Genomic DNA, 54,437 nt, shown 5'->3' on the forward strand with positions numbered 1-54,437 from the left:
AAACAGCCCGTTCAGACTACAATTGATCCCCGGATCAATTGCTTAACGTCCTAACCTCGTCAGCCTCATAACCTGAAGGTCACAGGTTCAAATGTAAGCGTTGTATCTGCCCCCTTTCGTGACAACTCCCCGTGTGTTCGCAGAGATTGTATTTTGGCGCTAAGCGCCAATACGGAAGTGGCATCATGCGCCATTCCTGCTCAAGCTTTCAATAGTAGGAGAACTATGCGAACACGGCCTCATTTAATTTAGGAAGTTCCAGGGGTGCGAATTCTACGATCGAGTGGACGACGCATACGTTTAACCCGTGGTGGGGCTAAATAAAAGTTTCTGAGGCCTGCAACCACTGTTATGCTGAGACTTTGGAAAAGCGCGTTGGGTAGAACGTCTGGGGCCCGAAACATAAGCCCCGTGTCATGAGTGAAAACCGCTGGAAGCAGCCGCTCAAAAGGAATCGCGAAGCACAAGAAAAAGTTGAGTGACAGAGCGTGTTCTACGCTTCGATGGCTGATGTTTTTGAGGACCGTGACAAGTTATTGCGATATCGTGTACGTCTCTTCAAGCTAATCGAGAAAACTCCGGATTTGGATTGGCTGCTTTTTAACCAAGCCTCCGCATAACGTCGGTCGTATGGCGCATTGAACAAGCGACTGGCCTGACAACGTTTGGCTTGGCACTACCGTCGAGATGCAGCACCGCGCAGAAGAGCTGCTACCTTATCTTGAAGCAATACTAGCGAGTAAGTCCGAATGGTGGAAGCTAGTCGAATTGCGCCGTTCACCGGAATCGGTTTTGTGAGCGCGGGACATATCGATGGAGAAAAAGCCGTCACTGTCCCTGATGGTGGCGGAAATTAGGCCGATTTTGAATTTTCTGTGCAGGCCGGTTTGGCATGGTGCTGTGTCTTTCTGATGATGTTTGAGCAAAGGGGTGTAGGACCTTTTGGACCGAGCCCCTATAGGGCCCATCCGGTCCAAAAATCCCGCACGGCGCTGCCAACCCCGCACGGTCAAAACTCAGGCTGCGGTGTAGCTACTGGCGTTGCCGTAGCGACGCGCCTCGGCCCATTCCAGAAGGTGTCACGGTGGTAGAGCGGCTCGACTTTTAGAATTTCGGGCCAAACCCTGTCACACGCCATTTCTGAATGGTGCGCATGCTCTGACATAGAAAGCGCGGAATTCCATTCAGTCGTGTAATAAGGGGCCGTGTCCACTTTTGCAGAATTTGCACGCCATCGGGAATTCTTTTGAAGCTCCATGCTGTCGGTCACGCAAGCCTCAGCTTTTTCGCGTGGTCAAAAAAACCTACTCGGGGTAGGGTCCAGTTTGAGTAAGTGCACCGCAAATATTGCCGAGACGTGATCGGTATTTTTGCTGCTAAAGGAAACAAGTGACGCAGCCAAGTTTCGACGCTTTGGAAATGGCTGGTATGCGGACGAACCTGCAATTCTGGTGACCAATCGAACGTCCGCTTTGTAGTGCGCCAGAAACATGACGCCGCAGTCGTCCAGTACGTCAATGGGACTCAGACTCTCGCCTAAAAAAACTCCGGCCAGAAGAAGAAGTTGTTTGCTGGCGCCAAGAGTTGGTTGGTTGCGAGGATTTGATCGGCTCGACGGAGCTCGCCTGCTCCCATGGCTTCGTCAATCAACCGCCTCATCGGGTAGCCGTGGGTTTCAGTCTCCGTTAAAAACTTCCGGGACAAGGTCGCGGATCAGCTCCGACAAGACCATGCAATTTCAGCCGATGGCCGTTTAGCCTAACAGGATATGTTCGATAACAAGCATGACTTCAAATTGATACTGTCAAAGAAGAACCGCTGAGAGCATCAAAGGGATGGAAAGGTGAAATTTGGATATCGGTTCAGGCGTAAAGGGTGTCTTTCTAGCTGAGAACGCCGAACGCTTTGCTCCTGCCTCGAAGAACTAAGCTGGACCGGTCCTCAAGCAGTTGCATTTGCACTCGAAAAGCTAAATTGTCGCTAGAAGGAGTGAACGGTGCAAGCCGGGTTACCAATCTGCCCGATTGCGGTTCAACGCCGCTAGAACTTTTGGAAGGTGTGTTCAATGTTTAGTCCAGCAAAGGGCTTTCCTTATCGGCGTTTCTTTCGCCGGCTTCACAGCAAGTACATCTTTGATTGGTATTTGGAGATTGGTTGCAGGGAGGGAACAATCCTATCCATGGTTCAGGGAAAGACGATCGGGGTTGATCCACATTTTCGACTTTCTTCTGGAGTTTTGGGCAAAAAACCGGAAATGCTTCTCTATCAAGAGGAAAGTGATACTTTTTTCGCAAATGAGAGACTTGAACGGCTGGGCGCGAAAATTTCCGTAGCTTTCATCGATGGGATGCACCTCTTCGAGTACGCGTTAAGGGATGTGCTGAATACCGAACGGTCAATGGCTCCCGATGGTGTGATTTTCGTTCACGACTGCTTTCCAAGAAACACAAAGATGACGACCCGCGATCTATCTTCGCTACCAGAAATTTGGACAGGCGATGTATGGAAATTGATCCCGATACTGCAGGAACACCGGCCCGATCTTAAGCTTACTGCCTTTGACGCGGCACCGACGGGACTATTAGCGATCACTGGCCTAGATCCGAAGCAATCGCACTTGAAGATTGGGACGTCTCTAGACGACATCGTTTCGCACTATCAGGATATGGAAATTGACGAATTTGGTATTGAACGCTTCTTCGAGCAACTTCCTTTTTCCAGCGCGTTGGACGAAGTACGTGCCAGTTTCCCAATAGCAGCACACCTGCACCGTCCTGAACTTGCCTTGCCTGAAGCATCCATCGTAACTCCATGAAACAGCGTGTTATTTTCGCCTTTCCACGTTGGCGTCGCAATCAAGGATCGGTGGTGCCTCGAGTGCAGCAAAATGCCACACTCTTGGCCGAAGTGTATTCCGACACCTATGAAGTTGAGACGGTAGCACTTGCCAAACCACGCTTTACCGAACAGCATGAAGAATTTGTTCGACATGCTAAAGGTGCAGTTGTCATAGGACTTCAAACAAGCCTGCGCCTTCTTGGACGTGATCGCATGATTGCCCTGCGAGAGACCTCTGCCGGCATGTGCTCGGATCACGTAGACAGTGTCCCTGAAACAGACGAGCTAGGGATTTACCATGCACATATACTTGCGTCCCGCGTAGGCTGCCGGCGCGTAAATACACGTCTTGCAAAGGAAGGTGTTTCCGGGTCTTCCGTTGTCCATGTGACCCATCACGCCGATCCGCGGATTACTCTTGTTTCGGCGGCTTCAAGATCGGATTTTCGAATTGGCTATCTTGGGAACCCAAGAAAGATGATTGCACCGCCCGACCCGCGAGCGGTCCAAGTTCTAACTTATAAGGATCAGAGTGATTATACTAAAGCGCTGCAGCAAATGACTGACTATCCGATGCACTACGGTGTCCGGCCTCGAAGTGCGAGCCGAGAGGTTTCAAAGCCTTTCACCAAGGGCTTCTTCGCCGCGGCTATGGGGGCGAACATCTTGGTCAACAGGCAAACAGATGACGCGGAATTCTACCTTGGAACGGACTATCCATATTTGATCAAGTCATTCAGGGCACGCAACATCGCTGAAGGCATAGAGACCGCGCGGGCAGGCTATGGCGGTGCGGAATGGCGACGTGGACTTGAAGTTATGGAACATGTTCGTCAGCTCAGCACACCGAATTTCGCCATTAGAGAACTTGCGGAGGCGATCAAAACTGCGCTTGCCATTGCGGACCAGAATTAGGCTGGTTTATTGGGCAACACGGCGTGTTTTTCTTTGATCGTTCGATGCTACAATTGACGGGGTTAGAAAGGCGCATCTCTGCGGCTTCCTATTCTCCATCTGACGTCTTCCCAGTCCAGTCACAGTAGCCTGATCTGAAACCGAGTAGCTGGCGACCAAACCTATGTGAAATGGAAGCCCAAGCCACAAAGCTGGTACCGAAAGTAGTCCAACGAAAAGAAAATTTGAGGACCGCAGACTCATTAAAGAATTTCGATCAATTTATGCTCGTTTCGCTCGAACTGAATGACCGCCTTGGGCTCCAAGCGGTCATTTGAGAGATCGGCTTGGATTGTGGTCTTCCCTTCCTGTTGTAAACACGGTCCCGCGCATACCCCGGGAAGGGAGAAAACTCGTATGTACCTTATACGTAGACGCTACACGTAATTTAGTACGTGTAAGTAAACGTTTAGGGGGCTGGTCGCGTCGAGCGTTTTACCTAACTAGGCGGAGATCATGGTTGGGTTTCAGTGAGCCTACGATTGTATTGAGCGCGCTGTGTTTTCCTCCGCTGCCCGCTGTACAGGATCATAAGCCAAATGCGCGTACTGCATGGTTGTCTGAATCTGACTGTGACCCAGCCATCGCCCGACCATCTGGATTGGCACACCCGACGATACGGCATTTGACGCATACGTATGGTACAGGTCGTGAATGCGGACATCGTGCAGACCCAGCCCGTTTAGTATGCGACGCCATGGCTTTTGCAGGTTGGTGGCGCGATGGCCAGAGCTAGCCCCGGAAATGACGCAAGGGTTGTCGCGAAGCTGTGGCAAGGCGCTTAGAACCGCTCGGACCGCTTGTAGTAGAGGAATGCGTCGCGCCTGTTTTGGTGTCTGGAAGCTCCATTCCTGCATCTGTAGTGAAGGGCCATTGCGGCGTCTGGATTTCGCCGAGGCGACACCCGGTCAGGATCAGCAACCGGAAGGCGGGGACAGCAAAGGGCAACTCCGATCCATCGCGTTCCGCGTCTGTCAAAGCCCGCCCAAGCCGTTGCAACTCGTCTTGGCTCAGAAACCGTTCCCGTTTCTCTTCGCGGTATTTTGCGACATGGCAACAGGGGTTTGGCCCATTAGGCCGCAAGCCCCAGATTTTTCCACTGATTGAGCATCTTGGACAGTACGCCCAATGTCCGGTTTGCCTGATAGGGGTTGTCCCGGAATTTGTGGTGCAGTTCGGCAAGGTCTTTTCGCTCCACATCAACCACTTTGAAGCTGCCGATGGCTGGATCCTTGAAAAGGTCACTAGCCCTGCGATATTCCCCTTGGGTAGACGGCTTACAGCGTGTTCTTTGATGTGAGTATCAAAGAACCGCTCACACAAGGCCGCAACCGTTGATGCGCGGCGATGTTGGGCAACCTCTTCGGCGGGGTTCACACCCCTAGCCACTTGTCCCATGAGCTCCTTTGCCAACTTCCGCGCTTCGTCTACGGTGATCTTGCCATGCCGACCGATGGAAACACGCCGTGTCCGTCCATCTTTCCGATACCGCGCTTTATAGTTTATTGGCCCCGGAAGGCATGACGCGGACGCCAAACCCGGCAATCTGGCTGTCCCAGACAAAGTAGTATTTCGCCTCAACTGGTAAGGCTTCTACCGCGCGTTTGGTCAGTTTGGGCATCCCTCATCCTTTCGCTGTCATCGCCCCATGGAAGCATTGTGGAAGTAACGGGAAGCGTTTCATGGCGTAGGAGGTAGAAACGGGGCGTGCTGGTCGCCAAAATTAAAAATGATACCAATAAGATAGATTAAATCCGCGCCTTCCGGCGTAGTTGGTATAGGTGAGCGTAAGCTATCTCATAACCTGAAGGTCGTAGGTTCAAATCATACTACCGCAACCAATGTTTAGGGTCAGATAATAACAGCTTGAATGCCGCGTCCGCGCGGTGTTTCTATTTGCGACAACCCAACTCAAAGCACTGTGGAAGCATCACGAGCGGAAACGGCTTGTTCAGAGATCAACCTAAACTCGAAAAACCTGAGCACGCATCACAGAGTGCTTTGGGGTGCTTCCGCATAGGAATTGCTCATCAGTCTTAAGTGTTTGGCCGCGCGGTCTCAAGTTCTTAGCCCTTTTTCGTGACATTCTCATCAAACGCGACCTTGAAGGCGGCTTGTTTGTCCGGGCTGGCTTCGGTCTGGTAGTTGGCTTTCCATTCATCCATGGTCATGCCGTAGAAGATCTGACGAGCTTCGTCTTTGCCCATCTCGATGCCTTTGTCGTTGGCCGCTTCCTGATACCAGCGTGACAGGCAGTTGCGGCAGAACCCGGCCAGATTCATCATGTCGATATTCTGAACGTCGGTGCGATCTTCCATCAAATGCTTTTGCAGCCGACGGAACGCTGCGGCTTGAAGTTCGATTTCGGTTTGCTTGTCCATGGTCTGGCTCCGAAGAAGTGGATGCGGTCTATTTCCGAATTAACGCTCTGATGTGCGTGTTTCAACTGACACTGCGTTAGGCCAATTTCAAGGCGAGCCAGGGAATGATGCAGAAAATCAAAGTGAGGATCTTGTAGTTGGCCAGATACCTAAAATAGGCACGCTTTACATCAGGCCGCTCCATTTGGAACATTCTGGCATGAACCCCTGCAATCCAGTCCTGTAGCAGCACCATCATAACGGTTGTGAACAGCAAAACAGCGATGTTCAGTATCGCCATCCAGCCAAAAAAACTTGTCGGCAACTCTTGTGTCATGGTCGCCTCCTTCCCAGTCTCCAAAGTGGGGGTTGAAGGTGCAGCTCACAATAACGTGCGATCAAAGGCCGCTGTCAGATAGTGCATCCTGTAGGATTACGGCAAGCCTTTCGGCCCAGGCCCGTTGCCCTGCGTGATCCGCGATCAGATCATTGCGCAGTTCGATCAATGCATTTGGTCGACCATGTGAGGTGCAATGCGTGTCGATGGCATCGCCGGGCAGAACGCCGGTATAGGGCTCATTCACGCCGACGCACAGATCGTCTTCGGCCATCAGGCGGTTGATCAGAGGGCGTGAGAAGCGCTCATCCGGGGTGTGCAGAACGCCAACATGCCAAGGCCGTGGTTCCCGACCGCGGAGTTGGCGGGTGAAAGAGTGCATAGACACGATCACCGCATGGGGTAAGGCGGCCAGCCGTCCAAGCGCGTCGTGATAAGGGCGGTAGCACATGTCCAAACGCCGTTCGCGCTCGGCCGCATCAGCGTGGCGATTGCCGGGAATGATCGAACCGTCATAGAGCTTCATTAGTAGGGTCGGGTCGTCCTCACCTCGGTTCGGATCAATCACAAGGCGCGAGAAATTGGCTGCGATGACCGGCGCGTTCAGGATCTCGCCCAGATGTTTCGAGACCTCGTAGGCGCCGACATCATAGGCGATGTGGCGTTCCATATCTTCGCGCGGCAATCCCAGATCCCCGCCGTTGATTTCGGGGGGGACGGTGTTGGTCGCATGATCGCAGGTGATCAGCCATCGAGACGGGCGATCCTCGCCATGGATAAAAAACGGAGTGTATGTCATGTGCCTGTCATCAAGTTTGCGGCAGGTGTATGGCAGTTGCTTCCAAAAGGGAATTGCGCAATAACCACCCACATACTGTTTGCGGTAACATTGCCGCATCACCGTGGGATTGAGGAGAGCGAAACCAGTGCGACGCCTTAGAAATGTAAAAATCGTGGCGACGCTGGGACCGGCGTCCAATGACTATGACACCATCCGGGCTTTGCATGAGGCCGGGGCCGACGTCTTTCGCCTGAACATGAGCCATGGCAGCCATGACGAGATCCGCGAACGGCATCGCATTATTCGTCAGGTGGAAAAGGATCTGGACAGCCCGATCGCGATTCTGGCCGATCTTCAAGGCCCGAAGCTGCGTGTTGGGGTTTTTGCCAATGGTGCGGAAGAACTGGTAGAGGGTGCTGCGTTCCGGCTGGACCTCGACCCCGAGGCCGGAGACATCAACCGTGTCTGCCTTCCACATCCCGAGATTTTTGCGGCGCTCGAACCCGGCGCGCGGCTGCTGGTCAATGACGGTAAGATTCGTCTGACTGTGCAGGATTGCGGCCAGGATTTCGCCAATTGCACGGTTGAGGTCGGCGGGACGATCTCGAACCGCAAGGGTGTGAACGTGCCCGATGTGCTGCTGCCACTGGCAGCCTTGTCGGCCAAGGATCGGGACGATCTTGAGTTTGTGTGCCAATTGGGTGTGGATTGGTTGGCACTCAGCTTTGTGCAGCGGGCCAAAGACGTGTTCGAGGCGCGTGCGCTGGCGGATGGACGGGCGTCGATCCTGTCGAAGATCGAAAAGCCTGCAGCGGTAGAGGCGTTTGACGATATTCTCGACGCCTCAGACGGGATCATGGTGGCCCGTGGCGATCTGGGGGTTGAGTTGCCGGTTTCGGCTGTGCCCCCGATCCAGAAACGTCTGGTTCGCAAGTGCCGTGGCGCGGCTAAACCGGTGATCGTGGCGACCCAGATGCTGGAGAGCATGATCGAAAGCCCGATGCCAACCCGCGCCGAGGTCTCGGATGTTGCGACCGCGATCTACGAAGGCACGGATGCCATCATGCTCAGCGCGGAATCTGCGGCCGGTTCTTACCCGATCGAGGCCGTGCAGACCATGAACAAGGTCGCCATCGAGGTCGAAGCCGACCCGACCTACACGCAGATCATCGCGTCCTCGCGGACTGCCAAAGGGTCGACCATCGCGGACGGCATCGTCGCAGCTGCGCGCGAGATCGCGGAAAAGACCGACATCAAAGCGATCTGCTGTTTCACCCAAAGCGGCACCACTGCGTTGTTGACTGCGCGCGAACGACCCGGTGTGCCGATCATCGCCATGACGCCAGCGACGGGAACTGCCCGCCGCCTGTGCCTGAGCTGGGGCTGCCACTGTGTGATGACGCCCGAGCTTGAGCGGTTCAAAGGGGCCGTGGTCAATGCGGCCCGCGCCGCGCGCGCAGGGGGCTTCGCCGCCGAGAGCGACCAGATCGTTGTTACCGCAGGCGTTCCGTTCAATGTCCCCGGAACCACCAATATTCTGCGTATTGCCCCTTGTGACGAGCGTCTGATTTACAACACCGATCCGGGATGAGTTCGCCCGGATTTCAGGAAGGATCATATTGAGAACTCTCAAGCCGCCTAATTTTTAGGCGGCTTTTCTTGTTTGTTTTCAAGGGGAAGATGCCCGTAGGGTTGTATCCAGCAAAAATACCTCTGTTTTTTGGTGATTTTGCCGGATACTGAACCTTAGGGCGATCATCTCAGATAGTTCCAGGTTCCGGTCGCCCTACCGGGGGCACGGGTCCCGGTCAAACCAGAAAAAAAATGGAGGAACGTCATGACAACAAAGATTGTCATTGGACTGGACGGGACAGAAACCGGAGAGCGCGCTATCGCCTTTGCCAAGGATTTGGCCGGGCGGATTGGCTCATGCGAAATGCTGGTTGTTTATGTCATCGAATGGTCCCCTTTCACTTTCCAAACACCGGAAGAAAACGCCCAACGGCACAAGCGGCGCGAGGAAGAGGTCGAACTGGCCACCTCGCGGATCATTGCCCCTACGGTTGAGGCGCTAAAGGCCGATGGGTTCGAAGCGCACGGCATCGTGCGCCATGGCGACGTGGCCGAGACGCTGAACGCGATCACGGTCGAAAACGGCGGCACTCAGATCATCGTCGGCCGCGCCTCGGCGGATGGGTTCAAGAAACGGCTGTTTGGAAGCTCGACTCAGAACTTGGTCATGCATGCCGACGTGCCTGTCACGGTCGTGAACTGAGCGGAGGGATTAGGATGAATATGCTTCAAAAACTGGGCCTTGGTGCGACCATGGCTCTGATGTCTGGCCCCGCTTTCGCGCAAGAGGCGCCCGGTCTGGACGAGAAGATCAATCAGGCTTTCGCGGATTTTACCGGCCCCTTCGTTAGCTTTATCTTCGCGCCGTTTCCGGGCACTGGTTTCCCATGGATCGTGGGGTGGCTGGTCGTCGCGGCCACTGTGTTCTCGCTCTATTTTGCATTTGTGCAATTCCGATTCTTCGGACATTCGATCAGCTTGGTTAAAGGAGATTACTCCGACCCCAATGATGCGGGTGAGGTCAGCCATTTTCAGGCCCTTGCCACCGCGCTGTCGGGGACTGTTGGTCTTGGGAACATCGCCGGCGTGGCAGTTGCGATAGGGATCGGTGGACCGGGTGCTACATTCTGGATGATCGTCGCAGGCTTGCTGGGCATGGCGTCAAAATTCACCGAATGTACGTTGGGTGTTAAGTACCGCAACGAATATGAAGACGGCACCGTTTCGGGCGGCCCGATGTATTACATGTCTAAGGGCTTTTCCGAGCTGGGTTTGCCGGGCGGCAAGATCTTGGCCGTGCTGTTTTCGATCTTTTGTATCCTTGGCGCATTGGGCGGGGGCAACATGTTCCAGGCCAATCAGGCGCACCAGCAGATTGCCGGGATTGTCGGAGACTATCCGGGCTGGATCACAGGTCTGGTCTTTGCGGGCATCGTCTTTGCGGTGATCGTGGGTGGCCTGAAATCCATTGCGCGCGTGACCGAAAAGGTCGTGCCGTTCATGGGTGTCATGTACGTGCTGGCGGCGCTGGTCATCATCCTGATGCATGCAGACCAGATCGGCTGGGCCTTCGGTCAGATCTTCGCAGGTGCATTTACCGGCCTCGGCGTTGCTGGCGGTATGGTCGGTGCGCTGATCCAGGGCTTCCGTCGTGCGGCGTTCTCGAACGAAGCGGGTGTGGGTTCCGCAGCGATTGCGCACTCAGCCGTACGGACCAAAGAACCGATCACCGAGGGCTTTGTCTCGCTGCTTGAGCCGTTCATCGACACGGTTGTGATCTGTACAATGACTGCGCTGGTGATCATCATCACCCAGCAGCTGATCGTTGATCCGGCGACCGGCAACTACATGCTGAACGAGGCGGGCAACGCGATTGCAACGGTCGATGGCAATACCGGCGTCAGCCTGACCTCGGCGGCCTTCGGCAGCGCGTTCAGCTGGTTCCCGTTCATACTGGCGATTGCCGTGGTTCTGTTTGCCTTTTCGACCATGATCAGCTGGTCCTACTATGGCCTAAAGGCATGGACCTATCTGTTCGGCGAAGGTCACACCAAAGAGTTGGTCTTCAAGATCATCTTCTGCATCTTCGTTGTCATCGGTGCTGCGGCCAACCTTGGCCCGGTCATCGATTTCTCGGATGCGGCGATCTTTGCGATGGCGGTAGTGAACGTCTTTGCACTCTACTTCCTGATGAAAGTGGTGCGTCAGGAGCTGGCGTCCTACTCCGAACGTCTGAAGAGTGGCGAAATCCGCAAATTCAGCCACTAAACACTTCACCGGGGCGGTCCTGTGCTGCCCCGGTGCCTGAGCTGCTGCGAAAAGCGCAGATTCTGGGCCAAACCCCCTTGCGAGTATGACCGAACTTGCGTAAACGGCGCATCTGATCGCGTGACCGGCCGAGATGGCATGCCGAGTCGCGTTTAGTACCGAACCCTGAAAGGAGACGGAAATGCCTAAGATGAAGACCAAGTCGAGCGCCAAGAAGCGCTTCAAGGTGACTGCGACCGGTAAGGTCCTTGCTGGCCAGGCCGGCAAACGGCATGGCATGATCAAGCGGACCAAGAAGTTCATCCGCGACGCCCGTGGCAACACCACCCTGTCCGCCCCCGACGCCAAGATCGTCAAGGGCTACATGCCCTACGACCGCTAAGAGGAGATTAAGAGATGTCCCGCGTTAAAGGTGGAACCGTAACTCACGCCCGTCACAAGAAGGTCATCAAGGCCGCCAAAGGTTACTATGGCCGCCGTAAGAGCACCTTCAAAGTTGCACGTCAGGCCGTAGACAAGGCCAACCAGTATGCAACTCGCGACCGTAAGAACCGCAAGCGCAACTTCCGCGCGCTGTGGATCCAGCGTATCAACGCTGCTGTCCGTTCGCATGACGAGGCTCTGACATATTCCCGCTTCATCAACGGCCTGAACCTGGCCGGTATCGAAGTGGACCGCAAAGTTCTGGCTGACCTGGCCGTACACGAACCGGAAGCGTTCGGTGCGATCGTCGCCAAAGCTCAGGCCGCTCTGGCTGCCTGATCTCTGAAAAGAGAGACAGTGAACAAAGGGCCGTCCCATTTGGGGCGGTCTTTTTTGTTTCGGATGTGCCTATCCCTTAAAGGGGTCCCGTTCAGTCCTCGGCCGGAGGAACGGCGCGCTGATACAGGTGCCACGTGGTGTGGCCAAGGATCGGCAGGGTGAAGATCAGGCCCAGAAAGGCTGGGATCAGCGAGAGCAGCATGGTTACCGAGATGATTGCTGCCCACCCCAGCATCACCACTGGGTTCTCGGTAACAACTCGGATCGAGGTAAGCATGGCTGATACAAAGTTGGTTTCTCGATCCAGAAGCAGCGGCATAGCGACGACGGTGACCGAAAACAGCACGGCCGAAAGGCCCGCGCCGACAAAGGTGCCAATGGCCAGAAACGTCCAGCCCGCAGGCGTGAAGAAGACGGTGTTTAGAAACCCGCCAAAATCCGAGAAGGAGGCATTCTGCAGGATGATCGCCAACCAAAGGCGCACCTGATAGACCCACACCCAGAAAATGAACAGGGTGACAAAGGCCATCCAGCCCATCTCGCGTTTGCGTTGATTGGCCATCACCGTCAGGATATCGGACCAGCCGAACTGTTCCCCGCTCTGCAATCGTCGGGACATTTCATACAGCCCGGCAGCGGCAAAGGGCGCGACCAGTGGAAAGCCCACAATGGCCGGAATGATCATCCAGACCTTGCCGAGCCAGATCAGGCACCACACAAAGACAAGGCCAAAAACGGCGTAGAACAGGCCGAAAAACCCGCTCATGACAGGGCGGGCCAGAAAGTCTGCCACGCCCGCCTTCAGCGAGTCTTTGATGTCCTGCGCACTTACTGTGTTGACCTTGAGCGCTGCACCTTGCGGCGAAGCCATATCGTCCGACGGGTCCGTGTCTGAGGTTTTGGGTGTCATGGTACACTCCTCTGCGTGCAAGTCTGCGCCGGTTAAAACGCAAGAGCAAGAGGTGTGTCTGATCGTCTGGTTCGCAAAAAGCCTTGCGGCCCAGAGGTCGGGAAACCGGCGCTGGATCGCCCGGTTTCCCGGTTTTCATTCTTTAGCCGAACACACGCCCCAGCGCGCCGTCGACCGCATCAGTGATCTGGTCGATATCATCCGCCGTCGCGATCAGCGCAGGCGAGAAGCACAGCGTGTTGTTACGACCCGGCAGCGAGCGGTTGGTCGCGCCGATGATGACACCCTGCGTCATGCAGTCTGCCACAACGGCCTGTACCTTCTTTTCATCCATCGGTTCACGTGTGGTGCGGTCTGCAACCAGTTCAGCGCCCAGGAACAGACCTTTACCGCGCACATCGCCGATGACCTTGTGCTTCTCCATCAGCGCTTGGAGGTTGCCCATCATGCGATCGCCCATGTCGACGCAGTTGCCCAGCAGGTTCTCATCCTCGATGATGCGCATATTCTCGATCGCAGCCGCCGGGCCAGCGGTGCAGCCTCCGAAGGTTGAGATGTCACGGAAGTAGTTCATCGGATCTGCCGCGTCGTCTTTGAACATGTCAAAGACCTCTTCGGTGGTGACCAGGCAGGCGATGGCCGCATAGCCCGAGGCAACACCTTTGGCCATGGTGACAAAGTCAGGCTTCACGCCATACTGTTGGTAGCCGAACCACGTACCTGTCCGACCGACGCCGCACACGACCTCATCAATATGCAGCAGCACGTCGTATTTCTTGCAGATCTCCTGAACGCGCTGCCAGTAGCCTTCGGGTGCTTCGATCACACCGCCACCTGCGGTTACCGGTTCAAGGCAAAGCGCCCCAACGGTGTCTGGCCCTTCGCGCAGGATAACCTCTTCGATCTGGTCGGCGGCCCACTCGCCAAAGTTTTCCTCCGGCGCGCCGTTAAGTTCGTGCTTGCGGTATTCCATGCAATGGGGAACACGCACGAAATCCGGAGCAAACGGGCCGTATTGCGCGTTGCGCTCATCCTGACCACCCGCTGACATCGCCGCCAGAGTCGAGCCGTGATAGTCGCGATCGCGATACAGGATTTTGGTCTTTTTGCCGCCATAGCGCTTATGCGCGATCTGACGGATCATCTTGAAGGCTTTCTCGTTCGCCTCGGAGCCCGAGTTGGTGTAATAAACCCGGCTCATGCCTGGCATCTTTTCGATCAGCTTTTCCGCGAAGATAGAACCGGGAATCGACCCTGCCGAATTCGCAAAATAGCAGAGCTTCATAAGCTGGTCATAGACCGCCTTACAGATGGATTCGCGGCCGTAGCCGACATTCACCGTCCATACGCCGCCAGAGACCGCATCCAGATGCTCTTTGCCTTTCTGGTCCCAGACACGCATACCTTTGCCTTCGACAATGATGCGGGGATCGTTTGTTTCAAAGGGCTTATGCTGGATCAGGTGGTGCCAGATATGGGCGCGGTCGGCCTCGACCACGCGGGAAAGATCGTTTTCGTTGAACGTGCCGTCCATGACATGTCCTTTCAGTCTGATGCGGTGTGCAGATTGTGGGATTGGTCCCACGATAGCAAGTAAATGCGATGGCCCAGATCACCGCGAATGGGGTCGCGAATATAGGGCCAGATGTCATCATAGCGTATCGCCAGAGCCCCGCCAGTTGTCGTATTTCTACAAGATGGTCACGGCCTTGTGTTTATGGTCATGTGGCGACACACGCGAATTGGGAGGGTTGGCGGATGCAAGCAGCCAATATGTATGAGCGTCATCTGGATAAGAACCGTGCGAATTACACGCCGCTATCCCCGCTCAGCTTCATCGAACGGACGGCGGCGGTGTATCCCGACTACCCGTCCGTCGTCTATGGAGAGCTTCGCTATAGCTGGGCACAGACCTATGCGCGCTGCCGCCGTCTGGCCAGCGCCCTGACGGCCCGTGGGGTGGGCAAGGGCGATACCGTCTCGATCATCGCCGCCAATATCCCTGAGCTCTATGAGGCCCATTTTGGCATTCCCATGGCCGGCGCTGTGCTGAACGCGATCAACACGCGCCTCGATGCGCCGATCATCGCATTCATCCTCAACCACGCCGAGGCCAAGGTGCTGTTGGTCGACCCCGAGTTTTCCGCCGTCGTCAAAGAGGCGCTGCCGCAGGTCGATCATGACCTTCTGGTGATCGATATCGAAGATCCTAGCTTTGATGGTGGCGAACGCCTTGGCAGCCTGACCTATGACGCCCTGCTGAACGAAGGCGATCCGGAGTTCGATTGGTATCTGCCCGCGGATGAGTGGGATGCGATTACGCTCAACTATACCTCTGGCACGACCGGCAACCCTAAAGGCGTGGTCTATCATCACCGGGGCGCGGCCCTGAACGCGCAGTCCGACCTGCTGGACTGGGGAATGCCCAAACACTCGGTCTACCTATGGACCCTGCCGATGTTCCACTGCAATGGCTGGTGTTTCCCCTGGGCCATGGCGCTGAATGCCGGGGTCTCGGTCTGCTTGCGTGCGGTTCGGGCCGAGCCGATCTATGCCGCCTTCCGGGAGGAGAAAGTCACCCATTTCTGCGGCGCGCCCATCGTTTTGAACATGCTGGCGCATGCTCCTGACCACCTGAAAGATTTCGACCACCAGATCAAGGTAATGACCGCAGGTGCCCCGCCGCCCGCCGCCGTAATCGAAGCGATGGAGGGAATGGGCGTCGAGGTGACCCATGTCTACGGCCTGACAGAGACCTACGGCCCTTCAGTCGTCTGCGCATGGAAGGATGAATGGAACCAGAAGGACCCAGCCGAACGGGCCGCCCTCAAGGTGCGTCAGGGCGTGCGCTATTCGGCGCTCTCGGGCCTGATGGTTGCCGATCCCGAAACGCTGGAGCCTGTGCCCGCCGATGGCGAAACCATGGGAGAGATCTTCATGCAGGGCAATGTGGTGATGAAAGGCTACCTCAAGAACCCCGATGCCACCGACAAGGCGTTCAACGGCGGTTGGTTTGCCTCGGGCGATTTGGGGGTGATGTACCCCGATGGTTATGTCGCGCTGAAAGACCGATCAAAGGACATCATTATCTCGGGTGGTGAGAATATCTCATCTGTCGAGGTTGAGGGGGTTCTTTACAAGCACCCTGCGGTTATGGAGGCCGCAGTGGTTGCCCGCCCGGATGAGAAATGGGGTGAAACACCTTGTGCTTTCGTTGAGCTAAAGCCTGAGGCCAGCGCAACCGAGGCCGATCTGATTGCGTTCTGCCGGGACAACATGGCCCATTTCAAAGCGCCCAAGACCGTGGTGTTTGGGACTTTGCCCAAGACATCCACGGGCAAGGTTCAGAAGTTCGTGCTGCGGGATCAGGCGCGGGCGTTGGGCTAGGCCTTGTCGAAAATCGACAGGTCCAGGTCCAAAAGCTCTCCCATCCACAAGGCGTGATCCCGGTGGTCGGCCAGGTGATCGCCGGTCTCAGCGTGTGTGAAGATCGTCAGGCCCTGCCGGTTGAGGATCAACCACGGAATGACTTGATCAAACGCGTCGGCGGCAAAGCCCAGCTGGCAGCTCCACCTCGGATGCGGGCCAACCGGGCGCGCGTGCATGCGTCCCATTTGCACCGGGAAGAGGCGGGCGGCCTCTTCGCAGATGTGTTGCGCTAAATCCTGTGTGTCAGCGTCGAAATAGACATGGGCGTGATAGCCGGTGATCTCAGACATCGGGGGCCTCATTGCTTGGATGCAACCAACCTAGGCGGTCTTGGTCCTCAATCCTACCAACACCGGCACACAGGTGCTGTGCGGCACGGCTCAGGGTTTGAAAGGGTCTTCCAGCGCCGGTAGTACAGTGCCATGGCAAGTCCCGAACCCGATTGTGTAGCCATCCCCCCGCGCAGAGCCGGACAGGGTGAGCGTGTCTCCGTCTTCAAGGAAGCTGCGGGCCTCACCGGTCTCAAGACTCAACGGGTCCTTGCCGCCCCAGCTGAGTTCCAGCAGCGAACCTCGGGTATTGCGCGTCGGACCAGAAATCGTGCCGGACCCCAGCAGATCACCGGTGTTCATCGGGCAGCCTGAACTGGCGTGATGGGCCAATTGTTGCGCGGCGGAATAGTACATTTCGCTGTAGTTCGTGCGGGTGATTGTGGTCGCAGCCTGCCCTTCGGGGGCCAGCGTCACCTCAAGCGCAAGGTCATAGAGCATCGGGCCACAATCCTTCAGGTGATCCAGCAACTCGAATTCGCGTTCGGGTGTGTCACAGCGGAAGGGCTCCAGCGCCGGTTTGGTCACGATCCATGGGCTGATTGATGTGGCCGTGGCCTTGGCTTGGAACGGCCCGAGGGGCTGATATTCCCACGCCTGAATGTCTCGGGCGGACCAGTCGTTCAGCAGCACGTAGCCAAAGATATGATCATCCGCCTGCTGCACCGAGATCGGACCGTCGGACGGAGTGCCAACGATTGCCCCCATCTCAAGCTCAAAGTCGAAGCGGCGGCTGGGCAAGAAGGCGGGTTTGTCCTGATCGGGCGACTTCAGCTGCCCCCACGGGCGCCGGATATCCGTACCCGACACCACGACCGACGATGCCCGGCCATTATACCCAATGGGAATATGAAGCCAGTTCGGAGGCAGCGCGTTCTCGGGGTCGCGGAACATCGAGCCCACGTTGAAGGCGTGATGCCGGCCGGCGTAGAAATCGGTGTATTCGCTGACCGCGAAGGGCATGTGCATGACAACCGCGCTTTGCGGCACCAGCAGGGGCTCCACCGCCTCTTGCTCCGCCGTGCCTTCGGACAAAAGCGCCGTCAGGCGTTCGCGTAGGGCGGCCCAGACGGCGGGGCCTTGCTCCATCAGTGGGTTCCAAAAGGGCAGGTCAAATAGCGGCTCATCGGTCAGGGTGATGAGCCCTTCAGCCTCGGCGGTGGTGACATCGAGGATCATGTCCCCAATTGCAACGCCACATCTGGGCTCCTCATCGCCATGGGCAAAGACCCCGTAGGGCAGGTTGTTCAACGGAAATGGATGGGTCGCATCATTGGCCGAAGCGACCCAGGATTTCAGCAAAGGCATTTTTTGATCCTTGTCTTGGTTTATTGAGCGTCTCGCAGGGACTTCAGCCCCAGCAGAACGGCAGCCAGAATCATGAACCCGCCACCTGCGCGATCCAGCCACAGCCGCGCAGACCCTTTGAGCCGCGTCGCAAGCCAACTTGCGCTGGCCCCGTAGGCGGTCAGAAACAACCCGTCCAGGGTCAGATAGGTGGCCGAGAGGATCGCGAATTGCGGCCAGAATGGCAGCGCGCCATCGATGAACAGCGGAAACAGTGCAGCAAAGAACACCACTGCTTTGGGATTGGCGGCTGAGGTGATGAAGCCCTGCATCCACAAGGTTTTGCGGCTGGCCAGCTGCGCGGTTTGCGCTGTTTGAGGTTTGGCTTTGACAATCGCTTTGATGCCGAGAAAGACCAGATAGGCGACACCCAACCATTTGATCACAGCCAGCGCGGTGCCCGAGGCCGCAATAATCGCGGCAAGCCCGAGACCCGCTGCCAACATCTGTAACAGGTTCGCCGTCAGATCACCAGCAGCCGTGAACACGCCCCGGCGCAGCCCGTTGGTGGCCGAGTTCGACAGCATCAGAAGCTGGCTCGGCCCCGGTGTGCTCATCAGCAGCAGGACGGTGGCGACATAGGTGATCCAGATATCAAAGCTCATGGCAGGTTATTTCTTTCCGGGCGTTCCATCGAACTTTTTCTCAAGCGAGGCCCAGCAGTCAATATAGTCGTCTTGCAGCGGCGCCTCGGTCGCGGCGAAGGCGGTCAGATGCTGCGGGAAGCGGGTTTCGAACATGAAGGACATGGTGTGGTCCAGCTTGTCCGGCCCCAGATTTGCGTTTGAGGCTTTTTCGAACGCTTCGCGATCCGGGCCGTGCGGGATCATCATGTTGTGCAGGCTCATGCCGCCGGGAACAAAGCCCTGCGGTTTGGCGTCATACTGGCCGTAGATATTGCCCATCAGCTCGGACATGATGTTCTTGTGGTACCACGGCGGGCGGAACGTATCCTCGGCCACCATCCAGCGTTCACGGAACAGGACAAAGTCGATATTGGCCGTGCCGGGCTGGCCCGAAGGGGCTGTCAGGACGGTGAAAATCGACGGATCCGGGTGGTCGAACAGGATCGCTCCGACTGGGCAATAGGTGCGTAGGTCGTATTTGTAGGGCGCATAGTTACCGTGCCAGGCCACCACGTCCAGCGGGCTATGACCGATCTGAGTGACGTGGAACTGCCCACACCATTTGATCGTCACGGTTGAAGGCACCTCTCGGTCCTCGAACGCCGCGACGGGTGCTTTGAAATCGCGCGGATTGGCCATGCAATTGGCGCCGATCGGTCCGCGCCCTGGCAGTTCGAATTTCTGCCCGTAATTCTCACAGACAAATCCGCGTGCTGGACCTTCCAGCACTTCAACACGGTAGAGCAACCCGCGCGGCAGGATCGCGATTTCCTGTGGCTCCAGATCAATGATCCCCAGCTCAGTCACAAAACGCAGACGACCGTCTTGCGGAACCACCAGAAGCTCGGAATCGGCCGAGAAGAAATAGTCATCCACCATCGAGTCGGTGACCAGATAGACATGGCTGGCCATGCCGACCTGCGTGTTCACATCCCCCGCGGTCGTCATGGTGCGCATACCGGTTAGCCAGGTCAAAGAGGTATCAGAATGCGGAACCGGGTCCCAGCGATACTGGCCCAGGCTGATTACATCGGGGTCGATACAAGGCGCGGACTTCCAGTAGGGCAGGTCGATTTTCTCATAGCGATGCGAGTGCTTGACCGACGGGCGAATTCGATAGCACCACGTCCGCTCGGGCGGGTTGGCCGTGAAGGCCGTGCCGCTGAGCTGTTCGCCATAGAGGCCATAGTTACAGCGCTGCGGGCTGTTCATGCCCTGCGGCAAGGCGCTAGGCAGGGCCTCGGTCTCAAAGTCATTGCCGAAGCCAGGCATGTAGCCGGGACGCGTTCCTACAGGTGTGACAGCCTGCGTCAGGCCATGCGGTTCAGCCTTGTTGGTCATCTTGAACTCCTCGGTTTTCTGCTTGTGAATTATTAGTTGTTTTTGTAACTAACAAGCATGTCCCAAGAAAAAGATGATTTTGATCTGCAGATTTTTTTGCCGTTTCTATTGAATCAGGCAGCTGAGGCAGCCTCGTTGGAGTTTCAGCGCCTCTACAAGGAACGCTATGGCATGCTGCGCAGCGAATGGCGGGTGCTGTTTCATCTGGGTGTCTTCGGCACTCTGACCGCGAAAGAGATTGGCAAGCGCGCGAAACTGCACAAAACCAAGATCAGCCGCGCGGTTCACAAGCTGGAACAAAGCCGTTACCTCAAGCGCACAAGGGATGAGGATGACCGAAGGGTCGAATGGCTGACGCTGACGCCCGCCGGTCAGGCCGTCTATCGTGAACTGAGCGGTATCGCAGAGCGCTATGATGGGAAACTGGCGGGCGCATTCTCGGAAGAAGAGGCCGCCATGCTGAGGAAAATGCTGCGACGGCTGGCAGGGATGGCTTAGGGTCTGGTAATTTCCATCACGCAGCCCACATTCAGGGCAGTACTTTGACGGACAGTTCCATGACCTCTTCAGATCCCATCTTTGACCTTATCGACTGGCTTGTTTCCAAAGGGCTAGAAGGGGCTGGTCAGGAAGAATTGCTTGACGGCTTTTGCAACCGCCTGATTGATCTAGGCCTTCCCCTGATGCGGTTCCACGCGGCGCAGTCGACGCTGCATCCGCTTTATGGCGGCACTGGCTATAGCTGGTATCGGGATTCCGGCGGGGAATCTGAGCGGTTCGCAAACACCGACACCCCAAGCGAGGTCTGGCAACGCAGCCCTCTCTATGCGCTTTTGCATGAAGACATGGATGACCTGCGCGTTCGACTGGTGGACCAGAACGAACCAAGCCGTTTCCCCTTGCTGAATGACCTGCGAGAGATCGGGGCGACGGATTACTATGCAACGGGTGTTTCGTTTGAACGCTCCGATCAGGTGCGCCCGGCGGGTGAGAAAAAGATCGGTGACGGAGTGCTGATGTCCTGGACCAGTGACGCCCCGACCGGTTTTCATGACAGCGATCTGGGGAAAATTCATGTCGCTCTGCCGCATCTTGGGCTTGCGTTGAAATCCGCCAAGAACCAGACCATGGCCAAGGATCTGATGCGCGTCTACCTGGGACGTGATGCGGGGCGGCGCGTCCTCTCTGGCGAAATCCGTCGCGGTTCATTGCAGCAGATTGATGCGGTGATCTGGAATTTCGATCTCGAAGGGTTCACCACCCTGTCTGAGGATATGCCGGGTCACGAGATCATCGACATGCTGAACGACTATCTGGCCGTTGCCGTGGGTGTGGTGCACGACAATGGCGGCAACATTCTAAAGTTCATGGGTGACGGGCTGATGGCCATGTTTGATGTGGGAGAGAGCGACGCTGATGCCCGTGCGGCTCTCGCAGCCGTCGCCATGTTGCAAAGCCGGATGGAAGAGCTGAACGCGCGACGACTGGCAGATGGGCAGAGGGTGGCAAATTTCACCCTGGCGCTGCATTCGGGTGAGATCCTTTATGGCAATATCGGCTCGGAAACCCGCCTGGATTTCACGGTGATTGGCCCTGCGGTGAATCAGGCGGCCCGGATTGCCGGGATGCATCGGTCGTTGGGCCAGAGGATTCTCGTCTCCGACGACGTCGCCCGCGCCGCACAACCTTGCAGCCAGGAACTGATTTCGGTCGGGCGCTACATGTTGCGCGGTGTGAACGAACCGAAAGAGCTGTTTACGATATACAGCCCCACGCAGCTCTCGGACGAGACAGAGATCAAGAACGCAACGTAACGGTGGCGCGGCGCCCGTCGTGGTGAAACCTTCTGGTCAAGTGGGAAAAAAGGGGCGGGCCGCTTAGGTCCGAAGGGGGCGCATGTTCGGGAAGGTTCTAAAATACGCGGTTGGGACGTTGGCATTGGCTTTTGTCGCAGCAGGTGGTTACCTGTGGATCGCGCCACCGGATCTGTTGAAAGTGGGCACCAACTATTCCGCCAAGATCGTCTGTTCGAACGTGTTCCTGGCCGGGCGCGATGCAGAGACTGTGTTGCAAAGCGATGTTCAGGCGCCGGGACATCCCTTGCTGAAGCAGGTTTCGGTCAGCGTCGACGAACAGGGCCAATCGGTTGAGGCGCGGATGTTTGGCGTCTTCGCTCCGGCCACATCCCAGTATCGTCCCGGTTTGGGGTGCACCAACGTTCATGCGGCAAATCTGTCAGATCACACGCTACCCGAACCCGCGCCAGTACCCAACGGTCTTTGGCCGCAAGGAAATGAGGTGGTTCTGTCCGAGAACCCCACGCTGACTGATGTTTTGTCGGACCCTTCCTTACTGGGCGAGGGCTACCGCGCTGTTGTGGTGGCCAAAGACGGGCGCATCATTGCCGAGGCTTATGCTGATGGCTTTGATGCCGAAACCCCTTTGCTGGGGTGGTCGATGACCAAAACGATCACTGCGGGGCTAATTGGTACGCTGATCCAGTCGGGCGACATGGCGCTGGGCGATGATCTTACGGACGTCTTCCCAGATTGGGCCGGGGACTCGCGCCGCGACATCACAGTCGAGGATATGCTTGCCATGTCCAGCGGCTTGCAGTGGGATGAGGAATATGGCGACGTCTCGGACGTAACGCGGATGCTGTATCTCAAGGATGACATGGTCGATTTCGCCGTCGGACGCCCCGCCGCCTATCCCACCGCGACCGAGTTCAGCTATTCCTCGGGCACGTCCACAGTTCTGTCGCGGGTGTGGCAGGGCCAGCTTGAAGAGGGCGACCTCGGCTACCCCCGCACCGCATTATTCGACCCTCTGGGCATGCACTCAGCTGTGATGGAGACCGATGGGGCAGATACATTCGTGGGTTCAAGCTACATGTACGCCACCGCGCGCGACTGGGCGCGCTTTGGGCAGTTTCTGCTGCAAGGCGGTGTTTGGAAAGGGCAGCAGATCTTGCCCGAAGGCTACACCGATTGGATGTTTGAACCCGTCGCGACCTCAGACGGGGCTTATGCCAAAGGGCACATGTGGCTGGACGGCCCACGTGGTGAGCCGCAATTCGAGGACACCGTCTGGCTGCAGGGCCATGACGGCCAATCCGTAGGCATTTTTCCTTCGCAGGATTTGGTCGTGGTGCGTTTGGGGCTGACGCCGTCACGGTTGGGATATTCGCCACTGCCTTTGGCCAAGGCTCTGATCGCGGCTATGGGTGACGGCTGAGCTGCTGCAGCGTACAGACGGCGGTCGCAGGTTTTCCTCTTGCTCGGACCTGTTGCGTCGATCTCCGAAAAGAGATGCCAGCGCGGATTGGCCAAATTCGGGTTTCTATCCTGAAGAAGAACCACCTGCTCGCAGGCATATCGGTCCAAACGCACTCCTTCTAGCCCTCGATGCTGACCAGTCCCGAAAACTCATTTCTGGCGACACTTAGAATAATCTCCGAAAGGAAGGCGAACGTCTTGTGGTGACCGCTGGACTTTCGCCAAACCAGACCGATGGACCTGTTCAACCGTCCCGGTCGATAGGGCACCAGAACCACATCTCCGCCGATCTCTGGGATTTCAGATGCGGCGTAAAGCGAGGGAAGAAAGGACACGCCGATATTCATCGCTGTCATCTGCCGAATTGCGTCAAGACTGGTGCCTTCGTAGTCGTAAAGGAGGTTGGCCCCCAAGCTATTGGCGAGGTCTGCAACTTGGTTGTGAAGCGTGAATCGACGAGAGAGCGCCAGAATGTTCTCACCCTTCAGATCTTCGTCATTGGCTATTTCTTTTTGGGCGAGACGGTGATTTCGGGCCACCGCAAGTTTCAGAGGTTCCCGAAGCAGGCGCAGGATCGTGACGTCTGACGAGCTCACCGGCAGTTGCGTCAAAATTAAATCGTGCACCCCGCTTAGAAGCTCCTGCAACAGCTCGGATGGCGCCCCATCTCGCACCGTCAGTTTTAGGTTCGGGTGGTTTTCATGAAGGTGGTGAAAAACACGTGGCAAAAGGTACGGACCGAGGGTTGGTGATGATCCTAGTCGGAACGTGCCCGCAAGCTCGGACTTCATCCGACCTGACGTCTCTTGCAGCAAAGCGACCTCCGATAAGATGCTCCGGGTTTTTTCCAGTACTTCGCGCCCTTCAGGTGTCAGCACTGCTCCGGCTCTGCCGCGCTCGACCAGTTTCAGTTCAAGCGCTGCTTCGAGATTGGCAATCTGCAGGCTGAGAGATGGCTGGCTGATACCTATCCGCTCAGCGGCTTTTCTGTAGTGACCAGTTTCGGCCAGCGCTCGGAAGTAAGTCAGTTGTTTTAGTGTCAGCTGTAAGCTCATTGATAGGTTTTTCCAATCAAAGTTTCTTGCACAATAGGCTATTTTATTTAGCTGAAACAACCATCATTAGAGCGTGACCTGTTTTAGAGCGCTTGTTTTTGGTGCGTTTGCTCGGAGGATTTCATGAATATTCAAAACGAATTTGCCAAAACGGACGATGTCCGCGCATTTCTAGCCTCAGTCCACTTGCCAACTTCGCGATCGCAGGGTGTCCTTTCACGGGACGAAATTGACTGGTGCAAGATGCGTGGCATCGAATTGGCATATGATCCTGTGCAAATCGGATGGGTACCTCTGCTTTGTGAGGACGACATATCTGAAACCTCCAGCCGGCCTCAATCTCGGCAAATTCAGTTGCGTCCTTGGCGGGCGCGGGATGCAGCTGACTATGCCGCCATGCTGTCGTCAGAACGCTTGTGGAAATATTTGCCCGATCGATACCCGGGTCCAATCAGCGAGGATGACGCGCGCCAGTTGATCGAGTTGACAGGTGAAGACCATCACGAAGTCTTGGCCGCCACGGAAGACGACATTGTCATCGGGCAAGCCAGAATGTTGAGGGTGGGACAAGACAGCGCCGAAATTAGCTATTGGATCGGCGAGCAGCATTGGGGCAAAGGGTATGCCAGCTCCATCGTAGCGCAATTCTGCACACAGTGCTTGCGTCTAAACCCTGAGATTAGTCGGCTTTTTGCGGTTGTGCACGAGAGCAATATTGCGTCTCAATCGATCCTCAAGAAGTGCCGCTTTGCCGAGATCTCTCGTGACACTGTCTGGATAACATTCGAGCGCTACCGCCGCGCGTCTTAGGCTGTAGTGCCCGATTGGGGTTGCCAGGTCTGGCGAGTAAGCGCTTCAAATAGCGCTTAGAAGTCGATCTCGACGCCGGGCAAGTTCAGCTCGCGCATCATGTCGCGCAGCTCCTGACGCGCAGCGATGTTCGAGATGTTCAGCTGTTTGACGCCAATATCTTTGAGGTCCAGCAAAGTAAGGCCGCGGGGAAATAGCTCGCGGAAGATAACCCGCTCGGAAAAGCCCGAAGCGACGCGGAACCCAATGCGTTGAGACAGCATCTCGATCGCGCGTTGCATCTTTTCCTTGTTGACCATGCGCTGAGTACCCACGCGGTTGCGTACGACGACCCAGTCAATCGGTTTCAAGCCAGCCTGCGCCCGCAATTGCCGCGCATTCCACACCATTTCGGAATAGACCGAAGGGCCGAGGATCTTCTCACCTTTGGAGTCAATCCGGGCCAGGAGATCGAAATCAATGAAACTGTCATTCAGCGGTGTGATAAGCGTATCAGCTAGGGAATGCGCCACTTGGCTGAGGCGGGTGTGTGAGCCGGGGCAGTCGATCAGGATAAAATCGCTGTCATTCTCAAGCTGCGAAACAGCCGCCGACAGACGATGGTCATAGATATTCTCGCCCGGTTTCAGGGTGCTGGCGTCGATCTCGGGCAGGTCGTGGTGGCGCGGGCTGGGCAGTGTCGCCTCAGCGTTTTTTAAGAAATTCGCCCGGTTCTCGAAATAGCGTCCCAAGCTTCGCTGGCGCAGGTCCAGATCCAGCGTGCTGACCTTGCGGCCCAGACGCGCCAGAGCGGTGGCCACATGCATGGAAACGGTCGATTTGCCTGCGCCGCCCTTTTCGTTCCCCACTACGATGATATGTGCCATGCCGTCGTTCCCAAGCCCTGCCGTGTTTGTCCACACGTTGTTATGAGCCACTATATGTTGTGTCAGCGGGGAAGAAAAGAACCTCGGAGCGTTGTTTCGACCAATATCAGGCTCTAATTTGGAAAACCCAATCGCTTTGGCAGTTTAGAACGCCATGCTTGCCAAATCCGGGTCCGTGATTCACTGTTCAATCGGGGATCGGACAGGAGGATACCGGTTGGAGCAACTGTTCCTGAGCGTTCTGAACGTGGTTTTACCGGTCCTGATTTGCGTGGGCATCGGGTATGGGCTGGCGCTTACCAAGTCTCCGTTTGACAACAAGGTGGTCGGAGGGATCGTCTCGCGGGTCGGCTATCCGACCCTGATCCTATCGCATCTGGCAGGCACCAAGCTGAATGTGGGCACGTTTCTGGATATGATGAGCGCCGCCGCGCTGGCGGTGGCCAGCTTTGGCGTACTGGGTTTTGTGGCGCTGCGGTTTCTGCGCCTGCCTGTAAGGGCGTTTCTGACGCCTCTGATGCATGGGAATGTGGGCAATATTGGCCTACCGATCACTCTGTTGGCGCTGGGCGATGCGGGGATGGCCTACACAATGGCCTTTGTCGTCGTTGTGCTGATCAGCATCTTTACCGTTGGCATGTGGATCCCGGCGGGTGTGTTCTCGGTCAGAAAGCTGGTCACATCGCCGATCATCTATTCCGTGGCCCTGTCGCTGATCCTGATGGCTACAGGGACCAGCCTGCCGCAACCGATTGCCAAGTCGTTCGATATCCTCGGCGGGTTGTCGATCCCTCTGATGTTGCTAACACTGGGCCACACGCTGGCAACGCTGCGGATCGCCAGTCTGGGGTGCGCCGTCTTGCTGACCGGGCTGCATCTGGTCATGGCTGTGGGTATTGCCATGGGTTTGGTCTGGCTTTTCGGTTTCACAGGCGCCGAGCGCGGCGCCCTGATCCTGTGCTGTCTGATGCCGTCCTCGGTGGCGACATACCTGTTCATCGACCAGCACGTACCGGAATACGGCCCGGATGTCGCCGGGTTCATCCTTGTGTCTACCCTGACCACCATACTTGTTCTACCGCTGGCCCTGACTTATTGGATTTGATGTAAACCCTATGCTCGGCTGCAAAAATCGCTAATCTACTGATAAATTGCGGTAAAGAGCCACAAGCTCAGGGTGACACGATGAACGGAAAGACGCCGACAGACGTAACCCCACAAGCCCGCGCCCGCGTGGTGCTGGCGATGACGGCAATCTGCATGATGGTTGTGGGGTTCAACACCACGGCCGTTGCGACGATCCTACCTAATCTGAAGGCCGAATTCGACCTGACACCGTCCGGCCTGCAATGGGTAATGGCGATCTATACTGTCGCCAGCGCTTCGCTTGTTACCATCGTCAGTCGTCTGGGCGATATCACCGGCAAGATGGGGGTTTTCTTCTTTGGTATGGTCGTCTTTGCCTTTGGGTCTGGCTCGGTCCTGTTTGCGCAAGACGCAACCATGCTGTTAATCGGGCGCGGTGCGCAGGGAGCGGGGGCAGCGGCGTTGTTCGGAACTTCTCTTTCCCTGCTGACAGCGGCGACACCTGAGGAGCAGAGAGCCGGTGTCACCGGTTTCTGGGGCGCCATCGTCGGGCTGGCTATCGGCGTTGGGCCCATCGTAGGCGGTGCCTTTGGGCATTACATTAGCTGGCGTGCGGTGTTTGCCGCCGATCTGGTTCTGCTGGTCGTGGCCTTCACTATTGGGTTGCATGTTAGCAAACGGAAATACGTGCCTGACACACGCCTTGCCGGGGCACGTTTTGACTATCCCGGAGCAGTTGCCATTCTGTTGTTTCTCGGGCCGCTGTCCTTTGCGCTTAGCAATGGGGAAAGCGGCGGGTGGAGCACGCCACTGACGCTAATACCGCTGGCTGTGGCGGCCCTGGCGACCGTCCTGCTGGTCATTGTCTCGCGTCGCAGTGATGACCCGTTGATTGAGCTGCGGTATTTCCGCCATCCGCGTTACTTCATGGCCGCCGCGGGAATGTTCTTTACCGGTTTCACGCTTTTCTGTTTCTTTGTCTATTTCAACACATTTGTGCAATCGCCAGATGCCTTTGGCTATACTTCCATCGGAGCGGGATTGGCGATTATGCCGCTAAGCATCAGCATGTTTGTCATATCTGTCACCGCGCCCCGGTTTCTGGCGCCCTACAGTTTCCAGTGGCCGGTTGCGATCGGTCTGGGGGCAATGGCATGTGGGTTCCTGTTGCTGACGACAGTTTCGAATACCACGCAATATTCCGAAATTTGGTGGAAGCTGCTGATCGTCGGGATCGGGTTGGGTATCTGTTTCTCGCTTCTGCCACGCCTCGGCCTGCGCCTTCTGCCCGAAGAGCATGTTGGGCAGGGCTCAGGCGTGATCAACGCCTGTCTCTATTTCGGAGCCACCTTGGGGGCAGTGGTCGGTGGGTTGGCAGAGTCCATCACCATACGTCGGGGCCTGTCCGAAGTGATTGACGCACTGCCCTCCGGATCAACGCAGCGTGCTGATCTGGCACATGCGCTAACCCACGGCAAACCTGGCGAGGTCCAGCAGTTACTCACCAGCTTGGAGCCGACGGCAGGAACAGCTCTGGCTGAGGCTCTGCGGGATCTGCAAGACAACGCCTTTGACAGCGCAATGGTGGTCGCTGCGATTGCCGCTCTGATAGGGATGGTTTTGGCGCTGCTGCTTCTGCGCGGACCAGTGCCGCCGCTGCACAGTGCAGTGGAACTGACGAAGTAAGACAGTTATCGATCCGATTTCATTTTGGAAACAAGTCAGCGTGGCGTGCATCATGCATTTAGTAGGAAACAAAAAAGGCCGCCCCCAAGGGACGGCCTTTCGAAATCGAACGCGGTAAGGCTTAGAAGCCCAGACCTTCGTATTTCTTTTTGAACTTCGACACGCGGCCGCCGGCGTCCATCAGGCGCGACGAACCACCAGTCCATGCGGGGTGCACGGAGGGGTCGATTTCCAGAGCCAGCTGATCGCCTTCGCTGCCCCAGGTGGATTTCATCTGAACAACGGTGCCATCGGTCATTTTGACGTCGATGACGTGATAATCGGGATGGATGTCTTTTTTCATCTTTCCGTTCCTTACGCTTCGGCGCCAGCTTTGGGCTTGTAGTTGGTGACCTCTGCGATACGTGCGGATTTACCACGACGGGTGCGCAGGTAATACAGTTTGGCGCGACGGACGCGGCCACGGCGAACAACGGTGATGCTGTCGATGTTGGTCGAATGCAGCGGGAACACACGCTCTACGCCTTCGCCGAACGAGATTTTGCGGACGGTGAACGAACCGGCGATGCCGTTGCCACCTTTACGCGCGATGCAGACACCTTCGTAGTTCTGCACACGGGTACGCGACCCTTCGGTCACTTTAAAGCCGACACGAACGGTGTCACCGGCTTTGAAATCGGGGATGTCTTTCCCCAGGGCGGCAATCTGTTCCGCCTCAAGCTGTGCGATCAGGTCCATCGCATTCACTCCTATCTGCTCGTGGTTGGTCCACGAAGTTTGGGCACGGCCTGAGAGCTCTTGGTCTTCACCGGGTCCTGCGAACAGCCCGCCAGAGGTCAGATCGAATGTTCCTTTGGTCCGGTCTGCCCTGACACGCGGTGGCCGAAGAAAGCCAAGCGGTGCGCCATGAAACAAACCAAAACACCGGAGTCGCATCACACGGCACCGGATTGCGCTGCTTTAGGGGGTTTACGGACAGGGATCAAGCCTAAATCGCAGGCATCAGCGGTGGGATTTTGCCAATTCCCGAATGCGACGTTGCTTTGTGTGTTGGATCAGGCATTCTGAGATCAATTACAAGAGCAGTTATTTCAGGCTGAAACAATGACCCGATTTGCAATCATGCTGGCCCTGGCGGCTGCAGTTTTGATGTCCTGCGGACGCAGAGGACCTCCGCCGCAGGTCGTAGAGGCCACACCGGGCTTGGACCGGACCGCGCCCGCCGTGATCTACCCCGATTTTGGCGATGCCGACCCCCATGACTGGGACGGGCGACATCCCGGCCTGTATCCGGTTCACGGGTTGGATGTCTCGCGTTGGCAGGGGCCGATTGACTGGCGTCAGGCCAAGGCCTCGGGCGTCAGCTTTGTGTTCATGAAAGCGACCGAGGGGGGTGATTTTACCGACCCGATGTTCGACGAACATCGTCGCGGCGCGCAGGCAGCGGGTGTGCCGTGGGGGGCGTATCACTACTACTACTTCTGCCGCCCGGCGCGTGAACAGGCGCAGTGGTTCATTCAGAACGTCCCCAAAGGTGCGGACCTGCCGCATGTGCTGGACATGGAATGGACGCCGCATTCGAAAACCTGCACCCTTCGCCCTGATGGCAAAATCGTCCGGGCCGAGGCGCAAAAGTTCCTCGATATCCTCGAACGTCACTATGGCCGCCGACCCATCGTCTACACGACTGTGGATTTCTACCAGGACACCGATATCGGACGGCTGTCAAAGACCGAGTTCTGGCTTCGCTCGGTCGCGGGGCATCCTCGCCAGGTCTATCCCGGCGCGGTCTGGAGGTTCTGGCAGTACACTGGCACCGGGCTGGTGCCGGGTGTTCAGGGTAAGGTCGACATCAACGTCTTCAGCGGCCCGCCCGAGATTTGGGCGCAGTGGAAAGGGTAGACGCCTTAAGATTGAGGTGCCGCGTAGCTTTCCACGGTGCCGCCCGCGACAAGGTGATCGAGCCTGCGCGCGCGTTCCTCACCGTAGGCATTGCGCAGCCAGAACGCTTCTCCTTGGGTCAGCACGCGGCGGTCAAAGCCGCGCTCGCTCAGGCAGCGGTCTACCTGATCCATCTCGCCTTGCGCCCTGAGTTCGTGTCGGCTGCCATATGCAAGCACAGAACCGACCAAAGGTGACGACATCAGGATGAAGGCGGGATAGGCTCCAATCACTGCGGCATTCCCGCCGATGTCAGCTTCGTTCGAGCAAGACAATACCGCGTTTCTGGCGGATGCCATATTATGCCCGGCCTGAGTTGGCACGGAGTTTTCCAAAGCACTGGTCGCACATGCCGAGACAAGTACGCAGCCCAAAAGTATTAGCTTTTTCATGAATTTCCGTTCTTTAAAATATGCGAATCTTTTGAGTCCATCGCAAAACTCAAGGATGAGTATCCCGCGATTTCTTCAACTGCAATTAGCATCAGCTTTAACTGTGAACCTGCGGTTTGCGGGCCACAGTAGCCTGTGTCATTTGATAGATTTCTGCCTGGCGCGAACGTATTCGTCCCACACATCAGGCCGCCGTTCCCGCGTTATGTCCTCGGCCATCTTTTGGCGCCATTCGGCGATGCGGCCGTGGTGACCGGACATCAGGACCTCGGGGATCGGGCGGCCGTTCCATTCTGCGGGGCGCGTGTATTGCGGGTGTTCCAGCAGGCCCGAGGAAAAGCTCTCTTCTTCGGTCGAGGCCTGATTGCCCAGCACGCCGGGGATCAGCCGCACGGTGGCGTCGATCAGAGCTTGCGCCGCGATCTCACCGCCGGTCATGACGAAATCGCCGAGGCTGACCTCCTGCACGCCGTAATGCGTCAACACACGCTCGTCTACGCCCTCGAACCGGCCGCAGAGCAAGGTCATCCCGTCGCAGCGCGCCAGATTCTGCATCATCCGCTGGCCCATACGCTTGCCGCGCGGGCTGAGATAGATAAGTGGCCAGTTGCCTCGGATACCGGCCATGGTCTGTTCGATGGCAGGCCCCAACACGTCGGCGCGTAGCACCATACCAGCGCCCCCGCCTGCGGGTGTGTCATCCACATTGCGGTGTTTACCGATCCCGAATTGCCGCAAATCAACCGTTTCCAGTTGCCAAAGCCCTTCCTGCAGAGCCTTACCTGTAAGGCTTTCGCCCAGAACGCCGGGGAAAGCGCTGGGAAACAAGGTGATGATCTTGGCTTTCCATACGCCGTGCAGATCCGGCGTCGGAGTCATCAACTCGCGCGGTTGCAGAGTGGGTCGGATGGCCTTGCGACCGTGAGACTTGCTTGGTGTATCTGTCATGACTGGGCAACCAGATCGTCCTTGGCGCGTTTGATGAGGGCCTTCTTTTGCGCCATCAGGGCCGCATCGTCCAGCGCGGAACGGTTCAACTCCAGCAGTTCCAGCAGAACATCATCAGTCGGGCGGGCTTTGTGCGGCTCCGGCGCGACCAGTTTGAACATCTTGTCGCGCGGCAGGTTCAGGAACGTCGCAAACGGAGCGCCCGGACCAAAGCGCCGCTTGCGCAGGTCCTCCATCCACTCGGTCTGGACCTTGACCAGCGGTAGCCGGTCCTGAAGCATATCCGCGGTCTCTTTCGGGGAGGGCAGGTGGTTCAACGCCTCCCGGAATTCGTCATAGTCCTGCACCAGCCGTGTCCGCCGCAGATCATGTGCCCAGAGGCTGCGCATCCAATCCTCTCGCTGTCGCAAGGACAGATAGATCGTGAGGTCGACCGGCCCCAGACGATCCTTCACCCGCTCCACCAGCGTCGTCGCCAATTCCGGGGCCGCCCCGTAGCCTTCGGCGCTGTTGCGGCTGGGGCGTAGTCCGGCGAAGTTTTCCTCGCTGAGGATCAGGCCGCGGCTGGTGCCGAAGTCTATGGGATCCAGCAGCGCATGCACACCCGTTTCGAACTCGGCCAATGTGCTGTTCATCCGATAGACCGAATGCCGCGTGGCGATGTCTGCAAGTCCGGTTTTACGGGTTTTGTAGGGCAGGATCAGCGAAAAATGCGGCCAGATCAGTTGACGGTTCTTGTAGAGAAACGACTGCGCAACGGTGGTGCCGGTCTTGTGCAGCCCCAGATGCAGCAGAACGCGCCGCATCATATCAGGCCTTCTGGCGGATCGGCGACGATGCGACCGGCCTCCAAATCAACCGTCGGAACCGCGTCCAGCGTGAACGGCAGCAGGACAGTCGATTTCAGACCCGGCCCGTGCAATTCCAACAAATCCGCCGCGCCGTGATTTTGCACGGACTTCACCTTTCCCAGAAGGGTGCCGCCAGTGTCATACACCTCGAGCCCGATCAGATCGGTGTGATAGAACTCGTCATCCGGCAGCGAAGGCAGTTGATCCCGCCGGGCATACAAGCGCAGACCGTTCAGGGCGTCCGCCTCTTCCTTGGTTTCAACCCCGCCCAGACGCGCAGCAAATCCGTTCTTGATCGCGCGGGTCAGCACCACGGGAAAGCGCTCTTTGCCGTCTTCGTCGGTCAGTGGCGAATAGGCTTCGATGTCTTCCGGCACGGCGCAAAAGCTTTTCAGCCGCACCTCGCCGCGCACACCATATGATCCCGCAATGCTGCCGACGCAGATCAGATCACTCATTTGAGCCTTCCGTAATACATAGTCCGTTTCGCCATTGCCCGATCACTTCGCAGGCTTCACGCTGGTTATTGCGTTCAAAGAACACGCCGACAATAAATGCGATCAGCAACAGGATGGGAAGCCGTAACAATCCGAACATCGGCTATCGCACCTCGATCGGTAGAGTCTCTTCGCGGTCTTCCCAACCGGCCCTTTCCAGCTCGGGCGTGTCGGACTCTTCTTCCGGCCAGCCAACGCAGAAATAGCCGATTAGCCGCCAGTTGTCCGGGACGTTCAGATCGGTGTTCATTTGGTCGGGGTCCAGGATCGAAACCCAGCCCAGTCCCAGCCCCTGCGCGCGCAGGGCCAGCCAGAACAGGGTGATGGCTGAGACAACCGAATAGCGCCGCATCTCGGGCATGGTGCCCGCGCCCAGACCCTGGCCTTTGCTGGTTGTGTCATCGCAGAATACCGCCAATTGCACCGGCGCTTCCTGCATGCCCGAAAGTTTGAGGCCGCTATACAGCTGGGCTTTCTCACCAGAATACCCGGCCAGAGCGTCTGCATTGGCGGTTTGGAAATTCTTGAGCGCCGCGTCGCGCGCGGCCTCACTTTCGACGCGGATCACGCGCCAAGGTTCGCTGAGCCCCACGGATGGGGCCAGCAGAAATGCGTCGAGGCAGCGCGTCAGCACGGCCTCGTCCACAGGGTCGGTGCGGAACCGACGCACATCGCGCCGGAGCCGCATCAACAGATCGAACTGCGTGCGAAAATCGTCGGTGAAAGCCTGATCCTGCACGCGTCGGCCCGCTTATTCTTCTGCTGCAGCTTCTTCAGCCGGTGCAGCAGCAGCTTCGGCCGCTTCAGCAGCCTTTGCAGCTTTCTCTTCTGCGCGCTCTTGGGCTTTCTTGCCCGGAGTACCCTTGTTGGGGTTGCTGCGCTCGGCTTTGTCACGAGTGCCAGCAGCTTCCAACATGCGTGCGATACGGTCGGTAGGCTGAGCGCCCTGATCCAGCCAGTACTGGATGCGCTCCAGGTTCATTTTCACGCGCTCTTCGCTGTCTTTCGGCAGCAGCGGGTTATAGGTACCCAGTTTCTCGATGAAACGGCCGTCACGAGGCATGCGGCTGTCAGCAGCGACGATGCGGTAGAAAGGACGTTTTTTCGAGCCGCCGCGGGCGAGACGAATTTTCATTGCCATGGTGGTATCTCCTTTAGATGGCGTGTGCCGGGGATTGCCCGGTCAATTCTGGTGTTTGTTGAACCGGAGGTTCACTCTTGATGTTTCCGGTGGTGTCGGATGACTTCCTGAATGATAAAATTCAGAAAAGCCTTGGCGAAATCGGGGTCCAGATCGGCCTCTTTCGCCAGGTCTTCTAGCCGCGCGATCTGCGCGGCTTCGCGCGTGGGATCGGACGGGGGAAGGTCGTGTTCGGCCTTGAGCTTGCCAACGGCCTGCGTGTGCTTGAACCGCTCGCCCAGCGTATAGACGAGGATCGCGTCCAGCCGGTCGATGCTTTCGCGATGCTCTTTCAGCAGCGTCGCAGCCTGTGTCACGGGGTTGGTCATTGGCCGATCCTTTCGGAGGTCAAAGCAGTGTTAGAAACGTTGATACGCGGGTGACGCCACATCTGGGCTTTCTTACCCAGCAGCTCGGCTTCGCGTTCATAGGTGGCGCCAAGACGCTCGGCCAAAGCGCGCGAGCGGTCATTTGCATGGGCAATGTAGGACATCACGCCGTTCAGGCCTTGATGCTGGGCTGCGTAGCGGCGCGCGGCTTGTGCGGCCTCGAAGCCCAGACCTTTGCCTTCGGCCTGCTCCATCAGGGTCCAGCCCAATTCCGGCTCATCCCAGCCCGGAGCAAAGATTATACCCGCCCAGCCGGCGAACGCGCCGCTCGATTTCTGGGTCAGATGCCACAGGCCAAAGCCATTGAGCGCCCAATGACCCAACCGTTTGGCCAGCGAGTCCCAGCTGCCCAGCTCATCCTTCGGACCTCCCACCATATAGCTGCGTTCTGTTTTGAAGAACGCAGTCATCGCGGGCAGGTCGTCCTGATGAGGGGCGCGCAGGATCAGACGTTCGGTTTCGAAAGTGGGGATGGTGAAAGAGGTCATGCGTAGGCCTCCATTCCACCGTTCACCAGATCCGCCGGGGCAGGGTGCCGCCAGATTTCCGAGGTCCCATACTTGGGATGCTCGTAGATGTATTCGAACTGTGCGCCCAGACGTTTGGCAACGGCGATGCTGGCATGGTTTTCGGGGTCGATCAGCGAGATCGCAGTGTCCCAACCCAAAACATCATAGGCATAGCTGCGCGCCGCAAACCCGGCCTCAGTCGCGTATCCCTTGCCAGTGGCGTGGTTCAGCAGCGTCCAGCCAACCTCGGGTTCAGGCCAACCTTCGGGGCACCAGAGACCGACACGACCAAGATATTCGCCGGTGTCTTTTTCATCGACGCTCCAGTATCCGTAGCCGCGCAGCGACCAGTGGCCCAGCAGAGCCGCGATCATACGCCACACTTCATCCCGGCGCATCTGACCGCCGACATACTTCGCAGCTTCGCTGGCGAAGAACGCGGTGTCTGCGTCAAGATCAGCCTCAGACGGCGCGCGCAGGATCAGGCGCTCGGTCTCAAGCTGGGGGATATGATGCGTGAGGGCAGTCATTTACTTCTTCTTGCCAAACCCGCTGAGGCCCTGAGGCAGGCCCATGCCACCGCCCAGTCCGGGCAGACCACCGGGCATCTTGCCACCCATGGCCTTAGCCGCCTGTTCCAGCGCCTTGGGATCCATGCCTGCGGCCATATCCTCAGGCGAGGGGCCGCCTTTACCGAACATGCCCTTCATGGCCTGTTTCAGCATCTTGCCTTTGCCCATCTTGCCCATTTTCTTCATCATGTCCGACATCTGCCGGTGCATCTTGAGCAGTTTGTTGAGGTCGCTAACCTCCATCCCCGAACCCGCTGCAATCCGTTTCTTGCGGCTGGCCTGCAGCAGCTGCGGGTTGGCGCGCTCGCGTTTGGTCATGGATTGGATCATGGCGATCTGCTGACGCAGGATTTTGTCGTCGAGACCGGCCTGATCCATCTGCTTGGCCATTTTGCCCATGCCCGGCATCATGCCCATCATGCCCTGCATACCGCCCATCTGGATCATCTGTTCCAGCTGCATTTTCAGGTCGTTCATGTTGAACTGACCTTTGACCATGCGCTTCATCATGCGCTCGGTCTGTTCCATCTCCATCGTTTCCTGGGCCTTTTCGACCAGAGCAACGATGTCGCCCATGCCCAGAATACGACCAGCGATCCGGTCCGGCTCGAAGGTTTCGAGCGCGTCCATCTTCTCGCCCAGACCAACAAAACGGATCGGCTTGCCAGTAACCGCGCGCATCGACAACGCCGCGCCGCCGCGCCCGTCACCGTCCATCCGGGTCAGAACCACGCCCGAGATGCCGACCTTGGCGTCGAACTCCTCGGCGACTTCAACCGCGACCTGACCGGTCAGGCCGTCAACCACCAACAGGGTTTCGCGTGGGTCAACCACATTGCGGACCTGCTCAACCTCGTCCATCAGGACTTCGTCAATGTGCAGACGGCCCGCGGTGTCGAGCATGTAGACGTCATAGCCGCCCAGTGTCGCCTGCTGCTTGGCGCGTTTGGCGATGTCGACGGGCGACTGGCCCGGAACGATCGGCAATGTATCGACACCGACCTGAGTCCCCAGAACGGCTAGCTGATCCATCGCTGCGGGGCGATAGACGTCGAGCGAGGCCATCAGGACCTTCTTGCCCTCTTTCTCTTTCAGTCGTTTGGCGAGCTTACCGGTGGTCGTAGTTTTACCCGAGCCCTGCAGACCGACCATTAGGATCGGGGCAGGCGGGTTGTCGATCTTCAGCTTGCCGGGGTCTTCTTCGCCACGCAGAGTTTCGACCAGCGCGTCGTGCACGATCTTGACGACCTGCTGGCCGGGCGTGATCGACTTGGTCACCGCCTGACCGGTCGCCTGTTCCTGCACCTTCTTGACGAATGCGCGTGCCACGGGCAGCGAGACGTCGGCCTCAAGCAGGGCAACGCGAACTTCGCGCAGGGCGGTTTTGACGTCTTCCTCGGACAGCGCACCTTGTTTGGTTAGCCGGTCAAAGACGCCAGAAAGGCGTTCGGATAGATTTTCAAACATGCCTTCGGCCTCCTTAGCCGGTTATCTGATGGCCCTTCCTAGGTAGGAAACACCGGTTAAATACACAATTGCCCCCACGGGCGAAACTCGCTGGTGGGGGGCGATCCCTGAACGACTCAAGGGACCGGAAGGTCATACGCTTCCGGATGTTTGGATGCGGCTTTAGGCGGATTGGCTGTCAGAGTCAACCTTGTGCGCCGGAAGCCAGCCATTGACCGCATCGACCATCCGCTGTGCGCCGCCTCCGCTTACATAGGCTTCGACAATCGGGTGACGGCCAGCACTCATGCCTTTTTCCAGAATCAAAACGGGGCGATGCATCTTGGACGAGGTTCCTTTACGGCTCGAGGTGGTGGTCTCCACCTCGGCATGGGAGAGGTTCGACAGATCATGTTCCACGGTGTCATAACCAAAGATCGATTGGCGGCGGATCACGATGCTGTTTGTGCGACGGTCCAGTATGACCTGCACGCGCCTCACAAAGACGCAGAAGGCGCCAAAGCCCAAACCGCCACCGGCCAGGGCAAAGAAAATGCCAAAAAAGATACCCTCACCCCCTTCGGTTGCCATGAAAAGGCCTGCGCCGACGAAACAGAGGATGAAGACAACCAGCATGATGCCTATCAGCCAGGGTGTATTGGATAGGATCAACTGGTCCGGAGTGTTGCGCGAGACTTTCATGGCGGCACGCTAGCATCGAATTTGAGGTCTGTCGTGGCTTGAATTCGCCCGCGCGTTGCGCGATGAGCGCGCCAAACAGGAGGCTCTCATGGACGCATCATCCGCTTATCAAGATACATTGCCGCTCAGTTCCGATGCGTTATTGGCGCAGTTGGATGATTGGGGGTTGGAGTACCGGCTGCATTCTCATGTGCCACTGCGCACGGTTGAGGATGCGAAGGCCGTCGAGGGCCAGTTCATGGTGCCGGGCGAGAATGCCTTGCGGTTGAAGAACCTCTACCTGCGCGACAAGAAAAAGCGCAACTATCTGGTGACGCTTGAACAGAGCCGAGAGATTGACCTCAAAGCGCTGGGCACTGAATTGGGGATCGGCAACCTGTCTTTTGGCTCGGCAGATCGGTTGTTGCAGAACCTTGGCATCCGTCCGGGTGCAGTCAGCCCGCTGGCGATGATCAACGGGGTGCAGAATAACGTGCGGTTCTTCATGGACGCAGCGGCGCAGCAGGCCGACGTGATCTACATGCACCCGCTGGTCAATGACCGAACCGTCGCGATGGAGCGCGCGAATTTGTTGGCGTTCTTCAATCAGATAGGTTGCGATGTGACCTGGCTGGCTTAATCAGTCCTCCAACGCCTGTTTCAGTGCAGCAGCGACATGGGCCGCCGACGGGTTGATGAACAAATGCCCGTCGGCTTCGAACACAGGGTCGTCCAGATGGTTGGGGAAAGCCAGCGGCAGTTCTGTACAAGCCAGCAGGATGGCCGTGCCCGGTTCTGCATGCTTGTTACAAAAGGCCAGCAGCCGGTCATGAGCGGATTCTGACGCACCGCCGTAAAACTCGCTGTCGATCATGGCCTGCATCTCGGCGATTTCGGCTTCGGGCAGGCGATCAGTCGCGGCGATGCCGTCTTTGGCCAACCTGTCGGCGTAGTTGGTCGCCTGCATGGTCACGGCCGTGCCCAAAACCAGCGCCCGTGACGCGCCTGTTGACGGGGTGACCTCGGCCGTCGCGTCGAAGATGCTGAGAATGGGCATCGACACGCCCTGCCGGATCGCATGAAGACGTGCGTGTGGAGTGTTTGAGGCGATGATCCCAAAATCACATCCCGCATTCTCCAAGGTCAGAAGCGCCTCGCGAAACACCGCGTCGAATGCGCCCCAACTGGCCTCATCGCCGGCCACACCGCGCAAGGCCCGTGTTTTGGCTTGCGTGACGGATTCGAGTGTCATCGGTGGAATGGGTAGGGGGGACCCGTGTCCACGCGCGGCGAAGTGGCGGCTCGCCCCTTCGGAAATCGCGCGGTAGTAATCCACCGTCGAGGCCCAGCCGACGCCCCCAAGAATTCCGATCTTTTTCATGACAAACGCCCAATCCGCAGAAAGCTACTGCTGTGCAGATTGGACGTTTCGCTTTGCTTTGGCCAGAGCCTGATCAGGCTGCCAGTTCACCAATGGCTTTGTGGGCATTTTTGACCGACGAGTCGGCATCAATGGCCAATTGATCTGCAGCTACGACGTCGACGTCAGTGATGCCAATGAAGCCTAGAACATGCTTGGCGTAGTCGGTTGCAAAGTCGATGTCAGACCCGACTGCTGTGCCACCTGATGCGATTGCCAGAACGGCGCGTTTGCCTTCCAGCAGGCCTTTGGGGCCGTTCTCGGAGTAAGAGAATGTCAGACCGGCTCGGGCAACCAGATCAATCCATGCCTTGAACGCCGCCGGGACCGAAAAGTTGTAGATGGGCAGGCCGATCACGATGGTATCGGCGCGTTGCAGTTCGTTCACCAGCTCGTCGGACAGGGCCAATTGATCGCGCTGAACGGCATCGCGTTGGTCTGCCGGAGTGAAGTTAGCGGCGATCCAGTCCTCGGTCAGCAGGGGCAGGGGGCTGGCCAGATCGCGGCGGATGATGCGTTCCGCGCCAAGATGCTGGACGATGCGATGCGACAGGTCTCGGGTTGCTGATCCGGTGCGACGGGCCGAGGCGTCGATATGCAGGATTGTTTTGGTCATGATGTCCTCATTGGGGAAATTTCGCTCTGCTCCCAATATGAGCGTTGCGCTGGCGAACAAAACTCGGCTAAGTCAACATTGAGTGTTTGAAATTGCACATTATGAGGTCGTGATGGACAATTGGGACGAAGTCAGAACCGCGTATCAGGTGGCCCGCATGGGAACGGTCAGCGGCGCGGCCGAGGTTCTGGGCGTGCATCATGCGACGGTCATTCGCCATATCGACGCCATTGAGGCGCGTCTGGGCGTGAAGCTGTTCCAGCGTCATGCGCGGGGGTACACCCCAACTGAGGCGGGTGAGGACCTGTTGCGCGTGGCCCAAGCCACCGAAGATCAGTTCAACCAGCTGGTCGGTCGCATGAAGGGCCGCGGGGATGATGTCTCGGGTGAATTGGTCGTGACCTCGCTGGCGTCGCTGGCCCCTCTGGTCGTGCCGACATTGACCGAGTTTCAGAGGTCACATCCGGGCCTGATCGTCCGCTATCTGACCGGAGATCGTCTGTTCCGGCTGGAATATGGTGAGGCGCATGTGGCCATCCGCGCCGGTGCCGCGCCCGATCAACCAGACAACGTGGTACAGCCCTTTGTCGCGCAGGAGGTCGGGCTCTACGCCAGCAAAGATTATATAGCGCGGCGCGGCAAACCTTCGGGTGTAGAGGATTTTGGCAATCACGCATTTGTCGGAAATGACGATGAAAACAGCCGCGCGCCGTTTTCACGCTGGCTGCGTGCGAATGCACCGGTTGAGGCGATGACTTTCCTGTGTTCCAACAACTTCACCTGTGGCGAAGCGGTTCTGGCCGGGGCAGGGATAGGCTTCATGGCCCGATGGGAGGCCGCGCGCCATCCCGAACTCGAAGAGGTCATGGAGCCACTGCCGGAATGGTCCGGCAAGCTGTGGCTGGTGACGCATGTGGACCTGCATCGCACGACCAAGGTGCAGTCCTTCCTGCAATTCCTGAAGGACCAGTCCAAGGGCTGGCTGCCATGAGCCCACAAGCGCGTGGCCATCTGGCCATGCTGGTCTTCTCGGCCCTGGTCGCGGGCAGTTTCTCGTTGGGGTCGATTATCGCCAATGAGATCGCCCCGGCGGCGCTGAATGCGGTGAGGTTCGGGATAGCAGCAGGTGTGATCGGCCTTGCCGCATTGGCCACCACAGGTTTGCCACGCAGCGCGGCGCGGGCGCCTTGGCGGTATCTTGTGCTTGGCGGGCTGTTCGCCACCTATTTCGTGCTGATGTTCTACGGGCTGCAAACCGCCCCACCGGTCAGCGCGGCTGCGGTGTTCACCTTGACGCCCATGATCGCCGCCTTCGCTGGGTGGGCGCTATTGCGTCAGGTCGCAACGCCCCGGATGGCACTGGCCTTGGTGGTTGGTGCAGCAGGTGCGTTTTGGGTGATTTTTCGCGCGGATTGGCAGGCGTTCCGGGCGTTCTCGATCGGAGGGGGCGAGATCATCTATTTCTGGGGCTGTGTCGCCCATGCGATCTACACCCCGATGGTGCGCAAACTGAACCGGGGCGAGCCGGCTGTTGTCTTCACCTTCGGCACGCTTGTAGCCGGGTGTCTGTTGCTGACCGGCTTTGGCTGGCGCGATATCCTTGCAACCGACTGGGCCAACCTTCCGGGTATCGTCTGGCTGGGCCTGTTTTACCTGTCCTTCTTTGCGACAGCTGTCAGTTTCGTGCTGGTGCAGTTCGCCGCTTTGCGCCTGCCCTCGGCCAAGGTAATGGCCTATACCTATCTGGTCCCAAGCTGGGTGATCCTGTGGGAGATCGCGCTGGGCAACGGCATCCCGACAGGCCTTATTCTTGGTGGGGTCGGGCTGACCATCCTCGCGCTTCTCATGCTCTTGAAAGACGAAGCGCCCGCTCCGCAAACAGCGCCGGAGTGACTCTTGTGCTTGATCCCAGCTGTGGCAGAATTCGACCATTGCCCGAAAGGAACGCAAAAATGACCCGAGTTTTCGTGATTGGAACGGCCCTTTTCCTCTGTGCCTGTGCCCCGAGCGGCTCTGACAAGAAGGGATCAGATCTGCAGGCCAGTTGCGAGGCGCTGGTATCGGCGGAAACAGGTGTGGCATCTGGCGATGTTCAGGCGACCTCTACGCGGTCAGAGGCAACGGGAACGGTCGTGAGCGTCTCTGTGACGGGTGCTGAAGCACCCTGGATTTGCCGGGCGGATGTGACCGGTGTGATCACCGACGTAGAATACAGTCAGGAGGGGTAAACCGGCCTTTTTGAAGGGGTTGAGCCAGATCAAGGCCCTAAATTGCGGTATCCTCTAATCTCAAAACTGGAGAGAGGAGGAATTCATGTACAATCACATCATGATCCCTGTCGACTTGCATATGCCGCCTGAGGTCCAGAAGGCAACTGCAGTCGCGGCTGAAATCGCCAAATGGCAGAGCGCCAAAGTTACCCTCGTCAGCGTGACGGGTATGCAGCCTGGCGAGGCCTTGCAAACGGATGAGGCGATTGCCGAAAGCCTATCGGCGCTGGCAGACGAGATCGGCAAACTAAGTGGCACCGAGGTTGAGACGCGCAATATCTACTCTGTCGATGTCGCCGCCGAGGTAGACGGGGATCTTGCGAAAGCCGCCGAAGAGATTGGCGCGGATCTGATCGTTGTTGGCACACACGCCCCGCGGATCACAGACTACATCTTCACGAGCCACGCCGGGAAACTGGCGCAGCATTCAAAAATGTCGGTCTTCGTGGTCAGATGACTTAAGGGTCGTCTCCCGACGGTAGCTCGACTTCCAAAAACCGTTCGAACGCGTCCAGATTGACGGGTTCGAACTGCCCGAAGCCCTGCATCCAGACCGAGGCCGCGCGCAGGGCGTCCGGCTCCAGCTTGCACCATTTCACCCGCCCGCGTTTTTCCTGGCTGATCAGCCCGGCCCGGGTCAGAATGACCAGATGTTTCGAGATCGCGGCCAGAGACATCTCGAACGGTTCGGCCACATCGGTGACGGCCATGTCATCCTCCAGCAGCATCGCAAGGATGGTGCGGCGGGTCGGATCGGCCAAAGCGGCAAAAACAGTATCGAGGTCGTTTGACATGTCACGTTCCTAATACGCAGGAACCGGTTTGACAATTTGCGGCCCATCGCGATGCTGCGCGTTGACTTGAAAATGGGTGTCTCAATGCCGCTGAAATACTGGCTGGTGATCTGTATCCTCGGCATAGGCTGGGGCATGTCTTTCATGTTCAACGCCATTTTGCTGCGCGAACTCGGGCCGCTGTCCGTGTCCATGGGGCGGGTTGGGTTTGGAGCACTGGGGTGCTGGATTTACGTCATTGGCGCCCGTCTGAACGTACGCCTGTCAGGCAACCGCGTGATTGCCTTACTGGGGTTTGGTGCGCTCAGCTATGCCGCGCCATTCGCGTTTTACGCGCTGGGCCAGCAGCATATTGGTGCCGGCGTGGCGGGTATCGTGAATGCAACGACGCCTGCCTTCGCGGTCATCGTCTCGCATTTCTGGCCGGGGGGTGAGCGGGCAACCTTCTTGAAGTCTATGGGCGTGGTCTGTGGGTTCGCGGGCATTGTCGTGCTGTCGCTGCCGGTTCTGTATTCCGGGGCCGGTTCCCAGTTCTGGGCCATACTGCTGATCCTGCTGGCTCCGGTCTGCTATGCCTTCTCGGTCAACTTCGCGCGCGCGTTCCAGGATATGCAGCCCGTGGTTCTGGTTGCCTTGGCTCTGACCGGAGCAACACTGGCAATCACTCCGCTGGCCCTCTGGCAAGAGGGGTTGCCCCATGTCACCCGGGTTGAGACCTGGGCGTCTCTGCTGATGATCGGATTTGTCCTGACCTCGGCGGCGTTCATCGTGTTTTATTGGCTGCTGCCCAAAGTGGGTCCGACGAACATTTCAACCGTTACCCTCATCGCGCCGGTCTCGGCGTTGGTGCTGGGAACGTGGGTGTTAAAAGAGGCCCTGCGCCCCGAGCATATGCTTGGTATGGCAGCGATCCTTGTTGGGCTTTTGCTGATCGATGGCCGGATTGTTCGGCGAATGCGCCAAGGCGCGGAAGTCAAAGATCAACCAAAGGGTTGAATATGGCATTTTAGGCGGATTGCCTGATTTTGACCTTTGCCTGTACAGTTACGCGATTTCGCCTAGGTGGTTTATTGATTTTAAATCAATACTTTAACCTGCGTCAATTCGGGCGCGCAACAGCGTTGACTCTGCGCCTCTTGCCCCTTAGCACCTAGCCTCAAGACTGTACGAGGGAAACGCCCGTGACCGATGACGACCAAAAGCAGCGTATGGCGCAGCTTGAGGCCAAGATCGACGCGGCGAAAAAAGCAAAACAGCCCAAACCCCGTGCAGATGCTGACGTATCCGGAGGCGAGCTTGCCTGGAGGATGGTCATCGAAATGGTATCCGGTCTGGGGATCGGATTTGGCATCGGATACGGGCTGGACAGCCTGCTCGGGACAATCCCGATTTTCTTGGTGCTGTTCACATTGCTGGGCCTTGTCGCGGGCGTGAAGGTTATGCTCCGCAGCGCGAAAGAGGCACAAGAGAAACAAATGGCGGCGACGGCTGCCGAGAAGGACGAGAGGGACTGAACGTGGCAACTGAGACCACCGCAGCAGAAGGCAGCAGCCTGGTATTCCACCCAATGGATCAGTTCATCGTCAAACCGCTGTTTGGCGACGGCGCAGTTGGCATGTTCACCATCACCAACGTGACCCTGTGGCTGTTCTTTGCAATCGTCGCGGTTGTTCTGCTGCTGGTTCTGCCCACATCGAAGCGCGCAATCGTTCCGACACGTATGCAGTCGATCGCAGAACTGACCTACGGTTTCGTCTACAAGATGCTGGAAGACATCTGCGGCAAGGAAGGCGTCAAGTTCTTTCCATATGTCATGACCCTGTTCATGTTCATTGTCTGCGCCAACTTCCTTGGCCTGATCCCAACCTCGTTCACCACAACCTCGCATTTCGCGGTCACCATCCCGCTGGCGCTGGCTGTGTTCCTGACCGTGACCGTTCTGGGCTTTGTCAAAAACGGTGCCGCGTTCCTGGGCCTGTTCTGGGTTTCCAGCGCGCCTCTGGCCCTGCGCCCGATCCTGGCGATCATCGAGCTGATCTCGTACTTCGTACGCCCCGTCAGCCACTCCATTCGTCTTGCCGGTAACGTCATGGCTGGCCACGCGGTTATCAAGGTTTTCGCAGGCTTCGCTGCGGTTGCCGTGATCTCGCCCGTGTCCGTTTTGGCGATCACCGCAATGTATGGTCTTGAGGTCCTGGTGGCCTTCATTCAGGCCTACGTATTCACAATTCTGACCTGTGTTTATCTGAAAGATGCGCTGCATCCGTCGCACTAAGGTCCGAACACCCAACATCGAAACTTCCAATTCGTAAGGAGATACATCATGGAAGGCGATCTCGCACACATCGGCGCAGGCCTGGCAGCAATCGGTTCCGGCGCAGCCGCAATCGGGGTGGGCAACGTAGCAGGCAACTTCCTGGCCGGCGCCCTGCGCAACCCTTCGGCGGCTGCTTCGCAGACCGCAACCCTCTTCATCGGTATCGCGTTCGCAGAAGCCCTGGGGATCTTTGCATTCCTGGTCTCGCTGCTGCTGATGTTCGCCGTATAATCTGCGGAACCTGATCCTTACGCGCAGGTGGGCCCAAGCCATAGCGGCCCACCTGTTGTAAAGACACGTTTCCGACGGAGGATATCATGGCGACTGAACCCCTTACAAAAGAGGTAGCTGGCTCGTGCGTCGACTCCTATGGCTCTGCCATCGGGATGCCGCAGCTCTGCTTCGATTGGTTCCCCAACCAGATTTTCTGGCTGGTCATTACGCTGGTCGTCATCTTTCTGGTCCTGTCTCGCGTGGCTCTGCCCCGCATCGCGGCAATCCTGGCTGAACGTCAGGGGACCATTACAAATGACCTGGCTGCGGCCGAAGATCTGAAGGCCAAGGCGGTCGAGGCCGAAGAGGCCTACAACAAGGCGCTGGCCGATGCCCGTTCTGAGGCTCAGCGTATCGCAGCGGAAGCCCGCGCCGAAATCCAGGCTGGTCTGGATGACGCGATTGCCAAGGCGGATGCGGAAATCGCTGCAAAGGCGGCTGAATCGGAGAAGGCAATTGCCGACATCCGTGCCGGTGCGCTGGAAAGCATTCAAGTGGTTGCCAAGGATACGGCGGCTGAACTGGTGACTGCACTGGGCGGCGAGGCGGATGCCAAAGCCATCGACGGTGCCGTTGACGCGCAGATGAAAGGATAAGTGACATGCGGAACACTCTTGCCCTTATCCTGACCTTCGGCGCAGCCAGCCCCGCATTGGCGGCCAAAGGCCCGTTCTTCTCGCTGGGTAACACCGACTTTGTTGTCCTTCTGGGCTTCATCGTCTTCATCGCGGTTCTGTTCTACTTCAAGGTCCCCGGCATGATCGGTGGCGCCCTGGACAACCGTGCCGAGGGCATCAAGTCCGAGCTGGACGAAGCCCGCGCCCTGCATGAAGAAGCGCGTAGCCTGCTGGCCTCGTACGAGCGCAAGCAGAGCGAAGTGCAGACGCAGGCAGATGCCATCGTGGCTGCGGCCAAGGACGATGCGGCTCTGGCAGCGGAACAGGCCAAGGTCGATCTGGAAAAATCCATCGCACGCCGTTTGGCGGCCGCGCAGGATCAGATCGCTTCGGCTGAAGCTTCGGCTGTGAAGGAAGTTCGCGATCAGGCGATCTCGGTTGCGGTATCCGCTGCAAACGCCGTTCTGGCGAAACAGATGACTGCGACGCAGGCGAACAAGCTGATCGACGCGGCCATTGCTGATGTCGGTGCTAAGTTGCACTAGAGCATGCAAGACCAATGTTTCAGGCGCCTGTTGAGGTGCCTGAAACATAACAACACCGAACGTTGCGGACGCCCTGTATTTCCAAAGAACAACACTTCTATAGTACCTGCTGGTTGCATTGAAACAGAGTGACTTAGGAGATTGATCTTGAACAAGTCAGTAAGCAGTACATGTACTGTTGTGGTTCCGGTCTATCGTGAACTTTGTTCGGCTGAGCTTCAGGTACTCAAGCACAATCTGGACGTGTTGGCGAGAAATAGAGTCGTGCTCATTGGTTCACGCTGTCAACGTGATTTGCTACGAAAAACGAGAGATGTCATATCACCAGCGGTCGGACAGGAAGTTCTCTTGGAGCTCTTTGAAGGCAATCACTTTGAAAGTGTAAAAGGTTACAACAGTCTACTAAAGAGCGAGACATTTTTTCGCCGCTTCTTGGACAGCGAGTACATTTTGATCTGTCAGCATGATGCGGTTGTTCTAAGGGATGAAGTTGAGGAGTGGGTGCAAAAAGGCTATGCATTTGTCGGAGCACCTATGTTTAAAGGGTATAGCGAGCCTCACAGGCCATTGAAGCTCTTGAAGACGTTGAATGGAGGGTTCAGTTTGCGCCACGTTCAATCTGCTTTGAGGGTGTTGCAATCGACGAAAATGATCAATCGAACCAAGTTTTTTAGTACGCTTTCTAAGCTTGGTTTCGTGCGTATTGCTGATTGGATTTGTCGAATTTTTCTAAATTCCAGGGTAATGGTTGTGAAATCCGGTATAAACGAGGACATTTTTTGGTCCGGATTTGTGCCAGAAAGATTTCCAGAATTTCGGGTTCCACGGCCGAGAGACGCCGCTCAATTTGCCTTTGAAGCTTGTCCGTCAGAGTTATATGAACTGCTTGACAGAAAATTACCAATGGGCGGTCATGCTTATGAGCGGTATGAGCCTGACTTTTGGGTAAAACATGTGCCCGCCGAATTGAAGGCTGCGATAGGATATTTGGGAAAAACTGAATAGCGAAGCCCGGACTATTGCTTCTGCCGAAGTGTCAAACAAGGCAAACACTTGGTCGGCAGGTTTCATTGGACACCAGCCTGGCAGAGCTCAGTACAATCTTGCTTTGTGCAAACTGCGACGCATGTCGCGCGAGGAAACGGACGAAAAGAAATGAAAACGATACCGAAGGCGTCTGTCGTAACCAACAAGATCGGGTACGAGTTGGAGTTTTCGTTCTGTTCGTTGGTGTCCAGCGCTGATCAATACCAAAATATGATTGTTTCAATGCGAAATGCGGGTTTTGATGATACATTTTGCGAGTTTCTATATGTCGACAATCGCGCGGAAAATACTGGTGATGGATTTGCTGGTTTGAATGCGGCCCTAAACCAGGCTCGAGGGCGGTATGCGATTTTGTGCCATCAGGATATCCTTGCAATAGATGGACCCGCAAGGTTGCGAGAAGTAATTTCACAAGTTAGCGAGCTGGATCCAAATTGGGCGGTTTTAGGGAACGCAGGAGTTGGAGGCAAAGATCGTTATTACTATTTGACTGAAAGAAACACAGTTGTCGCAGGGACGAAAAGGAACCCAATAGCCAGGGTGAATTCTCTTGATGAGAACTTCATGGTGGTTCGCCAAAACACCCGCGTTGCATTCTCGAATGATCTCACGGGGTTTCATCTCTATGGAACAGACCTCGTTGCGCAGGCCGAAATGCGAGGATACTCTTGTTACGTCGTCGATTTCCGAGTGGAGCATTTGGGCCTAGGCAAGATTGACGATGCGTTCAAGGAATCTTGCAATAGGTTCGAAGAAAAATATGCTCGCGCATTCAAGCCGAAGACTGTAACCACGACATGTGCAACAGTCGACATTGGTACATTGGAAGGTAAGGGGCGAAAAGATCGCTACCTTGGATTTGAACGCGGACCAAACTTTGTTCGGCCGAGTAAAAAAGCGAAGAAGAAAATTCGTTCAAAACTGTCGGGGCACACCATTGAAATAGACGGAATGCGATTCAGCTACCCCGAAGATATTCCTTTTGCTGCGTACCACGCCCTCTACAAAGGGATTTATCAGCAACCAGAGCGCAATTTGATGCAGGACTATCTTCCTCCTGATCTCCCAGTCGTTGAACTTGGTGGATCCTATGGAATTGTCTCAGGACTTTTGAATCGAAAACTGAACGAGGACGCTCGCCAAGTTGTTGTCGAAGCTAACCCCGAACTCTTAGACCTATGCAGAGAAAACGCGCTCGCTATCAACCCTAGTCGAAGACTTGCGCTAGTTAATTGTGCGATAGACTATTCTGGAAGAGATAGTATCTCGTTTACGGTCACCTCCGGTACCCACGGTAGCCATGTCGCTGAAAACTGGCGGGACAACGGAACCGGTGGCGAAAGAATATCGGTGCAAGCCAAAACATTGACGCAGCTACTGCAACAAGAGTGCATTGAAGGTGAGTATTCTTTGGTGTGTGATATTGAAGGCGCTGAGTTCGATCTGATTTCCCAAGATGCAGCGGCGCTTAGCAACTGTCGCGCAATGATCGTGGAATTGCATCCTGGAGTGTTTTACGATCGGGGGAAAACCGTTCAGCAATTACTAGAAAAGCTGGAGGCTTACGGTTTTGAAATTCAAAAAAGTGAAGCGACGGTTGTTGCTGCCGTACGACCAACCTAGGAATTGGTAAACCTACATCAATCGGGCCACATCATCGGTAGATGTTGAAGTCTTTGCTTTGCGATTTCGTCATTTCGTTTCGAGGTTTGTTGCTCAAAGAGACACGTTTCGACAAAACTCAAGTGTTTTTCAACAGCTTGCTTTGCCTTGAAAGGATCGCGCTGTTGCAGTGCCTGATTGATCGCTCGGTGTTGGTCGAGGATGGCTTCGCGGGTTGCGCGTTGCTGGAACATCATCTGGCGGTTGTAGAACACGCCTTGACGTAGCAGGTCATACATTGACCTCATCATATGCAGCATGATCACATTGTGGCTGGCCTCGATGATGGCCATGTGGAAATCCGCGTCCAGTTGCGCCTCATCTTGGGTGGCGTTGCGGGCATGGGCGGTCTCCATCCGGTCAAAGATCGCCTGAACGACCTTCAGATCACTTGTCGATCCCAGACGCGCGGCACGCTCGGCGGCCAGCCCCTCGAGGTCGCGGCGGAATGAGAGGTAGTCGAACACCGCTTCTTCATGGCTGCCAAACAATCGGATCAGCGCTGGCGAAAAGGCAGATCCTAACACCTCGGCCACGTAGATCCCTGACCCGGCTTTTGCGGTCAGCAAGCCTTGCTCCTGCAATTCGGCGATGGCGTCGCGCAGGGACGGGCGCGAGACTCCCATCCGCTCGGCCAGTTCTCGTTCTGACGGCAATCTCTCGCCGGGGCGCAGGATGCCACGCAGGATCAGCAGCTCAATCTGCCGAACCACAGCAATCGATAGCTTCTCAGTCTGAATTTTCTGAAAGGGCATAGGGTCGTCCGAAATTGGTCAAAACATATGACCACAGGGCGCGTGCGGGTTCAAGAACAGGGGCTTCACATCGTGTGAAACATTAGGTCAGCATTATTGACTTTACTTAGTGTCTGCATAGGCTGCGCGCATTGAGATCGGAGGAGCCCAATGACCACACATCCGCTATTCGCCACTCGGACGCAGAACATGAAGGCATCCGAGATCAGGGAGTTGCTTAAACTCCTGGATCAGCCGGATATCATCTCATTCGCCGGTGGTATCCCCGATCCTGCCCTGTTTCCGGCGGACGCGTTTGCGCAGGCCTTTCAGGCAGCTCTTGGTCCGGACCGGCAGGCGCAAGCGCTGCAATATTCGGTGAGCGAAGGATATGCTCCGCTGCGCGAATGGTTGGTCGACCATATGGCCTCAATCGGAGTCGCGTGTGACATGGACAACATCCTGATCACTTCGGGCTCGCAGCAGGCGCTGGACTATTTGGGCAAGCTGTTCTTGTCTCCCGGCGATACCGCCTTGGTCGGCTGGCCGACCTATCTGGGTGCAATCTCCGCGTTCAATGCCTATGAGCCGCGTTTCGACCAGCTCAGCGTTCCCGGCAATCAAGGGGCCGAGGAATATCGAAAGGCCGCAGGCGAGGGACGGGTCAAATTCGCGTATCTCTCGCCGGACTTTTCCAATCCCACGGGTGAAACTGTCGATCTGCGTGGGCGCGAGGCGCTGCTGGATCTGGCCGAGGATCTGGACTGCGCGGTCATCGAAGATGGGGCCTATCAGGCGCTGCGCTATGACGGTGCGCCAATCCCTCCGATTCTGGCGCTGGAGCAAGCGCGGAAGGGGTCGATCGAGGACTGTCGGACGATCTATTGCGGCAGTTTCTCGAAAACCCTGTCGCCGGGGTTGCGGATTGGTTGGGTTGTGGCGGCCAAACCCATCATCTCGCAGCTGGTGCTGATGAAGCAGGCGGCGGATCTGCATTCGGCCACGATCAACCAGATGGCCGTGCATCAGGTGGCGACGGCCCGTTTCGAAAGCCATATCCCCAAGGTCCGACAAACCTATCGCGCGCGTCGCGATGCCATGCTGACGGCGTTGCAGGCGCATATGCCCGCGGGTGTCTCTTGGACCAAACCCGAGGGGGGGATGTTCGTGTGGCTGACGCTGCCCGCCGGGACCAGCGGTGCTGTGCTTTTGGCCCGGGCTCTGGAAACGGTCAAAGTGGCCTTCGTGCCCGGTCAGGCGTTTTTCCCAGATGGCAGTGGTGAAAATACAATTCGGCTGAGTTTTTCAAACTCTGACGAGGACACCATCCGTGAAGGCATTCGAAGACTTGGGCAGGTCCTGCGTGCCGGCGGTCAGTAAGGCTTCGTTAACCATATCGCCGTTAGAACGGCAGCATGATGCGCTTGCTTCCTGTCCTGCTGCTGGCTGCCTGTTCTGGCGGCTCGCCTCATTTCCGCGATATGCCTGCAACGCGGGTTGCGGTGAATGGCAGTGTCTTTGACGTGCGCGTGCGCGGCCCATTGGCCGAGGCGGTTCGGGTGAACTCTCAATACGCGCCGCGGCTGGGGCCGGTTCGCGACCGGGCAGCGCTGGCCATGGCGCAGGTCTCGGGCTGTCCGTTGATGGATGTGCTGGGGGATGCGGCGGTGACGGTGGGCGTGCTGAGCTGTGATCAGGAACTTGGGGAAAAGCTGATCTTTGGTGCGCTGCTTTTGCGGCCCTATGAATGCGTCAACTACGGCTATTCTGGGGAGACCGGTTATCAGGTCTTCGAATGTACGCCCTACTAGCGCGCGTCGCATTGCGCGTGAAACTGCCAAGATGTTGTGGATAACTCGGGTCCATTGCCCATATCCTGCGCATATCCGTTGACTCGGCCCCAATCCGTTGCGCAGACTTCCCTGTATTAGGAATCATGGGACAGGCCGCCTTTGCGCTTTAGCAAACTCAAACTGACCGGCTTCAAAAGCTTTGTTGATCCGACCGATCTGATCATTGCGGATGGGTTGACTGGTGTGGTGGGTCCCAATGGCTGCGGCAAATCCAATCTTCTTGAGGCTCTGCGCTGGGTGATGGGTGAAAACCGCCCCAAATCCATGCGCGGCGGCGCGATGGAGGATGTGATCTTCGCTGGGGCGGCTACGCGACCCGCGCGCAACTTTGCCGAGGTGGTCCTAACCATGGACAACTCGGAACGTCTGGCGCCTTCGGGCTTCAATGACAGCGACCAGTTGGAAATCGTCCGCCGCATCACCCGCGACGTGGGCAGCGCTTACAAGACCAATGGCAAGGATGTGCGTGCCCGCGATGTACAGATGCTGTTTGCCGATGCCTCGACCGGGGCGCATTCGCCCGCGCTGGTGGGGCAGAACCGCATTGCCGAGCTGATCAACGCCAAACCCCGTGCCCGTCGTCGCATTCTGGAAGAGGCTGCCGGGATCTCGGGCCTCTATCAGCGACGGCATGAGGCCGAGTTGAAGCTGAAGGGCACCGAGGCCAACCTGACCCGTGTCGATGACGTGCTGGAACAATTGGGCGGCCAACTTGCGCAATTGGCTCGTCAGGCCCGTCAGGCGGCCCGCTACCGCGAGATTGGGGAACAGTTGCGGCAGGCTGAGGGGATGTTGCTCTATCGGCGCTGGAAAGAGGCCGATATCGCCCGCCAGGTTGCCGAAGACAAACTGCGCGACCGGATCACCGAAGCTTCACGCGCCGAGGCTGCCGCCCGGGAAGCCGCCGCCAAACGCGCCGAGATCGAGGAAACCTTACCTCCCCTGCGCGAAGAAGAGGCCATCGCCGCCGCCGTCCTGCAACGCCAGCAAGTGCAGCGCGATCAGCTCTCGGATCAGGAAACTCGCGCGCGCCAGACCATTGAAACGCTGACCAACCGCATTCAGCAACTCGGCAACGATATCGAACGTGAAACGGGTCTGAACCGCGATGCGGGCGAAATGATCGAGCGCCTGGAATGGGAAGCCCGCGAGTTGATCAAGGCCGCGGAAGGTCATGATGAGAAGGTTACCGAGGCCGCTGAAGTGGCGCGCGAAGCGGCCTCCATCCTGCAGGAACGCGAAGACCACCTGTCTCAACAGACCGAGGATATGGCCCGCCTGGTCGCACGCCACCAGTCTGCGCAGCGATTGGTTGAGGACAGCCGCAAGACCCTAGCCCGTTCTGAGGGCGAAGAGCAGAAAGCGCGGCTGGCGGTTGACGAAGCCAAGTCTGCCCTGACGCGCGCGGATGACGCTTTTGAGGCGGCGCAAGAAGGTGAAGAAGAGGCTCGTGAAGCTGCCGAAGCGGCCGAGGAAGCGCTGGCTGCCGCAGATGAGATGCGGACCGAGACGCAGGCGCGTGAGGCCGAGGCACGGGCCCAACGGTCCGAGGCTGAGGGTGAGTTGGGGGCCATCCGGGCCGAAACCACCGCGCTGGCCAAGCTGGTCGAACGGGACACCGCCGAAGGCGGGCAGGTGCTGGACCTGTTGCGTGTCGCACCGGGCTTTGAAAAGGCGCTGGGTGCGGCTTTGGCCGATGACTTGCGCGCGCCGTTGGTTGAGGGCGATGGGCCATCGGGTTGGGTTAAGGTCGCGGGTTATGACGCAGATCAGCCTCTGCCAGAAGGCGCCGAACCTTTGGCGCTGCATGTGTCAGGACCGGATCGCCTCAGCCGACGGATCGCGCAGATCGGCTTGGTGGATGCAGAGCTAGGCGCGCGGTTGCAGGCGTCCTTGAAACCGGGTCAGCGGCTGGTGTCGCGATCCGGTGATCTGTGGCGCTGGGACGGGTTCCGCGCCTGGGCCGAAGATGCCCCCAGCGCAGCCGCCTTGCGATTGGAGCAACTGAACAAGCTGGAAGCCCTAAAGCAGGAACTCGCCCGCACCGAGGCGCAGGCCGAAGGGGCTCGCGCCGCGCATGAGGCCCTGTCGCAGCAATTGGCCGATGTCACCGAAGCCGACCGTCGTGCGCGCGAAGCCCGCCGCGCTGCCGATCAGCGGATGGCGGAAACCGCCCGTGCCCTTTCGCGCGCCGAGGCGGATCGCAATCTGGCGCAGGGCAAGCTGGAAACTCTGACCTTGTCTGTGG

Annotated in this window: 62 protein-coding genes and 1 pseudogene (1 of these 63 running past the window's edge); 31 read left to right on the plus strand and 32 right to left on the minus strand. The window is 57.4% G+C overall.

The window, feature by feature from the left end:
* Positions 1–2,065 precede the first annotated feature (2,065 nt).
* Both ACR0J4_RS19530 and ACR0J4_RS19535 read left to right on the plus strand, forming a co-directional pair.
* Complete coding sequence (locus ACR0J4_RS19530; RefSeq protein ID WP_170644425.1) at positions 2,066–2,815, plus strand: class I SAM-dependent methyltransferase; 750 nt, start codon at positions 2,066–2,068, stop codon at positions 2,813–2,815.
* Positions 2,812–3,753 (plus strand): hypothetical protein, encoded by a 942-nt coding sequence (locus ACR0J4_RS19535; RefSeq protein WP_170644423.1) that lies wholly within the window; start codon positions 2,812–2,814, stop codon positions 3,751–3,753. Before ACR0J4_RS19530 ends, ACR0J4_RS19535 begins: the two co-directional genes overlap by 4 nt.
* A 515-nt stretch (positions 3,754–4,268) precedes the next feature.
* Here ACR0J4_RS19535 and ACR0J4_RS19540 read toward each other — a convergent pair.
* The 7 genes and pseudogenes from ACR0J4_RS19540 to ACR0J4_RS19570 all read right to left on the minus strand — a co-directional run bounded on the left by ACR0J4_RS19540 (position 4,269) and on the right by ACR0J4_RS19570 (position 7,288).
* On the minus strand, positions 4,269–4,649 hold the full coding sequence (locus ACR0J4_RS19540) for a site-specific integrase (RefSeq protein ID WP_480668793.1): 381 nt from the start codon (positions 4,647–4,649) through the stop codon (positions 4,269–4,271).
* A gap of 215 nt (positions 4,650–4,864) precedes the next feature.
* Positions 4,865–4,990, minus strand: a complete 126-nt coding sequence (locus ACR0J4_RS19545) for a hypothetical protein (RefSeq protein ID WP_480668802.1) — start codon at positions 4,988–4,990, stop codon at positions 4,865–4,867.
* A 215-nt stretch (positions 4,991–5,205) separates the two neighbouring features.
* Positions 5,206–5,337: pseudogene (locus ACR0J4_RS19550) on the minus strand (hypothetical protein); the annotation flags it as partial.
* Entirely contained in the window at positions 5,288–5,413 is a 126-nt protein-coding gene (locus ACR0J4_RS19555) for a hypothetical protein (protein ID WP_480668794.1), read from the minus strand. The gene ACR0J4_RS19555 and the pseudogene ACR0J4_RS19550, both read right to left, overlap by 50 nt.
* Before the next feature lie 445 nt (positions 5,414–5,858).
* Complete coding sequence (locus ACR0J4_RS19560; protein WP_170556692.1) at positions 5,859–6,173, minus strand: DUF1244 domain-containing protein; 315 nt, start codon at positions 6,171–6,173, stop codon at positions 5,859–5,861.
* A gap of 76 nt (positions 6,174–6,249) precedes the next feature.
* Positions 6,250–6,489: a DUF6868 family protein gene (locus ACR0J4_RS19565; protein ID WP_170644421.1), complete on the minus strand. Its 240-nt coding sequence runs from the start codon at positions 6,487–6,489 to the stop codon at positions 6,250–6,252.
* A 61-nt stretch (positions 6,490–6,550) separates the two neighbouring features.
* Positions 6,551–7,288 (minus strand): N-formylglutamate amidohydrolase, encoded by a 738-nt coding sequence (locus ACR0J4_RS19570; protein ID WP_170644419.1) that lies wholly within the window; start codon positions 7,286–7,288, stop codon positions 6,551–6,553.
* A gap of 127 nt (positions 7,289–7,415) precedes the next feature.
* On the opposite strand from ACR0J4_RS19570, the gene pyk reads away from it, so the two are divergent.
* From pyk to rplT, 5 genes are all read left to right on the plus strand, one after another.
* Positions 7,416–8,861, plus strand: a complete 1,446-nt coding sequence (gene pyk / locus ACR0J4_RS19575) for a pyruvate kinase (RefSeq protein WP_170644417.1) — start codon at positions 7,416–7,418, stop codon at positions 8,859–8,861.
* Positions 8,862–9,107: 246 nt separating this feature from the next.
* On the plus strand, positions 9,108–9,545 hold the full coding sequence (locus ACR0J4_RS19580) for a universal stress protein (RefSeq protein WP_170380993.1): 438 nt from the start codon (positions 9,108–9,110) through the stop codon (positions 9,543–9,545).
* Positions 9,546–9,559: 14 nt separating this feature from the next.
* The gene (locus tag ACR0J4_RS19585) at positions 9,560–11,110 is read left to right on the plus strand and encodes an alanine/glycine:cation symporter family protein (protein ID WP_170644415.1); all 1,551 of its coding nucleotides are present in this window, start codon (positions 9,560–9,562) and stop codon (positions 11,108–11,110) included.
* 181 nt (positions 11,111–11,291) lie between these two features.
* Positions 11,292–11,492 (plus strand): 50S ribosomal protein L35, encoded by a 201-nt coding sequence (gene rpmI, locus ACR0J4_RS19590; RefSeq protein WP_010443552.1) that lies wholly within the window; start codon positions 11,292–11,294, stop codon positions 11,490–11,492.
* A gap of 14 nt (positions 11,493–11,506) precedes the next feature.
* Entirely contained in the window at positions 11,507–11,872 is a 366-nt protein-coding gene (rplT, locus tag ACR0J4_RS19595; RefSeq protein ID WP_008756009.1) for a 50S ribosomal protein L20, read from the plus strand.
* 91 nt (positions 11,873–11,963) lie between these two features.
* On the opposite strand, the gene ACR0J4_RS19600 is transcribed toward rplT, so the two are convergent.
* Positions 11,964–12,782 carry a DUF2189 domain-containing protein gene (locus tag ACR0J4_RS19600; protein WP_170644412.1) on the minus strand — a complete coding sequence of 273 codons (819 nt, stop codon included), beginning with the start codon at positions 12,780–12,782 and terminating at the stop codon, positions 11,964–11,966.
* Positions 12,783–12,924: 142 nt separating this feature from the next.
* On the minus strand, positions 12,925–14,316 hold the full coding sequence (locus tag ACR0J4_RS19605) for an aminotransferase class III-fold pyridoxal phosphate-dependent enzyme (protein ID WP_170644410.1): 1,392 nt from the start codon (positions 14,314–14,316) through the stop codon (positions 12,925–12,927).
* 224 nt (positions 14,317–14,540) lie between these two features.
* Between ACR0J4_RS19605 and ACR0J4_RS19610 the strand changes: the two genes are divergently transcribed.
* Positions 14,541–16,169, plus strand: coding sequence for an acyl-CoA synthetase (locus ACR0J4_RS19610; protein WP_170644408.1), 1,629 nt, complete (start codon positions 14,541–14,543; stop codon positions 16,167–16,169).
* On the opposite strand, the gene ACR0J4_RS19615 is transcribed toward ACR0J4_RS19610, so the two are convergent.
* From ACR0J4_RS19615 to hmgA, 4 genes are all read right to left on the minus strand, one after another.
* Positions 16,166–16,501, minus strand: coding sequence for a DOPA 4,5-dioxygenase family protein (locus ACR0J4_RS19615; RefSeq protein ID WP_170644406.1), 336 nt, complete (start codon positions 16,499–16,501; stop codon positions 16,166–16,168). The genes ACR0J4_RS19610 and ACR0J4_RS19615 overlap by 4 nt on opposite strands.
* 90 nt (positions 16,502–16,591) lie before the next feature.
* A complete protein-coding gene (fahA, locus tag ACR0J4_RS19620) occupies positions 16,592–17,848 on the minus strand; it encodes a fumarylacetoacetase (protein WP_170644404.1) in 1,257 nt (418 codons plus the stop codon).
* A 20-nt stretch (positions 17,849–17,868) separates the two neighbouring features.
* Complete coding sequence (locus ACR0J4_RS19625; RefSeq protein ID WP_170556684.1) at positions 17,869–18,492, minus strand: LysE family translocator; 624 nt, start codon at positions 18,490–18,492, stop codon at positions 17,869–17,871.
* Between the two features lie 6 nt (positions 18,493–18,498).
* Positions 18,499–19,854, minus strand: coding sequence for a homogentisate 1,2-dioxygenase (hmgA, locus tag ACR0J4_RS19630; RefSeq protein WP_170747422.1), 1,356 nt, complete (start codon positions 19,852–19,854; stop codon positions 18,499–18,501).
* A 57-nt stretch (positions 19,855–19,911) separates the two neighbouring features.
* Here hmgA and ACR0J4_RS19635 point away from each other — a divergent pair, with 57 nt between their 5' ends.
* The 3 genes from ACR0J4_RS19635 to ACR0J4_RS19645 all read left to right on the plus strand — a co-directional run bounded on the left by ACR0J4_RS19635 (position 19,912) and on the right by ACR0J4_RS19645 (position 23,091).
* Positions 19,912–20,352, plus strand: a complete 441-nt coding sequence (locus tag ACR0J4_RS19635) for a MarR family transcriptional regulator (protein ID WP_170380509.1) — start codon at positions 19,912–19,914, stop codon at positions 20,350–20,352.
* A 59-nt stretch (positions 20,353–20,411) separates the two neighbouring features.
* A complete protein-coding gene (locus ACR0J4_RS19640; RefSeq protein ID WP_170643800.1) occupies positions 20,412–21,668 on the plus strand; it encodes an adenylate/guanylate cyclase domain-containing protein in 1,257 nt (418 codons plus the stop codon).
* Between the two features lie 82 nt (positions 21,669–21,750).
* A complete protein-coding gene (locus ACR0J4_RS19645; RefSeq protein WP_170643799.1) occupies positions 21,751–23,091 on the plus strand; it encodes a serine hydrolase domain-containing protein in 1,341 nt (446 codons plus the stop codon).
* 160 nt (positions 23,092–23,251) lie between these two features.
* Here the strand turns inward: ACR0J4_RS19645 and ACR0J4_RS19650 are convergent, their stop codons facing one another.
* A complete protein-coding gene (locus ACR0J4_RS19650) occupies positions 23,252–24,247 on the minus strand; it encodes a hydrogen peroxide-inducible genes activator (protein WP_480668795.1) in 996 nt (331 codons plus the stop codon).
* 183 nt (positions 24,248–24,430) lie between these two features.
* On the opposite strand from ACR0J4_RS19650, the gene ACR0J4_RS19655 reads away from it, so the two are divergent.
* Entirely contained in the window at positions 24,431–24,997 is a 567-nt protein-coding gene (locus ACR0J4_RS19655) for a GNAT family N-acetyltransferase (protein ID WP_170556341.1), read from the plus strand.
* 56 nt (positions 24,998–25,053) lie between these two features.
* On the opposite strand, the gene ACR0J4_RS19660 is transcribed toward ACR0J4_RS19655, so the two are convergent.
* Complete coding sequence (locus ACR0J4_RS19660) at positions 25,054–25,863, minus strand: division plane positioning ATPase MipZ (protein WP_170463159.1); 810 nt, start codon at positions 25,861–25,863, stop codon at positions 25,054–25,056.
* Positions 25,864–26,017: 154 nt separating this feature from the next.
* Between ACR0J4_RS19660 and ACR0J4_RS19665 the strand changes: the two genes are divergently transcribed.
* Positions 26,018–26,968, plus strand: coding sequence for an AEC family transporter (locus tag ACR0J4_RS19665; protein WP_480668796.1), 951 nt, complete (start codon positions 26,018–26,020; stop codon positions 26,966–26,968).
* Positions 26,969–27,048: 80 nt separating this feature from the next.
* The gene (locus ACR0J4_RS19670; RefSeq protein ID WP_170643798.1) at positions 27,049–28,635 is read left to right on the plus strand and encodes an MFS transporter; all 1,587 of its coding nucleotides are present in this window, start codon (positions 27,049–27,051) and stop codon (positions 28,633–28,635) included.
* A 121-nt stretch (positions 28,636–28,756) separates the two neighbouring features.
* Here the strand turns inward: ACR0J4_RS19670 and rpmE are convergent, their stop codons facing one another.
* Together rpmE and rplS are read right to left on the minus strand one after the other, a co-directional pair.
* A complete protein-coding gene (gene rpmE / locus ACR0J4_RS19675) occupies positions 28,757–28,978 on the minus strand; it encodes a 50S ribosomal protein L31 (RefSeq protein ID WP_170380502.1) in 222 nt (73 codons plus the stop codon).
* 11 nt (positions 28,979–28,989) lie between these two features.
* Positions 28,990–29,373, minus strand: coding sequence for a 50S ribosomal protein L19 (gene rplS, locus ACR0J4_RS19680; protein WP_170380501.1), 384 nt, complete (start codon positions 29,371–29,373; stop codon positions 28,990–28,992).
* A 366-nt stretch (positions 29,374–29,739) separates the two neighbouring features.
* On the opposite strand from rplS, the gene ACR0J4_RS19685 reads away from it, so the two are divergent.
* Positions 29,740–30,537 carry a glycoside hydrolase family 25 protein gene (locus ACR0J4_RS19685; protein ID WP_170643797.1) on the plus strand — a complete coding sequence of 266 codons (798 nt, stop codon included), beginning with the start codon at positions 29,740–29,742 and terminating at the stop codon, positions 30,535–30,537.
* Positions 30,538–30,542: 5 nt separating this feature from the next.
* Here ACR0J4_RS19685 and ACR0J4_RS19690 read toward each other — a convergent pair whose 3' ends face one another.
* The 11 genes from ACR0J4_RS19690 to ACR0J4_RS19740 form a co-directional block, all read right to left on the minus strand.
* Positions 30,543–30,875 (minus strand): hypothetical protein, encoded by a 333-nt coding sequence (locus ACR0J4_RS19690; RefSeq protein ID WP_170643796.1) that lies wholly within the window; start codon positions 30,873–30,875, stop codon positions 30,543–30,545.
* Between the two features lie 231 nt (positions 30,876–31,106).
* On the minus strand, positions 31,107–31,916 hold the full coding sequence (trmD, locus tag ACR0J4_RS19695; protein ID WP_170643795.1) for a tRNA (guanosine(37)-N1)-methyltransferase TrmD: 810 nt from the start codon (positions 31,914–31,916) through the stop codon (positions 31,107–31,109).
* Positions 31,913–32,725 carry a hypothetical protein gene (locus ACR0J4_RS19700; RefSeq protein ID WP_480668797.1) on the minus strand — a complete coding sequence of 271 codons (813 nt, stop codon included), beginning with the start codon at positions 32,723–32,725 and terminating at the stop codon, positions 31,913–31,915. Before ACR0J4_RS19700 ends, trmD begins: the two co-directional genes overlap by 4 nt.
* Positions 32,722–33,225 carry a ribosome maturation factor RimM gene (gene rimM / locus ACR0J4_RS19705; protein ID WP_170494195.1) on the minus strand — a complete coding sequence of 168 codons (504 nt, stop codon included), beginning with the start codon at positions 33,223–33,225 and terminating at the stop codon, positions 32,722–32,724. Before rimM ends, ACR0J4_RS19700 begins: the two co-directional genes overlap by 4 nt.
* A 142-nt stretch (positions 33,226–33,367) precedes the next feature.
* Positions 33,368–34,003 carry a 5,6-dimethylbenzimidazole synthase gene (bluB, locus tag ACR0J4_RS19710; protein ID WP_170643792.1) on the minus strand — a complete coding sequence of 212 codons (636 nt, stop codon included), beginning with the start codon at positions 34,001–34,003 and terminating at the stop codon, positions 33,368–33,370.
* Between the two features lie 12 nt (positions 34,004–34,015).
* Complete coding sequence (gene rpsP, locus ACR0J4_RS19715; protein WP_170643790.1) at positions 34,016–34,405, minus strand: 30S ribosomal protein S16; 390 nt, start codon at positions 34,403–34,405, stop codon at positions 34,016–34,018.
* A 71-nt stretch (positions 34,406–34,476) separates the two neighbouring features.
* Positions 34,477–34,773, minus strand: a complete 297-nt coding sequence (locus ACR0J4_RS19720) for a chorismate mutase (RefSeq protein WP_170380494.1) — start codon at positions 34,771–34,773, stop codon at positions 34,477–34,479.
* Positions 34,770–35,321, minus strand: coding sequence for a GNAT family N-acetyltransferase (locus ACR0J4_RS19725; RefSeq protein ID WP_170643788.1), 552 nt, complete (start codon positions 35,319–35,321; stop codon positions 34,770–34,772). The genes ACR0J4_RS19720 and ACR0J4_RS19725 overlap by 4 nt, the downstream gene beginning before the upstream one ends.
* Positions 35,318–35,872, minus strand: a complete 555-nt coding sequence (locus ACR0J4_RS19730; RefSeq protein ID WP_170643787.1) for a GNAT family N-acetyltransferase — start codon at positions 35,870–35,872, stop codon at positions 35,318–35,320. Before ACR0J4_RS19730 ends, ACR0J4_RS19725 begins: the two co-directional genes overlap by 4 nt.
* Entirely contained in the window at positions 35,873–37,381 is a 1,509-nt protein-coding gene (ffh, locus tag ACR0J4_RS19735; protein WP_170474255.1) for a signal recognition particle protein, read from the minus strand.
* A 162-nt stretch (positions 37,382–37,543) separates the two neighbouring features.
* Positions 37,544–38,062 (minus strand): hypothetical protein, encoded by a 519-nt coding sequence (locus tag ACR0J4_RS19740; protein ID WP_170643785.1) that lies wholly within the window; start codon positions 38,060–38,062, stop codon positions 37,544–37,546.
* A gap of 88 nt (positions 38,063–38,150) precedes the next feature.
* Between ACR0J4_RS19740 and ACR0J4_RS19745 the strand changes: the two genes are divergently transcribed.
* The gene (locus ACR0J4_RS19745) at positions 38,151–38,681 is read left to right on the plus strand and encodes a prolyl-tRNA synthetase associated domain-containing protein (RefSeq protein WP_170643783.1); all 531 of its coding nucleotides are present in this window, start codon (positions 38,151–38,153) and stop codon (positions 38,679–38,681) included.
* Here ACR0J4_RS19745 and ACR0J4_RS19750 read toward each other — a convergent pair whose 3' ends face one another.
* Both ACR0J4_RS19750 and ACR0J4_RS19755 read right to left on the minus strand, forming a co-directional pair.
* A complete protein-coding gene (locus ACR0J4_RS19750) occupies positions 38,682–39,422 on the minus strand; it encodes an aspartate/glutamate racemase family protein (protein ID WP_170747424.1) in 741 nt (246 codons plus the stop codon).
* 73 nt (positions 39,423–39,495) lie between these two features.
* Positions 39,496–40,077, minus strand: a complete 582-nt coding sequence (locus tag ACR0J4_RS19755; RefSeq protein WP_170556354.1) for an NAD(P)H-dependent oxidoreductase — start codon at positions 40,075–40,077, stop codon at positions 39,496–39,498.
* Positions 40,078–40,189: 112 nt separating this feature from the next.
* Here ACR0J4_RS19755 and ACR0J4_RS19760 point away from each other — a divergent pair, with 112 nt between their 5' ends.
* The 4 genes from ACR0J4_RS19760 (at position 40,190) to ACR0J4_RS19775 (ending at position 42,804) form a co-directional block, all read left to right on the plus strand.
* Positions 40,190–41,068 carry a LysR family transcriptional regulator gene (locus ACR0J4_RS19760; RefSeq protein WP_170556355.1) on the plus strand — a complete coding sequence of 293 codons (879 nt, stop codon included), beginning with the start codon at positions 40,190–40,192 and terminating at the stop codon, positions 41,066–41,068.
* Positions 41,065–41,970 carry a DMT family transporter gene (locus tag ACR0J4_RS19765; RefSeq protein WP_170643780.1) on the plus strand — a complete coding sequence of 302 codons (906 nt, stop codon included), beginning with the start codon at positions 41,065–41,067 and terminating at the stop codon, positions 41,968–41,970. The genes ACR0J4_RS19760 and ACR0J4_RS19765 overlap by 4 nt, the downstream gene beginning before the upstream one ends.
* 59 nt (positions 41,971–42,029) lie before the next feature.
* Positions 42,030–42,305, plus strand: a complete 276-nt coding sequence (locus tag ACR0J4_RS19770) for a hypothetical protein (RefSeq protein WP_170643779.1) — start codon at positions 42,030–42,032, stop codon at positions 42,303–42,305.
* An 85-nt stretch (positions 42,306–42,390) separates the two neighbouring features.
* A complete protein-coding gene (locus ACR0J4_RS19775; RefSeq protein WP_170643776.1) occupies positions 42,391–42,804 on the plus strand; it encodes a universal stress protein in 414 nt (137 codons plus the stop codon).
* Between the two features lies 1 nt (position 42,805).
* On the opposite strand, the gene ACR0J4_RS19780 is transcribed toward ACR0J4_RS19775, so the two are convergent.
* Positions 42,806–43,141, minus strand: a complete 336-nt coding sequence (locus tag ACR0J4_RS19780) for a metalloregulator ArsR/SmtB family transcription factor (RefSeq protein WP_170556359.1) — start codon at positions 43,139–43,141, stop codon at positions 42,806–42,808.
* Between the two features lie 84 nt (positions 43,142–43,225).
* Here ACR0J4_RS19780 and ACR0J4_RS19785 point away from each other — a divergent pair, with 84 nt between their 5' ends.
* The 8 genes from ACR0J4_RS19785 (at position 43,226) to ACR0J4_RS19820 (ending at position 49,563) form a co-directional block, all read left to right on the plus strand.
* Positions 43,226–44,137, plus strand: a complete 912-nt coding sequence (locus ACR0J4_RS19785; protein ID WP_170643845.1) for a DMT family transporter — start codon at positions 43,226–43,228, stop codon at positions 44,135–44,137.
* A gap of 185 nt (positions 44,138–44,322) precedes the next feature.
* Positions 44,323–44,655, plus strand: coding sequence for an AtpZ/AtpI family protein (locus tag ACR0J4_RS19790; protein ID WP_170380482.1), 333 nt, complete (start codon positions 44,323–44,325; stop codon positions 44,653–44,655).
* Between the two features lie 2 nt (positions 44,656–44,657).
* On the plus strand, positions 44,658–45,416 hold the full coding sequence (locus tag ACR0J4_RS19795; RefSeq protein ID WP_170380481.1) for a F0F1 ATP synthase subunit A: 759 nt from the start codon (positions 44,658–44,660) through the stop codon (positions 45,414–45,416).
* A 48-nt stretch (positions 45,417–45,464) separates the two neighbouring features.
* Positions 45,465–45,689 carry a F0F1 ATP synthase subunit C gene (locus ACR0J4_RS19800; protein ID WP_005981269.1) on the plus strand — a complete coding sequence of 75 codons (225 nt, stop codon included), beginning with the start codon at positions 45,465–45,467 and terminating at the stop codon, positions 45,687–45,689.
* A gap of 86 nt (positions 45,690–45,775) precedes the next feature.
* Positions 45,776–46,327 carry a F0F1 ATP synthase subunit B' gene (locus ACR0J4_RS19805; RefSeq protein ID WP_170643775.1) on the plus strand — a complete coding sequence of 184 codons (552 nt, stop codon included), beginning with the start codon at positions 45,776–45,778 and terminating at the stop codon, positions 46,325–46,327.
* A gap of 5 nt (positions 46,328–46,332) precedes the next feature.
* Entirely contained in the window at positions 46,333–46,893 is a 561-nt protein-coding gene (locus ACR0J4_RS19810) for a F0F1 ATP synthase subunit B (RefSeq protein ID WP_170556362.1), read from the plus strand.
* A gap of 147 nt (positions 46,894–47,040) precedes the next feature.
* Positions 47,041–47,898: a DUF5672 family protein gene (locus ACR0J4_RS19815; protein ID WP_170643774.1), complete on the plus strand. Its 858-nt coding sequence runs from the start codon at positions 47,041–47,043 to the stop codon at positions 47,896–47,898.
* A gap of 150 nt (positions 47,899–48,048) precedes the next feature.
* Positions 48,049–49,563 (plus strand): FkbM family methyltransferase, encoded by a 1,515-nt coding sequence (locus ACR0J4_RS19820; protein WP_170643772.1) that lies wholly within the window; start codon positions 48,049–48,051, stop codon positions 49,561–49,563.
* A 17-nt stretch (positions 49,564–49,580) separates the two neighbouring features.
* Here the strand turns inward: ACR0J4_RS19820 and ACR0J4_RS19825 are convergent, their stop codons facing one another.
* Positions 49,581–50,357 carry an FCD domain-containing protein gene (locus ACR0J4_RS19825; protein ID WP_170643770.1) on the minus strand — a complete coding sequence of 259 codons (777 nt, stop codon included), beginning with the start codon at positions 50,355–50,357 and terminating at the stop codon, positions 49,581–49,583.
* A 150-nt stretch (positions 50,358–50,507) separates the two neighbouring features.
* Here ACR0J4_RS19825 and ACR0J4_RS19830 point away from each other — a divergent pair, with 150 nt between their 5' ends.
* The 3 genes from ACR0J4_RS19830 to ACR0J4_RS19840 all read left to right on the plus strand — a co-directional run.
* Positions 50,508–51,716, plus strand: a complete 1,209-nt coding sequence (locus ACR0J4_RS19830) for an aminotransferase-like domain-containing protein (protein WP_170643768.1) — start codon at positions 50,508–50,510, stop codon at positions 51,714–51,716.
* A 35-nt stretch (positions 51,717–51,751) separates the two neighbouring features.
* A complete protein-coding gene (locus tag ACR0J4_RS19835; protein WP_170643766.1) occupies positions 51,752–52,147 on the plus strand; it encodes a hypothetical protein in 396 nt (131 codons plus the stop codon).
* Positions 52,148–52,288: 141 nt separating this feature from the next.
* A protein-coding gene (locus tag ACR0J4_RS19840) for an AAA family ATPase (RefSeq protein WP_170556368.1) crosses the window boundary here: on the plus strand, positions 52,289–54,437 show its 5' portion. Its footprint extends 1,307 nt past the window's final position; only the first 2,149 of its 3,456 coding nucleotides appear in the window; it begins with the start codon at positions 52,289–52,291; its stop codon lies off the right edge, out of view.

This window comes from Ruegeria sp. B10, assembly GCF_056539825.1.

Excerpts from the sequence above, each read along its gene's own strand:
- ACR0J4_RS19530 (WP_170644425.1), top strand. The coding sequence starts at position 2,066 with ATGTTTAGTCCAGCAAAGGGCTTTCCTTATCGGCGTTTCTTTCGCCGG.
- ACR0J4_RS19535 (WP_170644423.1), top strand. The coding sequence starts at position 2,812 with ATGAAACAGCGTGTTATTTTCGCCTTTCCACGTTGGCGTCGCAATCAA.
- ACR0J4_RS19540 (WP_480668793.1), bottom strand. The coding sequence starts at position 4,649 with ATGCAGGAATGGAGCTTCCAGACACCAAAACAGGCGCGACGCATTCCT.
- ACR0J4_RS19555 (WP_480668794.1), bottom strand. The coding sequence starts at position 5,413 with ATGCCCAAACTGACCAAACGCGCGGTAGAAGCCTTACCAGTTGAGGCG.
- ACR0J4_RS19560 (WP_170556692.1), bottom strand. The coding sequence starts at position 6,173 with ATGGACAAGCAAACCGAAATCGAACTTCAAGCCGCAGCGTTCCGTCGG.
- ACR0J4_RS19565 (WP_170644421.1), bottom strand. The coding sequence starts at position 6,489 with ATGACACAAGAGTTGCCGACAAGTTTTTTTGGCTGGATGGCGATACTG.
- ACR0J4_RS19570 (WP_170644419.1), bottom strand. The coding sequence starts at position 7,288 with ATGACATACACTCCGTTTTTTATCCATGGCGAGGATCGCCCGTCTCGA.
- ACR0J4_RS19580 (WP_170380993.1), top strand. The coding sequence starts at position 9,108 with ATGACAACAAAGATTGTCATTGGACTGGACGGGACAGAAACCGGAGAG.
- ACR0J4_RS19585 (WP_170644415.1), top strand. The coding sequence starts at position 9,560 with ATGAATATGCTTCAAAAACTGGGCCTTGGTGCGACCATGGCTCTGATG.
- rpmI (WP_010443552.1), top strand. The coding sequence starts at position 11,292 with ATGCCTAAGATGAAGACCAAGTCGAGCGCCAAGAAGCGCTTCAAGGTG.
- rplT (WP_008756009.1), top strand. The coding sequence starts at position 11,507 with ATGTCCCGCGTTAAAGGTGGAACCGTAACTCACGCCCGTCACAAGAAG.
- ACR0J4_RS19600 (WP_170644412.1), bottom strand. The coding sequence starts at position 12,782 with ATGACACCCAAAACCTCAGACACGGACCCGTCGGACGATATGGCTTCG.
- ACR0J4_RS19605 (WP_170644410.1), bottom strand. The coding sequence starts at position 14,316 with ATGGACGGCACGTTCAACGAAAACGATCTTTCCCGCGTGGTCGAGGCC.
- ACR0J4_RS19610 (WP_170644408.1), top strand. The coding sequence starts at position 14,541 with ATGCAAGCAGCCAATATGTATGAGCGTCATCTGGATAAGAACCGTGCG.
- ACR0J4_RS19615 (WP_170644406.1), bottom strand. The coding sequence starts at position 16,501 with ATGTCTGAGATCACCGGCTATCACGCCCATGTCTATTTCGACGCTGAC.
- fahA (WP_170644404.1), bottom strand. The coding sequence starts at position 17,848 with ATGCCTTTGCTGAAATCCTGGGTCGCTTCGGCCAATGATGCGACCCAT.
- ACR0J4_RS19625 (WP_170556684.1), bottom strand. The coding sequence starts at position 18,492 with ATGAGCTTTGATATCTGGATCACCTATGTCGCCACCGTCCTGCTGCTG.
- hmgA (WP_170747422.1), bottom strand. The coding sequence starts at position 19,854 with ATGACCAACAAGGCTGAACCGCATGGCCTGACGCAGGCTGTCACACCT.
- ACR0J4_RS19635 (WP_170380509.1), top strand. The coding sequence starts at position 19,912 with ATGTCCCAAGAAAAAGATGATTTTGATCTGCAGATTTTTTTGCCGTTT.
- ACR0J4_RS19640 (WP_170643800.1), top strand. The coding sequence starts at position 20,412 with ATGACCTCTTCAGATCCCATCTTTGACCTTATCGACTGGCTTGTTTCC.
- ACR0J4_RS19645 (WP_170643799.1), top strand. The coding sequence starts at position 21,751 with ATGTTCGGGAAGGTTCTAAAATACGCGGTTGGGACGTTGGCATTGGCT.
- ACR0J4_RS19655 (WP_170556341.1), top strand. The coding sequence starts at position 24,431 with ATGCGTGGCATCGAATTGGCATATGATCCTGTGCAAATCGGATGGGTA.
- ACR0J4_RS19660 (WP_170463159.1), bottom strand. The coding sequence starts at position 25,863 with ATGGCACATATCATCGTAGTGGGGAACGAAAAGGGCGGCGCAGGCAAA.
- ACR0J4_RS19665 (WP_480668796.1), top strand. The coding sequence starts at position 26,018 with ATGCTTGCCAAATCCGGGTCCGTGATTCACTGTTCAATCGGGGATCGG.
- ACR0J4_RS19670 (WP_170643798.1), top strand. The coding sequence starts at position 27,049 with ATGAACGGAAAGACGCCGACAGACGTAACCCCACAAGCCCGCGCCCGC.
- rpmE (WP_170380502.1), bottom strand. The coding sequence starts at position 28,978 with ATGAAAAAAGACATCCATCCCGATTATCACGTCATCGACGTCAAAATG.
- rplS (WP_170380501.1), bottom strand. The coding sequence starts at position 29,373 with ATGGACCTGATCGCACAGCTTGAGGCGGAACAGATTGCCGCCCTGGGG.
- ACR0J4_RS19685 (WP_170643797.1), top strand. The coding sequence starts at position 29,740 with ATGACCCGATTTGCAATCATGCTGGCCCTGGCGGCTGCAGTTTTGATG.
- ACR0J4_RS19690 (WP_170643796.1), bottom strand. The coding sequence starts at position 30,875 with ATGGCATCCGCCAGAAACGCGGTATTGTCTTGCTCGAACGAAGCTGAC.
- trmD (WP_170643795.1), bottom strand. The coding sequence starts at position 31,916 with ATGACAGATACACCAAGCAAGTCTCACGGTCGCAAGGCCATCCGACCC.
- ACR0J4_RS19700 (WP_480668797.1), bottom strand. The coding sequence starts at position 32,725 with ATGATGCGGCGCGTTCTGCTGCATCTGGGGCTGCACAAGACCGGCACC.
- rimM (WP_170494195.1), bottom strand. The coding sequence starts at position 33,225 with ATGAGTGATCTGATCTGCGTCGGCAGCATTGCGGGATCATATGGTGTG.
- rpsP (WP_170643790.1), bottom strand. The coding sequence starts at position 34,405 with ATGGCAATGAAAATTCGTCTCGCCCGCGGCGGCTCGAAAAAACGTCCT.
- ACR0J4_RS19720 (WP_170380494.1), bottom strand. The coding sequence starts at position 34,773 with ATGACCAACCCCGTGACACAGGCTGCGACGCTGCTGAAAGAGCATCGC.
- ACR0J4_RS19725 (WP_170643788.1), bottom strand. The coding sequence starts at position 35,321 with ATGACCTCTTTCACCATCCCCACTTTCGAAACCGAACGTCTGATCCTG.
- ACR0J4_RS19730 (WP_170643787.1), bottom strand. The coding sequence starts at position 35,872 with ATGACTGCCCTCACGCATCATATCCCCCAGCTTGAGACCGAGCGCCTG.
- ffh (WP_170474255.1), bottom strand. The coding sequence starts at position 37,381 with ATGTTTGAAAATCTATCCGAACGCCTTTCTGGCGTCTTTGACCGGCTA.
- ACR0J4_RS19740 (WP_170643785.1), bottom strand. The coding sequence starts at position 38,062 with ATGAAAGTCTCGCGCAACACTCCGGACCAGTTGATCCTATCCAATACA.
- ACR0J4_RS19745 (WP_170643783.1), top strand. The coding sequence starts at position 38,151 with ATGGACGCATCATCCGCTTATCAAGATACATTGCCGCTCAGTTCCGAT.
- ACR0J4_RS19750 (WP_170747424.1), bottom strand. The coding sequence starts at position 39,422 with ATGAAAAAGATCGGAATTCTTGGGGGCGTCGGCTGGGCCTCGACGGTG.
- ACR0J4_RS19755 (WP_170556354.1), bottom strand. The coding sequence starts at position 40,077 with ATGACCAAAACAATCCTGCATATCGACGCCTCGGCCCGTCGCACCGGA.
- ACR0J4_RS19760 (WP_170556355.1), top strand. The coding sequence starts at position 40,190 with ATGGACAATTGGGACGAAGTCAGAACCGCGTATCAGGTGGCCCGCATG.
- ACR0J4_RS19765 (WP_170643780.1), top strand. The coding sequence starts at position 41,065 with ATGAGCCCACAAGCGCGTGGCCATCTGGCCATGCTGGTCTTCTCGGCC.
- ACR0J4_RS19770 (WP_170643779.1), top strand. The coding sequence starts at position 42,030 with ATGACCCGAGTTTTCGTGATTGGAACGGCCCTTTTCCTCTGTGCCTGT.
- ACR0J4_RS19775 (WP_170643776.1), top strand. The coding sequence starts at position 42,391 with ATGTACAATCACATCATGATCCCTGTCGACTTGCATATGCCGCCTGAG.
- ACR0J4_RS19780 (WP_170556359.1), bottom strand. The coding sequence starts at position 43,141 with ATGTCAAACGACCTCGATACTGTTTTTGCCGCTTTGGCCGATCCGACC.
- ACR0J4_RS19785 (WP_170643845.1), top strand. The coding sequence starts at position 43,226 with ATGCCGCTGAAATACTGGCTGGTGATCTGTATCCTCGGCATAGGCTGG.
- ACR0J4_RS19800 (WP_005981269.1), top strand. The coding sequence starts at position 45,465 with ATGGAAGGCGATCTCGCACACATCGGCGCAGGCCTGGCAGCAATCGGT.
- ACR0J4_RS19805 (WP_170643775.1), top strand. The coding sequence starts at position 45,776 with ATGGCGACTGAACCCCTTACAAAAGAGGTAGCTGGCTCGTGCGTCGAC.
- ACR0J4_RS19810 (WP_170556362.1), top strand. The coding sequence starts at position 46,333 with ATGCGGAACACTCTTGCCCTTATCCTGACCTTCGGCGCAGCCAGCCCC.
- ACR0J4_RS19820 (WP_170643772.1), top strand. The coding sequence starts at position 48,049 with ATGAAAACGATACCGAAGGCGTCTGTCGTAACCAACAAGATCGGGTAC.
- ACR0J4_RS19825 (WP_170643770.1), bottom strand. The coding sequence starts at position 50,357 with ATGCCCTTTCAGAAAATTCAGACTGAGAAGCTATCGATTGCTGTGGTT.
- ACR0J4_RS19830 (WP_170643768.1), top strand. The coding sequence starts at position 50,508 with ATGACCACACATCCGCTATTCGCCACTCGGACGCAGAACATGAAGGCA.
- ACR0J4_RS19835 (WP_170643766.1), top strand. The coding sequence starts at position 51,752 with ATGATGCGCTTGCTTCCTGTCCTGCTGCTGGCTGCCTGTTCTGGCGGC.